Origin of the sequence: Caballeronia arationis (genome assembly GCF_001544975.2) — a bacterium.
Lineage (GTDB): Bacteria > Pseudomonadota > Gammaproteobacteria > Burkholderiales > Burkholderiaceae > Caballeronia > Caballeronia arationis.
The window spans coordinates 56558-114228 of the sequence record NZ_FCOG02000021.1 but is presented as its reverse complement, the minus strand read 5'-3'; the positions used below and the strand labels follow the sequence as shown (position 1 = coordinate 114228).

Here is a 57671-nt window from a genome sequence, read left to right as displayed (position 1 = left end):
GGGCGGTCTGGAACTGCGCCGCGCGGAAAATCTCGATGCCGATCTCGAACAGGATGCCAGCGAGCAGCGCCGAGGCAATGCCGGCGGGAATTCTTTTCATCAGCGTGTCGAAGAGGCCGGAGAAGCCGACCACCGTCAGCAGCACCGCGCAGACGACGAAGGCGCCGATCGCCTCCGGATACGCGACGTTCGGTAGCGAAGTGACGAGCAGCGCCGCGCCAGGCGTCGACCATGCGATCACGATGGGCGCGCGAAAGCGCAGCGACAGGCCGATCGTGCAGAGCGCCATGCCGATGGAAAGCGCCCAGATCCACGAGGAAATCTGCGCGTCGGTGAGGTGCGCGGCCCGGCCCGCCTGGAACATCAGCACGAGCGAGCTGGTATAGCCCGTCATCATCGCGACAAAACCCGCGACGAACGCGGAGAGCGAGCTATCGGAGAAAGGGCGCAGCGGTTGCGGCGCAAGGGCAGGGGTGTTCGGCGGCGGATTCATGCGGCAGGATGCAGCGGGCAAGCGGTGAGAAGCACGCCGGGGGCGGCGCGGGAAAGCGCGATGTTACGCGCTTCACCGCCCGCGCGCGCCTACTTCGACAGCGCCCGCATCGCGCCTTCGAGGCCAGCCATCGTGAGGCCGTACATCCGGTTGCCGAGAACCTGCCGGATCACCGAAATCGACTGGCGGTATTCCCAGAGCCGCTCCGGCTCGGGATTGAGCCACGCGTGACGCGGGAACTGGTCCGCGAGACGCCTCAGCCACACCGCGCCGGCTTCCGCGTTGTTGTATTCCACCGATCCGCCCGGCTGCAGCACTTCGTAGGGGCTCATCGTCGCGTCGCCGACGAAGATCAGCTTGTAGTCCGCGGTAAACTTGTGCAGCACGTCGAAGGTCGGCGTGCGCTCGCCGTGACGCCGGCGGTTGTTCTTCCACAGATAGTCGTAGACGCAATTGTGGAAATAGAAGAACTCCAGGTGCTTGAACTCGGCCTTCGCCGCGGAGAACAACTCCTCGACGCGCTTGATGTGATCGTCCATCGAGCCGCCGACATCGAGCAGCATCAGCACCTTCACGTTGTTGTGCCGCTCGGGCACCATCTTCAGGTCGAGCCAGCCGGCGTTCGCGGCGGTGCTGCGGATCGTGTCGGGGAGGTCGAGTTCCTCGGCCGCGCCCTCTCGCGCGAAGCGGCGCAGGCGCCTCAGCGCGATCTTGATGTTGCGCGTGCCGATCTCAACCTGGTCGTCGTAATCGCGATACGCGCGCTCGTCCCACACCTTCACCGCCGTGCGGTTCCCCGACGATTCCCCGCCGATGCGGATGCCTTCCGGGTTGTAGCCGCCGTGCCCGAACGGCGACGTGCCGCCCGTGCCGATCCACTTGCTGCCGCCTTCGTGGCGCTCCTGCTGTTCCTCGAAGAGTTCCTTCAGGCGCTCCATCAGCTTGTCGAGTCCGCCGAGCGCCTCGATTTTGTTCTTTTCCTCGGGCGTGAAATCGCGGTCGAGGCGCTTCTTCAGCCAGTCGAGCGGCACGTCGAAGGCGGCTTCGTCGATCTTCGTCACGCCGTGGAAGTACGCGCCGAACGCCTGATCAAACTTGTCGAAGTACTTCTCGTCCTTCACGAGCGTCATGCGCGCGAGGAAATAGAACTCGTCGAGCGACGGCGCGATCACCTGTGCCTTCAGCGCTTCGAGCAGCGTCAGGTATTCCTTCACCGACACCGGCAGCTTCGCGCCGCGCAACGAGTAGAAGAAGTCGATCAGCATGCTGTGAACCTCGCGGGTGCGTAGCCGGTACTAGCCTTCGAGCCGGTGCTTGAGATGAATGCGCACCGCTGGCCATTCCGACTGGATGATCGAGAACACGACGGTATCGCGATACGCGCCGTCCTTCCCGACCTGGTGATTGCGCAGGATGCCGTCCTGTTTCGCGCCGAGCCGCGCGATGGCGGCGCGCGACTGGTGGTTCATGAAGTGGGTCCGGAACTCGACGGCGATCGCGTTCAGCTTCTCGAACGCATGCGTGAGCAGGAGCAGCTTGGCTTCGGTGTTGAGCGCCGTGCGCTGGACGCGCTTCGCGTACCACGTATGGCCGATTTCGAGCCGGCGGTTTGCTTCATCGACATTGAAGTAGCGCGTGGATCCGACGACGTCGCCCGTCTTTGCATCGATTACGGCAAACGGATGCGCGCCGAGGGTGTCCCGCATTGCGAGCGCGGCGTCGATCCACGCGCGCGTCTTGTCCGGCTCGGGCACGCTCGTGTACCAGAGCTTCCACAGTTCGCCGTCGGCGGCGGCTGCTGCAAGCGCCTGTTCGTGCTCGACCGACATCGGAACGAGCTTGACGTGTTGTCCGGACAGCGTGACGGGTTCGATCCAGCGGCTCATGCGTTCAAACTCTCTCAGGAAGTGATGGAAGGCGCTCAGCGGTTGTTGCGGTTCATGTACAGGAGCCGCTCGAAGAGATGCAGGTCCTGCTCGTTCTTGAGCAGCGCGCCATGCAGGGGCGGCACGATCTGCTTCTGGTCGGAGGTGCGCAGCGCTTCGGGCGGGATGTCTTCGGCGAGCAGGAGCTTCAGCCAGTCAAGCAGTTCGGAGGTCGACGGCTTCTTCTTCAGCCCGGATACATTGCGCAACTCGAAGAAGCTCTGCATCGCGGCGGCGAGCAGGTCTTCCCTGATGCCCGGAAAATGCACTTCGACGATCTCCTTCATCGTCGATGGCTCCGGGAACTTGATGTAGTGGAAGAAGCAGCGGCGCAGGAACGCGTCGGGCAGTTCCTTCTCGTTGTTCGACGTGATGATGACGAGCGGCCGGTGCAACGCCTTCACGAGCTGATGCGTCTCGTAGACGTAGAACTCCATGCGGTCGAGTTCGCGCAAGAGGTCGTTCGGGAATTCGATGTCCGCCTTGTCGATCTCGTCGATCAGAAGGACGGTCTGCTGGTCCGCCTCGAACGCCTGCCAGAGCACGCCCTTCACGATGTAGTTGCGGATCTCCTTCACGCGCTCGTCGCCGAGCTGCGAATCGCGCAGGCGCGAGACCGCGTCGTACTCGTAGAGGCCCTGCTGTGCTTTCGTCGTGGACTTGATGTGCCATTGCAGGAGCGGCATGCCGAGCGCGGCCGCCACCTCCTCGGCGAGCATCGTCTTGCCGGTTCCGGGCTCTCCCTTGATGAGCAGCGGGCGCTGAAGCGTCATCGCGGCGTTGACCGCGAGCTTGAGGTCGTCGGTGGCGACGTATTGCGATGAGCCTTCGAAACGCATGGCAAAGAGTCCGGTGGGAGAAAAAAACCCAGTATAAGTCAGATGGGCTGTTGCCATTGACGCCCCCCGCTTATCCTGTGAGCCGCCGTCGCAAGCGCGTCTGGACCGACATTGCGTGCCATCGCCGGGACGCAGGCGCTTGACCGGAGCGCCGGTCGGGCCAGGCGCGCACGCCCATTCTGTGGACGGAGGGTGGGTCGCGCGGTACAATTAGCGCGATTTTTTTGGCCTGCGTGGCTAGAGCAAGGGCTAGAGACAAGAACAGTCCCGAGAAGGTTGTGATGAACTCGGCGTGGGTCGTGGGCCTCGGGTCGGACGGCGGGCGCGTCGAATTTCCCCTCATGCTAGGTTAGAGAAGCTATGAACAAATTCATCGGCAAATGTGCCGTGATCGCAGCGCTGTCGGGCCTCGCCGGCTTCGCGACCCAGGCATCGGCCGATGTCGTCGGCAACGCGAAGGCGGCCGAAGGCAAGGTGGCGATGTGCATCGGTTGCCACGGCATTCCGGGCTACCGCACGGCGTATCCCGAGGTCTACAACGTTCCGATGCTGGGCGGCCAGAACGCCAAGTACATCGAGAACGCGCTGCATGCGTACAAGAAGGGCGACCGCCACTTCGACACCATGCGCGCCATCGCCACGACGCTGACCGATCAGGACATCGCCGACATCGCCGCGTACTACGCCGCGCAAACCCCCTCTTCGAAGAACAATCCCGACAAGTGATCCGCGCACCTCTGGCGCCAGTCACTCGGCAATCCAATTTCGCGGGATAGGAGAATTCATGAAGCCATCCAAGGCACTTCAGGCAGTGTTCAAGGCAGCGTGCGTGGCGGCGCTCTTCGGCATTGCATCGATGAATGCGGCGCACGCCGCCGACGTCGCCAACGGCAAATCGCTGTCCGACAGCCACAATTGCGCGGCCTGCCATGGCCCGAACCTCAATCAGCCCGTGAGCGGCGAATATCCGAAGCTCGCGGGCCAGCATGCGACCTATATCTACTGGGCGCTGCGTCAGTATCAGATGGGCAATGGCAATCCGAACTTCGGCCGCAGCAACGCGATCATGGCCGCACAGGTGCAGAACCTGTCGCAAAGCGATCTGAAAGACCTTGCTGCCTACATCGAATCGCTGAACGGCAGCCTCGTGCTGAAGAAGTAAGCGCGGCTTCCTGCAGCTTTTCACGGCTTCAAACGACGACACCCCGCATCGCGGGGTGTCGTCGTTTACGGCGCTGGCGTGAGAACCTTAGTCGCGCGAAGCCCGTCGCTCGATCAGCGCGAGATAGGCGTCGGTGTCGGGCGGTGTGCTGGTGCGCTGCGCGTCCCAGATGATCTGGCCGAGGCATTCCATGATCGCGTGCTGCGCGTCGTGCGTCGAGCCAAGCCGCGCGACGAGTTTCTCGTGCGCGCGCCGGATGCCCGGCGGCTGGTCGATCGATAACTGCTCGCTGATCGCAAGATGCATCGACAGGTGCAGGAACGGATTGGTCTGGCCGCGTTCGGGTGAATAGTCGGCTTGTGTGACGTCGGGATCGGCGAGTTCCTGCTGGTATTCGGGATGCTCGCCAATCCAGTCGGCGGCGATGCTTTCCAGCGGCGTCAGGATTTCGCCCGCGCGCTGCTTGCGCCAGGTCTCGGTGAAGAATTGACGGACTTCGTCGCGGCTGGGATTGAACATACGGCAGGGTTTCCAGGTTTCAGGGCGCCATTTTAAGGCGCGGCGCGGGTCTTCGCTCAGAGCACCGGCGCGGGCGTCTTCGGACGGTATTCGCAGAGCGGCTCGATCGCGCAATGCCAGCACTCGGGCGTGCGCGCCTTGCACACGTAGCGACCGTGCAGGATCAGCCAGTGATGGGCGTCGTGCAAATACTCCTTCGGTACGAACTTTTCGAGCGCCGTTTCGACCGCGCGCACGTCCTTGCCGGGCGCGAGTCCCGTGCGGTTCGCGACGCGGAAGATATGCGTATCGACGGCGATCGTCGGATGGCCGAACGCCGTGTTCAGGATCACGTTCGCGGTCTTGCGACCCACTCCCGGCAACGATTCGAGCGCTTCGCGGTCGTCGGGCACTTCGCCGCCGTACTGGTCGATGAGAATGCGGCACGTCGCGATCACGTTCTTCGCTTTCGTGCGATAAAGCCCGATCGTGCGGATGTAATCGGCGACGCCTTCCTCGCCGAGCGCGAGCACCATCGCTGGCGTGTTCGCGACGGGAAACATCCGGCGCATCGCCTTGTTCACCGAGACGTCGGTGGCTTGCGCGGACAGCAGGACGGCGATCAGCAGTTCGAACGGCGAGCTGTATTCCAGTTCGGTCGTCGGGTGCGGGTTGAGACTGCTGAGCGTCTCGAAGATGGCACGGCGCTTGTTCGCGTTCATCGCACGCCCGGGTCAGTGATCGGAATCGTTCTTCTCGCTGCCGCCAGCGAGGCCGAGCCGCCGCCGCCGTTCTTCGGCGGCGTCGATCTGCGCCTGCACGTCCGCGCTTACGTGCTCGGTATTCTTCGGCGCGGCGCCGAGCTTCGCGAGTTCTTCCTTCTTCTTGCGCGCGCGTTCGAGCGCGGCCTGAATGATCGCGCGTTTCCTGGCTTCAGGGTCGTCGGCAATGGCGGGCGCGGCGACCGATGCCGGCTGTGCATCGCTTTCCTCATGCGACACGGGACGCCCGGCATGTCGCTCCGCCTGCCGCGCGGCGGCGCGCGCTTCGGCAGCCTCGCGCTCGTGCGCCTGACGCGCGAGGCGCCGGTCGTGACGGTCGCGCGCGGCATCGGCTTGATCCTGCGTCCATGCATCCCAGCCGGATTTCGCCCCGGTGACGGGAATCATCGCGATGCAGTCGACAGGGCAGGGCGGCACGCAAAGGTCGCAACCGGTACAGAGCGCCTCGATGACCGTGTGCATCTGCTTGGCCGCGCCGACTATCGCATCGACGGGACACGCCTGCATGCACAGCGTGCAGCCGATGCACACGTTCTCGTCGATCACGGCAAGCGGGCGTGGCCGCTCGACGCCGTTCTCCAGGTTCAGCGGAATCACCGGCTTGCCGAGCAGATGCGCGAGCCGCGCGACGCCTTCGATCCCGCCCGGCGGGCACTGGTTATGGTTCGCAACGCCTGTCGCGATGGCTTCAGCGTAAGGCCGGCAGGCGGGATACCCGCACTTGGTGCATTGCGTCTGGGGCAGCAGATCCTCGATGCGGTCTGCGAGCGTCTCTCGGGCGTCTACGGTCACGTTCACGTTGGGGGAGTTCGCCATGGTGCACGGGCGCGTGTTTCACAGTCGGGCGCACTCGGGCGCATTCGGCGCACTTGGAACAAAGGGCTTCGATGTGCATTGCCGCTATCGACGCGCATCGACTTGCATCGGCATGCAACGGTGCGCGTTCGCGTTGACACTGCGGGGAGCGGCGCGGGCTCTTGCTCCCGCGCTCGAACTAAAGGCGCCATTATCTACCAATTCCCTTTCAATCCCAATTGCCAATAGGCAATCGATGTGCGCATAATCGAAGCGCTTTTCCGATTGACCGCAGGACGGTGTTCCCCAATAACTTGGCGCGCCCGTTCACGTCATGTAACCCCTGGACACGGGCCACGTGACGCTATTCGGATAACGCGGCTCTCGAATCATGCCACCATGAATCAGCCGAAAATCAAAAGAGATCCTGAAGGCACCCGCCGCCGCATATTGCTTGCAGCCGCGGACGAGTTCGCAGCCGGAGGTCTGTTCGGCGCACGCGTCGATCAGATAGCCCGCCGCGCCGAAACCAACGAGCGGATGCTCTATTACTACTTCGGCAGCAAGGAGCAACTGTTTACGGCTGTGCTTGAACACGCGTTCGGCGCGCTCATGGATACGGAGCGCTCGCTCGACCTCGACGGCGTCGCGCCCGTCGAAGCCATGACGCGGCTTGCGCATTTCGTCTGGGATTACTATCGCGATCACCCGGAACTGCTGCGTCTGATCAACAACGAAAATCTCCACGAAGCGAGATATATCAAGGGGTCGACGCGCATCCGCGAGTTGATCTCGCCGGTTGTCGCAACGCTCGCGGGCATTCTTGAACGCGGCGCAAAGGCCGGCTTGTTCAGGACCGATGTCGATCCGCTCAAGTTCTACGTGACGCTGTCCGGTCTGGGCTATTACATCGTGTCGAACCGCTTCACGCTCGAAGCGACCTTCGGGCTCGACTTCAGCCAGCAAGAGCCGCGCGATGAAATGGTGAAGATGAACACGGAGCTTTTGCTCGCGTATCTGATGCGGCGGTAAGGCACTCGCAGGCTCAAAAAACAAACGCCGCGCTGGAATCAGCGCGGCGTTTGTCTTGTACAAGCCCAAGCGGGATTACGCGGGAACAGGCTCCGTCTTAGGCGCCTTGTCGTGCTCGAGGATGAACTCGCGCAGCTGCGGATACACCATCGTCCGCCAGCGGCGTCCCGAGAAAATGCCGTAGTGGCCGGCCTTTTCGGCGGTGAAATGCTTCTTGTTCTTCGCCGGGATGCCCGTGCACAGATCGTGTGCGGCGCGCGTCTGGCCGCAGCCCGAAATGTCGTCGAGCTCGCCTTCGATCGTGAAAAGCGCCGTTGTCTTGATGTCCTGCGGGCGCACGAGCTCGCCGTTCACATCCCAGGTGCCTTCCGCAAGACGAAATTCCTGGAACACGATGCGGATCGTCTCGAGGTAATACTCGGCGGCCATGTCGAGCACGGCGTTGTATTCGTCGTAGAAGCGGCGATGCTGCTCCGCATCGTCGTCGTCGCCGCGGATGAGGTTCTGATAGAAGTCCCAGTGCGCGGTCAGATGACGCTCCGGATTCATAGCGACAAACCCGGCATGCTGCAGGAACCCCGGATAAACCTTGCGCCCGACCCCTGGATAATTTGCCGGTACCGTGTAAATCACGTTGTTCTCGAACCACTCGTAGGAGTGCTCGTTCGCCAGCGAATTCACCGACGTCGGGCTGCGCCGCGCGTCGATCGGACCACCCATCATCGTCATCGTGCGCGGCGTGTCTTCACCGCGCGACGCCATCAGCGAGATGGCGGCGAGCACCGGCACGGTCGGCTGGCACACCGAGATCACATGCAGATCCTTCGCGCCGATATGTCGAATGAATTCCTGGATGTACTCGACGTAGTCGTCGAGATGGAACGCGCCATCCTCGAACGGCACCATGCGCGCGTCGATCCAGTCGGTGATGTAGACCTTGTGATCCTGCAGGAGCGTCTTGACCGTGTCGCGCAAGAGCGTCGAGTGGTGGCCCGACAGAGGCGCGCAGACGAGCACGACCGGCTCGTCCTTCATGCTCTTCACCGCCATGCTGTCGTCGGCGTAGCGCTTGAAGCGCAGCAGGCGGCAAAACGGCTTCTCGACGACCGTCTGTTCGACGATGGGAATCTTGTGGCCGTCCTTCTCGATCTGATGGATCTCGAACTCGGGTTTCTCGTAGTCCTTGCCGAGCCGGTAAAGCAGTTCGTAGCCGGCGGCGAAACGACTGGAGCCCGGCACATACGCTAGCGGACTGGCCGGATTGAGAAACGACTTCGATGCGGCTTGAGCCCATGCCGTCAGGGGATAGAGCATGGCTCGCTGGAATTCGTGAAATTGATAGAGCATGTTTGCCCCGTGTAAAACCGGTGACGCCCGTGTTACCCGCTCATCGCGGTATGCGCCCGGCGATTAGCCTCTTACGGCAGTCAATGATGCAGCGGCAAGTTACAACCTAAGGTCCAGCTCGACTCCTGGTTATCGGCCGTGCCGTTGAAGACTCGTGAAACCGGAAAAATTGACTTCCTACGAGTCTTCAACTGAACGGCCGCTCGGAATTTATTCCGCATTATCATATACGCCAATGTTATTGTGCAACGCAACAAAGCATTCCACAACTGGCGATTTCCCGATCCTGTGGATAGCCTTACAGTTGGCTTTCCGGGAGCTGCGCCGATTCACCGTTTTCAGCCGGTCGATCAGGCTGACCGGTTGCGCGGGCAATTTCCTGCTCGTGACGCATCAGGTTCATGCCGGTGTGAACCAGCGCAACATGGGAAAACGCTTGTGGGAAATTACCGACAAGGCGTTTCGCCACGGTGTCGTATTCCTCCGATAAAAGCCCCACGTCGTTCGCCAGTCCGACGAGGCGCTCGAACATCGCGTGCGCTTCGTCGAAGCGGCCCTGCAGCGCCAGATTGTCGACCAGCCAGAAGCTACAAGCCAGAAACGTGCCTTCACCGGGCGGCAGGCCGTCGTCGACTTCGGTCGTGTGGTAGCGCTTGACCAATCCATCATGGGTGAGATCCGTTTCGATCGCATGTACGGTAGCCACCACACGCGGATCATCCGGCGGCAGAAAGCCGAGCAGCGGAATCAGCAGCAGGCTCGCGTCGAGGGCATCGCCGTGATAGGCCTGCACGAACGAGTTCATCGATGCGTTCCAGCTTTTCTCGCAGACATCCGCGTGAATCTGCGCCCGCATCGCACGCCAGTGGTCGAGCGGGCCGGGCAGGTCGAACTTTTCCGCCGACTTGATTGCGCGGTCGTAGGCGACCCACGCCATCACCTTCGAAAACGTGAAGTGCTGGCTTCCGCCGCGCACTTCCCAGATGCCTTCGTCGGGTTGCTGCCAGACGGTCTCCAGGTGCTTGAGCATCGCGCACTGGATCGACCAGGCGGTTTCGTCGCTCTGAAGGCCGCCGACGCGCGCGAGATGCAGCGCGTTCATCACTTCGCCGTAGACGTCTAGTTGCAACTGGTTGACCGCGCCATTGCCGATGCGCACCGGCGCCGCGCCTTCGTAGCCCGGCAGCCAGTCGACGATCCATTCCGGCAGCCGCCGCTCGCCCGCGATGCCGTACATGATCTGCACCTGCTCGGGCGAGCCAGCCATCACGCGACCGAGCCACGCGCGCCACGCGCGGGCTTCGTCGTAGTAGCCGCCGCGCATCATCGCGAGCAGGGTAATGGTCGCATCGCGCAGCCAGCAGTAGCGATAGTCCCAGTTGCGCGTGCCGCCAAGCTGCTCGGGCAGCGAGGTCGTCGGCGCCGCCACGATGCCGCCGGTGGGTTCATAGGCGAGCGCCTTCAGCGTGATCAGCGAGCGGCGGATCGCGCCCGCCCATTTGCCCTTGAGGTCGCTCTGCGCCGACCATTCGCGCCAGTGGTTCTCGGTGCGCGCGAGCTGCGTATGAGGATCGTGCGCGGGCGGCAGCCGCAGATGCGATTGCGAATAACAGAGCGAGAAGGGCACGCGCTCGCCCTTCGCGACGGTGAAGCGGGCGACGGTCTTCATGTTCTCGCCGACGAGGTCCACGGGCGTGCGGAGCACGGCGAGGTCCGGGCCGGCGATGGCCTTGATCCCGCTCTCGTGCGCAAGCCGGCTCACCCACGGGATCGACGAACCGTAGTCGAAGCGCAGGACCAGCTCGGTTTTCATCGGCACGACGCCGCGCCGGCCGATCACGATCCGCACGAGTTCCGAATGACCGTTTCTCGACGGCATGAAATCGACGATCGTCACGGCGCCGTCCGGTGTTTCGAAATCCGTTTCGAGGATCAGCGTGTCTCCGCGATAGCGACGCTTGATGACGGGTTCGGCGGCATCGGGTGGCAGGTCCGGTGCGATCAGCCAGCGGCCGTGCTCGGGGGTGCCGAGCAGGGCGGCGAAGCACGCGCCGGAGTCGAAACGCGGCCAGCAGAGCCAGTCGACCGAACCGTTGCGGGAGATCAGGGCGGCCGTATGGCCGTCGCCGACCATGGCGTAGTCTTCAATCGGTGCGGGCATGGCGGATACGAGCTCTCTTCTTGCGGCGACACGCAGACAAAGCGTGGCGCCACGGGTTGTTCGACGCATCGGCTATTAAGATCCGAAGCGCATGAAACGCCCTTCGAGCCGCATTCTGCCGCAATAGTTCGAGCTCGGCAGGGAACTTGCGCGAACAGTGCGTGACGAACCGTCACGAATCTGACGCACAAGTGCTTGGAAAATAATTGGACAGCCCTTTAGAATGAAGATTGGCAAGGACGTTTTGCGCGCGCGCTTTCTGCTCGTCTCCCGCACGCTTTCTGCATTTCGCGCGCTCCGGGCCTCTTCAACACCGCTTCTCATGCGCATGCCTCTCTGAAGCATCGAAATTTTTGGCGGCGCATCGCTGGTCTTCAAATCGTCGTTTGGACAATCCGTCTTCAGCGTATCGTTTTCGAGGAACAGAAAGTCATGCTCAACCCGTCAAAGTCCGACTGCATCGCGATACTTTCCGCAGCGAGCCGCGTCTCCGACGCCGACCCGCTGCTTCCGCTCGATTACACGAATCTTGGGCTTTCCCGCAACGCCATGGAAACGGCGGCGGCCTTTCTGACCGAGCGCGGGTGCTTCACGCGCTATACCTACGATGTCGGCGGCATTTCCGTCGGCTGCCTTTCGCTGCAGGGACGCCTGCGGCTCGATCAGCTCGCCAACGGCTGATCGCGGCGCCGCAGCACTTTTTTAACGCAGGACAACGCATGCAGAACCTGCGCGACGCCAAATGGCGCCGCGCAGGTTCTGCTCGTCCGCGTTTTCTTCTCGCCGGGATGCCGGCGTTCTCCCGACATTCCCCCGACGCTTCCTTACACGCGGAACCCGGCCGCCGAATCGGCGTCAGACGCAGGGCATGCGCGGCGCGGCGCGCTCAGAAATGCGACGCCCCTAGCCCGAACAACCCGATGAGGCCGATCACGATCAGGTAGATCGCGACGATGAAGTTGAGCAGCCGCGGCATGATCAGGATGAGAATCCCGGCGATGAGTGAAACGAGCGGCCCCAGGCTGACGTGAATGTTCATCGCGACTCCTTTGTTGGTATGACTGCTTTGGCTGAAGTGAGTACGGCTTCGTCGGGTTACTTGGAGCACGAACCCGCGCGCGCCGATCGGTGATACGGTTGCGGCTTATCGCGGCCCTCGCCGATAGCGACAACATAACCTGAAAAAACCTGAAAACAAGCCGCAAAACAGACGTTCAGGAGGTCACATGCATTCCGTCCCGCCGTCGATCACCGTCGATGAACCGCGCAGCCGGACGTCGCGCTCATCGGCTGGAATCGCTGTTAGGCCCGTTGCATGGGCAAAAGGTTTCGCGATGATCGTTTCGCTTGCCGCAGCGCAGGCCTTTTCCTCGTCGCCCGCATTCGCGCAGACGTCCCCGGCCTCTTCCCCGGCGACTGACGTGGCCACTTCCGACGGCGTCTACGATCTCCTGATCGGCACCTACACCGGCAGCGGCAAGAGCGAAGGCATCTACGTCTATCGTTTCGATACGAAGAACGGCGAGCTGACGCGCATCTCGTCGGCGCAGGCGGTGAACCCGTCGTATCTCGTTGTGAGCCGAGACCGGCGCTTCGTCTACGCGGTCAACGAATTGCCCGGCGACAACGGCCCGGCGTCGCAGCGCGGCAGCGTGAGCGCGTTCCGCTTCGACGCGCAAAGCGGACAGCTCACGTTTCTCGACAAGGTATCGGCGGACGGCAACGATCCGTGCTACCTCGCGATCTCGCCCGACGGGCAGTATCTGCTGACGGCCAACTATTCCGTCGCGGCGAATCCGGGCGGCAGCTTCGCCGTGTTCCCGCTGCAGGCGGACGGCCAGGTCGGCAAATCGGTGCTGACCGTGCATCACGAGGGCGGCGGCCCGGTGAAGGGCCGGCAGGACAACTCGCACGTTCACTCGACAGTCTTCTCGCCCGACGGACGGTATCTCTTCGCGCAGGATCTCGGCGCCGACAAGGTCTATTCGTACCGCTACACGCCCGACGGCAGCCGCGGCTTGCTGGGCCCCACCGACACGCGCTACACGACGATCAATCCCGGCGCCGGACCGCGCCACCTGATCTTCGACGCGAGCGGCAAGCATGCTTACCTGACGACGGAGATGAACGCGTCGGTGGTCGTGTTCGACTATCGCGACGGCAAGCTCACGCAGGTTCAGAGCCTGCCGCTGACGGCGCCCGGCTTCAAGGGCAAGATCGGCGGCGGCGCGATCCACCTGTCGCCGGACGGGCGCTTTCTCTACGCGACCAATCGCGGCGACGCGAACGAACTCGTCGCGTTCGCCGTCGATCCGGCCAGCGGGCATCTGAAGCTGACCGGACGCACGCCGACGCTCGGCAAGACGCCGCGCGAATTCACGATCGACCCGGGCGGACGCTGGCTCATCGTCGGCAATCAGGAGAGCGACAGCGTCTATTTCTTCCGCCGTGATCCGCAGACGGGCGAACTCGCGTCGGACCCGAAGCGCCTGGATATCGGTTCGCCGGTGGATTTCAAGCTGGTATCGCCTTCGTAGGAAACGGCAGACAGGCGCACGAAAAGTTTTCGATGACGCGGCGCCGTATCGATCAATGACGAGGCGGCGCGGGATTTGCTGGCGAGGCGGCTGACAGGCTGCACGACAACACCAGCAAGCATCGTCAACTATCGATAGCGACCGGCTCGCGGCGTGTGGACGACGCCGGGCGCAACAACCAGCCGATCGGCGGGTTCGCCCGGCAGTGGTACACGAATCCGGTAGTGGGCAGACTGTCACTCGGCGGTGGCTATTTCGTGGGAATCACCGCGCGCGATGACATCGCATTAGGTGCCGTTGCCGATCGTGTCGGTGCGTTACCGGAAAGCGTCGGTCATGACGACGCTGATTCCGCGTATCCCCGCCTGAACAACGGCGACGTCGCCTTTTTCCGCGGGCGCTACGAGTTCTGACTTGCGGGTTTTCAGCAGTGTGAAAGGAAGTGAAACGTTGAACAGCATCAATACCGATATCGACGGCAGGAAGGCCCAATCCGCGCGTAAGGCGGGCGGCCCGCCGGAGCGCGACGGGCCGGTGCCCGCGGGTTTCATCAGCGCGTTCCGGTTTGCGGGCGCCGAGGCGATCCGGCTTTCGTGGGACGAGGCACGAAAGGAAATCGCCGGTGACGGTCCCACCTGGCTGCACCTGAGCGCGAACGACGACACCGTCGAGAACTGGCTGACCGGCGTCTCGTCGATGCCCGATGTCGCGCGCGAATTCCTCAACGGCGAGGACAAGCGCCCGCGCGTGCACCTGGGGTCGAATTTCGTGTACGGCGTCGTGGCCGATGTGGAGCGCGCGGTGGTGTCGCCGGCGGGCAGCAGCGAGGCCGACCCCGCGGCGCGCGCGTCGCGGCGCGCGACGGGCGCGCTGCGCTTCTACGTCGACAGCCACCGGATGATCACGGTGCGCGCGCAGCCGCTGCAGTCCACTGACCGCCTGCGCCACGCGGTGCTCGAAGGTGCGCTCTTTCGCGATACTGTCGACCTGTTCGCGGGCCTGATCCGCGCGCTCAACCAGACCTTCGCGGACCGCATCGACGAACTCGGCGACCGTCTCGACGACGTGGAAGAGGGCGTGATCGACGGGACGCATCCGAATTCGCGCGTCGAGCTTGGCGACGTGCGGCGCCGCCTCGTCGAGGTGAAGCGTTTCATCGATCCGGAGCGCAATGCTTTGACACAACTCATCACGCGGCGGCTGGACTGGGCCGAACCGCGCTCGATGGAGGCGCTGATCCAGGCGATCCAGGTGCTGAACGGCCTGGCCGCCGGGCTCGAAGGGCTCTATGAACGCGCAAAGCTGCTGCAGGACGAGATCGCCGCCCAGCTTTCCGAGGAAATCAACGGCAAGCTGTTGTGGCTCGCGGTCATGTCCGCGTTGCTGATGCCGGCGACGCTCATCTCGGGCATTTTCGGGATGAACGTCGCGGGGCTGCCTGGGACCCACGGACCGCATTCGTTCTGGGTCGTGATCGGCGTGATGGTGGTGTGCGCCGGCGGAACGCTGGGCTATCTGCGCAAGCTGCGGCTCTGGTGACGCGCCGCGCGTTTTATTCGGGCTGCGCCGGCGCGAGCACCTCGCGGTTGCCGTTGTTGCCCATCGGCGAGACGAGGCCCGCCGTCTCCATCTGCTCGACGAGCCGCGCCGCGCGGTTGTAGCCAATGCGCAACTGCCGCTGCACCGACGAAATCGACGCCCGGCGGGTGCGCAGCACGAACGACACGGCTTCGTCGTAAAGCGGATCGGCTTCCGCGTCCGGCGCGTCGCCGAACAGGTCCTGCGACGCGGCTTCCGACGTCGGTCCCGACAAAATGCCTTCCTCGTATTCCGGCTCGCCGAACTGCTTCAGGTATTCGACGACGCGATGCACTTCGTCGTCCGCGACAAACGCGCCGTGCACGCGTTGCGGATAGCCCGTGCCCGGCGGAAGGAAGAGCATGTCGCCCGCTCCGAGAAGCGATTCGGCGCCCATCTGATCGAGAATCGTGCGCGAGTCGATCTTCGACGACACCTGGAACGCGACGCGCGTCGGAATGTTCGCCTTGATGAGCCCGGTGATCACATCGACTGACGGCCGCTGCGTCGCGAGAATCAGGTGGATGCCGGCGGCGCGCGCCTTTTGCGCGAGCCGCGCGATCAGCTGCTCGATCTGCTTGCCGGCCACCATCATCAGGTCGGCGAGTTCGTCGATGATCACGACGATCAGCGGCAGCGTCGACAGCGGCTCGGGTGCGTCGGGCGTCAGTGAGAACGGATTGGTGAGCTTTTTGCCGGCGGCGTCGGCGTTGCGCACCTTCTGGTTGAAGCCCTGCAGGTTGCGCACGCCGACCGCCGACATCAGGCGATAGCGCTTCTCCATCTCGCCGACGCACCAGTTGAGCGCGTTCGCCGCGAGCTTCATGTCCGTGACGACTGGCGCGAGCAGATGCGGAATGCCTTCGTAGACGGAAAGCTCCAGCATCTTCGGGTCGATCATGATGAGGCGCACGTCCTCGGGCTTCGACTTGTAGAGGAGCGAGAGGATCATCGCGTTGACGGCAACCGATTTGCCTGAACCCGTCGTGCCCGCGACCAGCATGTGCGGCGCGCGCGCGAGATCGGTGACGACCGGATTGCCGACGATGTCCTTGCCCATCGCGATCGTCAGGTTCGACTTCGAGTTGCGATAGACGTCATCTTCGAGGATTTCCGACAGGCGGATCATCTGGCGCCTCGCGTTCGGCAACTCCAGGCCCATGCAGGTCTTGCCGGGGATCGTCTCGACGACGCGGATCGAGGTGAGGCCGAGTCCGCGCGAGAGGTCCTTCATCAGCCCGACGATCTGGCTGCCGCGCACGCCGAGCGCGGGCTCGACTTCGAAGCGCGTGATCACCGGCCCCGCCGATGCGCCGACGACCGTCACCGGCACCTTGAATTCCTGCAGACGCTGCTCGATCAGCTGGCCGGTTTCGGAGAGACGTTCCTCGGAGACGGGCTCGACTTCGTCGGAGGCGCGTTCGAGGAGGTCGAAGCCGGGCAGTTCGACCGCCGATGCGGCGGGCGCGTGGAATTCGAATTCGGTCGGGACGAAGCCTCGCACGGGCGGGCGGGCTTCTGCCGCTGGCGCAGCTGTCGCCGTTGATGCCGGCGGCTGTGCCAACGGCGCGGCGCCCGGCGTGCCGGGGAAGCGCACGACGTTCGATGGCACCGGTTCCTCTTCGACCACGGGCGGCGGGGCAGGGCGATGCGCCCTGGGTTGCGGCGCGGGCGTGTCGGCGGCGGATGGAATGGGCGCAAGCCACGGCGCGAGATCCGGTGAAGCTTGCGACGGAGTTGGCGCTGCGAATGTCGCGGACGGCGTCGTGATTGCTGGCGTGGGTTCGGGCGCGACGAAAGGGCGCGGGGGAGCATCGGTTGCGTGTTCGGTCGCCGTAGTCGCGGTGTTTTCAGGCGAAGCGGTGGCGCTACGCGGAGGCATTGTTTCGGGCGCCGCAGTGGCTTCGGAAGAAGTCGTTGCTGTCGGTGCCATTGCTGTTTGCGGCAGCGCGGCTGCGTCGGACGGATTTACAGCGCGCGGTGATACGGTCGCGTCGGGCTCACGCGACGTCGGCGTCGCGGGCTCGTTCGTCTGATGCAGCTCATCGGCGAGGCTGTCAGTCTGCTGTGCAGGGTGCGTAACGCCGGCCGCGAGCGGAATCTGCGCAACGTCCTTCGATGCGGGCGACATTTCGACAGGGCGCGTTGTCTCGCCGCTCGATTGCGTTTTCTCCGGCGACGCGAAGCGCATCGCACCATCGTCCGCACTCGGCGGCACGGTGTTCGACCCGGCCGGATTCGCCCGCATCGCCTGCGATTCATGGCGACGCGCGAGGCTCGCGCCCGCGAGCGAGGTCCACAGCGCGGCATTCTCTTCGATCGAGCGCAGCGTCGCCTGAATGGTCGAAGGTGCCGGCGGCGGGCCGGCGGGCTCGGCCGGACGCGAATACGCGGGCGGACGCTGCCCCTGCTGTCGCGCACCCGCCGGCGCCGTTCCGCTTCCCGGCATCGACCCGGACCGGCTCACCGGCGTCACGGTCGAACGCGCTCCCGAGGGGCGCGGCACGTGCGCGTGGCGGTCCGTGCTCGCGTTGACCGTCGAGCGCGACGCGGCACTCGCCGTCGCCGCTGCGGATCGCGTCGCGTTATTCGCGTGACCGGATGTGTACGGTGAACCGCTGGTCGTCGCCCGGGATGCACCTTGATCCGCCGATGCGCCGGACGCGGCGCGCGCGGGCATCGCCGAGTCGTTGCGCGAACGTGTCCGCGCTGCCGGACCATCGCCAGGCCAGCCCGCCGGCGCAACCGGTTCGACGAGGTCGCGCCGCATTGCCGGCACCGGCGTCCCCATGTCGGCACGCGCGAACTTGCTGGCGAACGCATCGGCTGCCTGCGCGCGCGTCGCGGTGCCCGCCTTCGAATCGCCGCGACGGATCGCGGGCGGCCGCCACACGGTCGGCCGTTGATAGCGTCCGCCTTCACGATTCGTGGCAGCCGGCAGTCCGAGCGTCGGCGCATCGTGCGAGGTGCGGCCCGGAATGCCGCCCGCGCGATAGGTCTCCCCCGGCGCGCTTCGTTCGCGACCGGGCTTGGTGCGCGACGCCCGTTCGCGCGGCCTGGGTTCGCGCGCCTCTTTCTCGCGCGGGGCAAACCATTCGGAATTCAACCCGAGCCCGAATGCGCCGTTCGCCCAGCCCATCGCCGGGCGCCACTGAAAACCGCAGAGCCACGGCAGGCTCACGAACAACGCGACGGCCGCGATCGCGCCCGCGCCGACTTTGCCGGCGAACGCCGCGAGTGCGCCTGCGAGCGCGTGTCCGCAGCGATTGACGCCCCACGCCGCCTCGAACGAGCCGAGTAGCGCGCCTTCGAGCGCCGCGCTCGCGAGGATCACGCAGACGAAGCCGAGCCACAGCCGGATCGTGCCGGGGCCGCGTACGCCGCCGCCGCCGGGAAGCATCGACTTGACGAGCCGCCACAAGAGAGGAAGAAACCAGACGACTGACCCGCCGAACCAGCCGAGAACTACCGTGTGCATGCTTGGAACCAACTATTGAGGGAAGCGGCGAAGACCGGGCCGTCGAGTTTAACCGTTGACGCAAGCGAAGGAGGAAGCGGGGCGCCGACTGACCGCGCGCCGGCCGCGAAGGATGTGTCGGACCGACGTGCGCATCGTTCCCGAAGGCGATTCGCCGCGCACGTCATCGCCGCGTCACTTCGAGCGGCTTGCAAAGGCTAGCACCTGCCCGTCGTCGAGCGTCAACAGGAGTTCCTTGGGCGGATTCATCTGCACGCCCGATTTCGCGATGTGCGTGAGCCCGCTCAGGTACGGCTGCTCGAGCGCCGCACCCGCGCCCGACGCGCACGCCATCCGCGTGCCGGCGAGCGGCCCGAACGCGAGCTTGCCGTCCTTCACCTCATAGCTGCCCATGTAGCGGTTGCAGCCCGAGAAACCGCTCACGCGCCGCTTGCCGCCTTCCGTGGACAGGTTCAGCGTGATCGGCTCGCCGTTGTCGCCGTGCGGAACCGTGCGCTGCTGGCCGGTCGCATCCGTCCAGCGCGTGAGTTCCCATTGCGTGTCGTCGAGCAGTTGCGTGGCCGCGGGATTGTAGGGATCGGTCGGCGGTGCCGACGCGTCCGGATGGGTCGGCAGCGCGCACGCTGCAAGCGTTGCGGCCAGCGCGAGTGCTGCGCCGAACGAAGCGAAGCGCGAGGGGCCCCGCGCGTCTGAACGAGAACGCGACGGGGAACGGGAAGGCTGCGGGGGAAGCTGCATGCGCATCGAGGGTCCTCAAGCTGGCGAAACCGTAAGGGTATCGCACTCGTCCTACGATTTGTCCAGCGACGATGTGCAACGCGATGCCATCACGCATCGTTGCGAGCGCCTGCGCCGCGTGCCGCACGCTTGTGAATATGCCGACCGGACGAGTCTTCGTGCTTGAGTGCGCGTGTTAACATCGCCGACTGTTCGGATCAAACCCAGGAGCACCTCATGCAGACCGCCAGTCAGGGAGCGGGCACCATCGAAACGGGCGCCGTGCGCCGCATCGGCACGCCGGGCTCGGCGAGCGCCACGCGCGTGATGCTGCTCGGCGCGGGCGAGCTTGGCAAGGAAGTGATCATCGCGCTGCAGCGGCTCGGCGTGGAGACCATCGCCGTGGACCGTTACGCCGACGCGCCGGGCCATCAGGTCGCGCATCGCTCGCACGTGATCGACATGACCGACGGCGCCGCGCTGCGTGCGCTGGTCGAACAGGAGAGGCCGCATCTGATCGTGCCCGAGATCGAGGCGATCGCGACCGACATGCTTGCCGAAATCGAAGCGGCGGGTCTCGCGGTCGTGATCCCGACCGCGCGCGCGACGCAGCTCACGATGAACCGCGAAGGCATCCGGCGGCTCGCCGCCGAAACGCTCGCCCTGCCCACTTCGCCTTACGCATTCGCGCAATCGCTCGACGAGATGAAGGCGGCCATCGCGACGATCGGCTTTCCGTGCGTCGTGAAGCCGGTGATGTCGTCGTCGGGCAAGGGGCAGTCGGTGCTCAGGAGCGACGCCGACATCGAGCCGGCCTGGAACTACGCAATGGCGGGCGGGCGCGTAAACCGCGGGCGCGTCATCGTCGAGGGCTTCGTCGATTTCGACTACGAGATCACGCAACTGACCGTGCGCGCCGCGAACCCGCAAACGGGCGTCACGGAAACGTACTTTTGCGAACCGATCGGCCATTTGCAGGTCGCAGGAGATTACGTCGAATCGTGGCAGCCGCAGCCGATGAGCGCGGCCGCGCTCGAAAAGGCGCGCGACGTCTCGGCGAAAGTGACGGCGGCGCTCGGCGGGCGCGGCCTCTTCGGCGTGGAGCTTTTCGTGCGCGGCGACGATGTCTGGTTTTCCGAAGTAAGCCCGCGTCCGCACGACACCGGCCTTGTCACGCTCGCCACGCAGCGTTTCTCGGAATTCGACCTGCATGCGCGCGCGATCCTCGGCTTGCCGGTCGATACGTCGCTGCGGGCGCCGGGCGCGTCGGCGGTGATTTACGGCGGCCTCGACGAAGCGGCCATCGCGTTCGAAGGCGTTGCAGAGGCGCTCGCGGTGCCGGATTCGGACCTGCGTCTTTTCGGCAAGCCCGAGAGTTTCAAAAAGCGCCGCATGGGCGTGGCAGTAGCGACGGGGCGCGACATCGACGAGGCGCGCGAGCGGGCGAAGCTCGCGGCATCGAAGGTGAGGCCTGTTTCAACGAAGTGATGTCTGGCGGATCGGCGCGACTTGCGCGGAATTCCGCGCAAGGAGTGGCTGGATGAAATTGTGTTTGCTGGCGGCGCTTTGCGCGGCCTGTCTTGGATTGAGCGGTTGCGTTGCCGACCGATGCGTGCGCGGAGGTCATCGATCCATGAACTATGCTGCACGCGGCATGAATCCTGAAGATCGAGGCTCGACGATGAAAACCATCCTGGCGGCGTTCGCCGCGTCGGCGCTCGCGCACACCGCGTGGGCGAAGCCGCTGACCGTGCCGCAGGTGCAGGAAGCTTCGTCGCAGACCGTCAAATACGATTGCGACGGCGACAAACCCTGTCCGTCCGCTACGTCAACACGAAGAACAAGCAGAGCTTCGCGCTCTTGACCGTCGACGGGCGCAAGCTGTTGTTCGTGAACGTGATGTCGGGTTCGGGTGCGCGCTACGTCGCAGAACAGTACACGTGGTGGAACAAGGGGCAGGAAGGCAACCTCTACAGCGGCATGGGCGAACCCAACGCGCCGCCGATCATCGGCCACTGCAAGGCGCGCGGCAAGTAAGCTTCGCGCGCCGGTCCGGAAGACAGAAAGACAGAAAAAACCGTTCCGAAGCGATTCGGAACGGTTTTTTTTGTCCCCATCCGCGACGCCCGAAGCCCGGACTTTCCCTGCACGCGTCATGCATCCGGAGTAATGTTCCAAACGCAAGTTCGACACGCGGCCCGACGTGCGCCGCGCCATGCCGACCCGACGTCAACCAGCCGAGACCGCCCATGAAAGCATCGGATCTGTTCGTGAAAGCCCTCGAAGCCGAACAAGTCGAATATGTGTTCGGCATTCCCGGCGAGGAAAATCTCGATCTGCTCGAATCGCTGCGGCGCTCGAAAATCCGGCTCGTCCTCACGCGCCACGAGCAGGCCGCCGGCTTCATGGCCGCGACCTACGGGCGCCTGACCGGGAAAACCGGCGTCTGTCTCGCGACGCTCGGCCCGGGCGCGACCAACTTCGTGACCGCCGCTGCATACGCGCAACTCGGCGGCATGCCGATGCTCATGATCACGGGCCAGAAGCCGATCAAGTCGAGCAAGCAGGGCAGCTTCCAGATCGTCGACGTCGTGCGCATGATGGAGCCGCTCACCAAGTACACGCGCTCGATGGTGTCGATCGGCAATATTCCTGCGTCGGTGCGCGAGGCGTTCCGGCGTGCCGAGGAAGAGCGCCCGGGCGCCGTGCATCTTGAACTGCCGGAAGACGTCGCGCACGAGGAGGGCGACGGCAAGCCGATCCCGAAGAGCTTCAGCCGGCGGCCCGTCGCGGAGGAGAAGGCCGTCGCGCGCGCCGTCGAGGCGATCACGAGCGCGCGTCATCCGCTTTTGATGATCGGCGCGGGCGGCAACCGCAAGACGACGTGCACGATGCTGCGCGAATTCGTCGACCAGATCGGCATTCCGTTTTTCACGACGCAGATGGGCAAGGGCGTGATCGACGAGTCGCATCCGATGTGGCTCGGCAACGCGACCCTCTCCGACGGCGATTTCGTGCACCGCGCGATCGATCACGCCGATTGCATCATCAACGTCGGCCATGACGTGATCGAGAAGCCGCCCTTTTTCATGCGCAGCGGCGACGCGGGCGAGAAGACCGTGATTCATGTGAATTTTCTCGGCGCGCAGGTCGATCCGGTGTATTTCCCGCAGATCGAGGTGGTCGGCGATATCGCCAACGCGGTCTGGCAGATGAAGGAATCGCTGCGCGAGCGCCAGGAACACTGGGACTTCGCGCGCTTCAAGGAGATCAAGCAACACTTCGAGGACCAGCTCGCGAAGGGCCAGAACGATCCGCGCTTTCCGCTCTATCCGGTGCGTATCGTGAAGGACGTTTACGACACCACGCCCGTCGACGGCATCCTCTGCCTTGACAACGGCATGTACAAGATCTGGTTCGCGCGCTACTACCGCGCGCACGAGCCGAACTCGCTCCTGCTCGACAACGCGCTCGCGTCGATGGGGGCGGGCCTGCCATCTGCCATAGCCACGAAGATCGTGCATCCGGACCGCAAGGTGATGGCCGTGTGCGGCGACGGCGGCTTTCTGATGAATTCGCAGGAACTGGAGACGGCCGTGCGGCTGAAACTCGACCTCGTCGTGCTCATTCTGCGTGACGACGCGTTCGGCATGATCCGCTGGAAGCAGGAGAACATGAATTTCCCGGATTACGGGATGACGCTGAAAAACCCCGATTTCGTCGCCTATGCCGAGAGTTACGGCGCGAAGGGGCACCGGGTCGAATCGGCCGAGGCATTCGCGCCGCTTTTGCGCGAATGCTACGCGAGCCCGGGCGTGCATGTAATCGACGTGCCCATCGACTATTCGGACAACGAGCGCGTGCTCAACCGCGAGATCAAGCGACTCGCGGCGCAGCTTTGAAGGAGCGATGCCATGTTGCAGAAGACTTACCCGTACTATCTCGCGAACGAGCCCGTCGCGGCCAATACCGATCTCGAAGTCACCGACAAGTTCAGCGGCGAAGTCGCGACGCGCGTCGCGATGGCGGATGCGAAGGCGATCGACGCCGCCATCGGTCACGCGGTCGACGCTCAGGCCGCGCTGCGCGCGTTCGCGCCGTTCAAGCGCCAGGCGGTGCTCGAACATTGCGTGAAGCGCTTTCGCGAACGCTACGACGAGCTCGCGATGGCGTTGTGCATCGAAGCGGGCAAGCCGATCAACGATTCGAAGGGCGAGGTGACGCGGCTCATCGACACGTTCAAGGTGGCGGCCGAGGAGTCCGTGCGTATCGACGGCGGCATGATCAACCTGGAGATTTCGCCGCGCGCGGCGGGATATCACGGTTACTACAAGCGCGTGCCGATCGGGCCGTGCTCGTTCATCTCGCCGTTCAACTTTCCGCTCAACCTGACCGCGCACAAGGTGGCGCCCGCGATTGCCGCGGGCTGTCCGTTCGTACTGAAGCCCGCGAGCCGGACGCCTGTCGGCGCGCTCATCATGGCGGAGATTCTCGCGGAGACCGACCTGCCGAAGGGCGCGTTTTCCGTGCTGCCGGCGCATCGAGACGGCGCCGATCTCTTCACCACCGACGAGCGTTTTCGCCTGCTGTCGTTCACCGGGTCGCCCGCCGTCGGCTGGGAGCTGAAGAAGAAGGCGGGCAAGAAAAAGGTGATCCTCGAACTCGGCGGCAACGCGGCGGCGATCGTCGACGGTGATCAGGCCGGCCGGCTCGACTACGTCGTCGACCGGCTCGCGTTCGGCGCGTTCTATCAGTCGGGGCAAAGCTGCATCGGCGTGCAGCGGATTATCGCGCACGCCAGTCTCTACGACGCGCTGCGCGAAAAGCTGATCGCGAAGACGAAGTCGCTCAGGATGGGCGATCCGAAGGACGAAAAGACTTTTGTCGGACCGATGATCTCGGAATCGGAGGCGAAGCGCCTCGCCGGCTGGATGGAAGCGGCCGTGAAGAACGGCGCGGCGATCGTCGCGGGCGGCAAGGTAGAGGGCGCGATGTTCGAGGCGACGCTGCTCGAAAATGTGAAGCACGATCAGGATCTGTACCGAAAGGAAGCGTTCGGGCCGGTCGCGATTCTTGAAAAATTCACCGACTTCGAGGAAGCGCTGAAAACCGTCAACGACAGCGATTTCGGGCTGCAGGCGGGCGTCTTCACCGACAGCCTCGCGCATACGAACCGTGCGTGGGACGCGCTGGAGGTAGGCGGCGTGGTTATCAACGACGTGCCGTCGTTTCGCGTCGACAACATGCCGTATGGCGGCGTGAAGGACTCCGGGCTCGGCCGCGAGGGCGTCAGGTACGCAATCGAGGATATGACCGAACTGCGGCTCATGATTGTGAAGGACGTGCCGAAACAGGGGTGAAACGCGGCCGATGCCCGCGCGTCGGCCGTGGCGCAAGCCCGCGCGCGAGCCGTACCCGTCGCGGACGGAGTGCTACAATGTGCGGCTTTCGGCGCTCGGGTTTGCTGCCGGACCCGCGCCGGGCCAACATCCCATGGATCGCGGCCACGAAGCTCGTGATGACGCGCACCCGAAAGCGCGCCGGGCAATACCGAAGCAGCAGCGCGTGCCAGCGTGCAGCGCGGGGCACGAACGACGTCCGCGGTGCATTTCGCGTATGCATCGAGCCCGACAATTCCCGGCGCCAGGGCGCGAAATCCGCGCCGGAGCGTCCGGCGCCCATTTTGCCGCGCACCGAACCGCCGCGCAGCCGACAGATTTCACGCGGATTTCACGCATATTCACCGCTTCACGCGCCGCCTCTGGCGCATTTTTAGCGAAAGCCAGATAGTCACCATGTCCGATTCCGTCGTCACGAACACGTCCGCCGCTGTGCCCGAAGCCTCCGGAACGCCGGGGAGCGCCGCCGCGCCCACGTTCGACCAGTTCGGGCTCGCCGCCGACATCCTGAAGGCGGTGACCGAGTCCGGCTACACGACGCCCACGCCGATCCAGGCGCAGGCGATTCCCGTGGTGCTCGCCGGGCGCGACGTGATGGGCGCGGCCCAGACCGGCACCGGCAAGACCGCGAGTTTCTCGCTGCCGATCATCCAGCGCCTTTTGCCGCAGGCGAACACGAGCGCATCGCCCGCACGCCATCCGGTGCGCGCGCTGATCCTCACGCCGACGCGCGAGCTCGCCGACCAGGTCGCCGCGAACGTGCAGGCCTATTCGAAGCACACGCCGCTGCGCAGCACGGTCGTGTTCGGCGGCGTCGACATGAATCCGCAGTCCGAGGCGCTCAGGCGCGGCGTCGAAGTGCTGATCGCGACACCGGGGCGGCTCCTCGACCACGTCCAGCAAAAGACGCTCAATCTCGGCCAGGTGCAGATGCTCGTCCTCGACGAAGCCGACCGCATGCTCGACATGGGCTTCCTGCCGGACCTGCAGCGCATCCTGAACCTGCTGCCGAAGGAACGTCAGACACTGCTCTTCTCCGCCACGTTCTCCGGCGAAATCAAGAAGCTCGCGGCGACCTACCTGCGCAATCCGCAGACGATCGAAGTCGCGCGCAGCAATTCGACCGCCACGAACGTGCGCCAGATCGTGTTCGAAGTGCACGAGAGCGACAAGTCGGGCGCGGTCGCGCAACTCATCCGCGAGCGCAACCTCAAGCAGGTGATCGTGTTCTGCAACAGCAAGATCGGCGCGAGCCGGCTCGCGCGCGTGCTGGAGCGCGACGGCATCATCGCGACGGCGATCCACGGCGACCGCACCCAGGGCGAGCGCATGCAGGCGCTCGACGCGTTCAAGCGCGGCGAAATCGAGGCGCTCGTCGCCACCGATGTCGCGGCGCGCGGGCTCGACATCGTCGAACTGCCGGCCGTGATCAACTTCGATCTGCCGTTTAGTGCCGAAGACTATGTGCACCGCATCGGCCGCACGGGGCGCGCGGGCGCGTCGGGCGACGCGCTGTCGCTGTGCAGCGCGAACGAGAAGAAGCAGCTCGCCGACATCGAAAAGCTGATCAAGCGTCCGCTCGAAGTCGAGACGCTGACTGTCACGACGCCGGCGCGCCGTGAAGGCGGACGCCGCGAACGCGACGAGCGGCCGGTCCGCGCCGAGCGCGGCGAACACCGGCATGCGCGGGAGGAATCGGGCAGTCGTCGGCGCGCTACGTCGTTCGAGCGCTCGCATGCGCGGCAGCAGCCGGTCGACGAATTCTTCCTGAAGCCATACGAGCCTTCGCCGGCATCGGTGAAGCGCCATGACGAGGCGGTCGAGCACGAACGCAAGGCCGCGCCGAAGCAGCCGCTGGCGGCGTTGCTGGGCGGACTGGGCATGCCGAGGAAGACGACGTCTTCGTGATTTTTTCGGGGTCGAGTGAAAAAGCGGCGGCGCGCAGGCGGTGCCGCTTTTTTTATTGCCGCCGTCCGAAGCGCTTCGCCCACTCGGCGGTCGCGGCCGAATAAAAGGCGTCGAGCGAAAGCGCGCTGTGGACATCGATTTCCAGATGCCGGGCCGCTGTGGCAAGTGTCGCGACCGGATCGTCCAGGTCCAGTGCCTGTGCGCCGGTCTGTTTGCTGAGCTTTTCACCGTCCTCGTTCGTGACGACGGGCACATGCAGATACTGCGGCGTCACCACGCCCAGGCACTGCTGGAGATAAATCTGCCGCGCGGTGGAATCGAGCAGATCGGCTCCGCGCACGATATGCGTGATGCCGGCCTCGTCATCGTCGACGACGACCGCCAGTTGATACGCCCACTGCCCATCCGCGCGCTTCAACACGAAATCGCCGACTTCGGTCGCGAGATCCTGCGACTGCAAACCCTGCCAGCGATCCACGAAACTCACGCGCGCAGCATCGCCGTCGGGCACGCGCAGGCGCCACGCGCGCGGCGCGCGGCCGTGCAGGCCGTCGCGGCAGGTGCCGGGATAGGCGAGCGTCGCGTGACGGGTGTGGGTATTCAAAAGCGAATCCGCGATTTCGCGGCGCGTGCAGCCGCACGGATAAACGAAACCTGCTGCCAGCAGACGTTCGAAGGCCGCGTCGTACGCTTCGTGGCGCTGACTTTGCCAGACGGGCGGCCCGTCCGGTTGCATGCCCAGATGCGCGAGCGTCGCGAGGATGTCGTCGTCGGCGCCGGCTACCGTACGCGGACCGTCGACGTCCTCGATCCGCACGATCCATGCGCCGCGATGCGCGCGCGCATCCAGAAAACTCGCCAGCGCGGCGACTAGCGAGCCGATGTGCAGAGGCCCGGTCGGCGAGGGCGCGAATCGTCCGCGGTACGCGTTCACGCCGCCTTCGACACCTTGCGGGCTTGCGGATGGCAGGCGGGGCACGTCTTGCCGGGCACGTAATGGGGCGACTGCTGCTCCTCGGCGCTCACCACTGCGCGACAGCCGAAGCATTGCGACGTGGCCGTCGGCTCGAGATTCGGATTGAGCGCCGTGCGGTAGTCGAACACGAAGCATTCGCCGTTGTAATGCGCGCCGCCGACCTCCTCGAAATACTTTAGGATGCCGCCTTCGAGCTGGTAGACGTGGTCGATGCCGACTTCCTTCATGTGGATGGCGGCTTTCTCGCAGCGAATGCCGCCCGTGCAGAACGAGACGACCGTCTTACCATCCAGATCGGCGCGATTCTGCTCGATCACCTCCGGAAATTCGCTGAATTTCGTGATGCGGAAATCGAGCGCGTTCTCGAACGTGCCGACGTCGACTTCGAACGCATTGCGCGTGTCCAGCATGACGACGGGGCGGCCTTCGTCATCATGGCCGCGGTCGAGCCACGCCTTGAGCGTCGGGGCATCGACGAACGGCGCGCGGCCGAGTTCCGGCTTGATCGCCGGCTTCTTCATCGTGATGATTTCGCGCTTCAGCTTCACCAGCATGCGGCGGAACGGCTGTTTCGCGGAAAGGCTTTCCTTGAATTGCAGGTCGGCGAACTTGCCTTCGAAAAGCGCGTCGCCGCGAATGTAGTCGATGAATTCGCGCACATTCTCGATCGCGCCCGCGACAAACAGGTTGATGCCCTCCGGCGCCAGCAAAATCGTGCCCTTCAGGCCGAGCGCGTTGCATCGTTCGGTGACGAGCGGGCGCCACGCGGCGCTGTCGTCGATGGTCACGAATTTGTAGGCGGAGAGATTGAGGATATTCATGTTCAGGTTGCTTGATTACAGGCGCCGCCGGAGAGCTCCGACACATCGCGGAACCCGTATTATCCCGCATTCGGCGCCGCCGCCGGACTCGGCCGATCGGTCAAACTGACGCGCATTCCCGAGACAACGTTTTTGAGACAAAGCGCGGCCTTGTCCGAACAGCCAATGCGGGCGCGAGCGAGAATTTCGCGAAGAGGCGCATGTACAATATCGCCCATGTCAGATCCTCGCTTCGTTCATCTCCGCGTCCACTCCGAGTTCTCGATTGCCGATGGCATCGTGCGTCTGGACGACGTCGTCAAAGCCGCGGCCAATGACGGTCAGGGCGCGCTCGCGCTCACCGATCTCGGCAACGCGTTCGGTCTCGTGCGCTTCTACAAGGAGGCGCGCGGCAAAGGGGTCAAACCCATCGCCGGGTGCGATGTCTGGATCACGAACCCCGCCGACCGCGACAAACCTTCGCGCCTTCTCCTGCTCGTCAGGGACAAGGTCGGTTATCTCAACCTGTGCGAATTGCTGAGCCGCGCGTGGCTCACGAACCAGTATCGCGGTCGCGCCGAAGTCGAGTTCGAATGGCTCGAAGGCGGTCTCGCCGAGGGCCTGCTCGCGATTTCCGGCGCGCAGCAGGGCGACATCGGCATGGCGTTCGCCGCGGGCAACGACCAGGCCGCAGAGCGCAACGCCGAACGCTGGGCGGCGCTCTTTCCGAACGCGTTCTATCTGGAATTGCAGCGCGCCGGGCAGCCGGGAGCGGAAACCTACGTGCAGCAGGCAGTTGCGCTCGCGGCGAAGCTGAAGCTGCCGGTCGTCGCGACGCATCCGCTGCAATACATGACCCCAGACGATTTCACCGCGCACGAAGCGCGCGTGTGCATTTCGGAAGGCGACATTCTCGCGAATCCGCGCCGCCAGAAGCGCTTCACGACCGACCAGTATTTCCGCACACAGGACGAGATGTGCGCGCTGTTCGCTGATATTCCTTCGGCGCTCGCAAACACGGTCGAGATCGCGAAGCGCTGCAACCTGACGCTCGAACTCGGCAAGCCGAAGCTCCCGCTCTTTCCGACGCCCGACGGCATGTCGCTCGACGACTACCTCGTGCAGTTGTCGAAGGATGGGCTGGAAGTGCGCCTTGAGCAGCTTTATCCCGATGAAGCCGAGCGGGAGCAGCAGCGCGAAACGTATTACGCGCGGCTCGACTTCGAGTGCGGCACGATCATCAAGATGGGCTTCCCGGGCTACTTCCTGATCGTCGCGGACTTCATCATGTGGGCGAAGAACAACGGGGTGCCGGTCGGCCCGGGCCGCGGTTCGGGCGCGGGTTCGCTCGTCGCCTATGCGCTCGGCATTACCGATCTGGACCCGCTGCGCTACAACCTGCTGTTCGAGCGCTTCCTGAACCCGGAACGCGTGTCGATGCCCGACTTCGACATCGACTTCTGCCAGGAAGGGCGCGACCGCGTCATCCAGTACGTGAAGCAGAAATACGGCGCGGATGCCGTCTCGCAGATCGCGACCTTCGGCACGATGGCGGCGAAGGCGGCCGTGCGCGACATTGGCCGTGTGCTCGATCTCGGTTACATGTTCACCGACGGCATCGCGAAGCTGATTCCGTTCAAGCCGGGAAAGCACGTCACCATCGCCGACGCGATGAAGGAAGAGCCCGCGCTTCAGGAGCGCTTCGACAACGAAGACGAAGTACATCAGCTGCTCGAACTCGCGCAGCGCGTGGAAGGGCTGACGCGCAACGTCGGCATGCACGCGGGCGGCGTGCTGATCGCGCCCGGCAAGCTCACCGATTTCTGCCCGCTCTACACGCAGGGCGAGGACGGCGGTGTCGTCAGCCAGTACGACAAGGACGACGTCGAAGCGGTCGGGCTGGTGAAGTTCGACTTTCTGGGCCTGACCACGCTCACCATTCTCGACTGGGCGGAGCGCTATATCCGCCGGCTCGATCCGTCGAAGGAAAACTGGAATCTCGCGCAGGTGCCGCTCGACGATCCGGCATCGTTCTCGATTCTCAAGAAAGCGAACACCGTCGCCGTGTTCCAGCTTGAAAGCCGCGGCATGCAGGGCATGCTGAAGGACGCGCAGCCGGACCGCTTCGAGGACATCATCGCGCTCGTCGCGCTGTATCGTCCGGGCCCGATGGACCTGATCCCGAGCTTCTGCGCGCGCAAGCACGGGCGCGAGATCGTCGAGTATCCGGACCCGCGCGTCGAGCCCGTCCTGAAAGAGACCTACGGCATCATGGTCTATCAGGAGCAGGTGATGCAGATGGCGCAGATCATCGGCGGCTACTCGCTCGGCGGCGCGGACTTGCTGCGTCGCGCGATGGGCAAGAAGAAGGCCGAGGAGATGGCGCAGCATCGCGAACTGTTCCGGCAGGGCGCGGCGAAGAACGGCCTGACGGCCGAAAAGGCCGACGAGATCTTCGACTTGATGGAGAAGTTCGCGGGCTACGGCTTCAACAAGTCGCACGCGGCGGCCTATGCGCTCCTCGCGTACTACACCGCATGGCTGAAGGCGCACCATCCGGCGGAATTCATGGCGGCCAACATGTCGCTCGCCATGGACGATACCGACAAGGTCAAGATTCTCTTCGAGGATTGCCTGACGAACGGCATGGCGGTCCTGCCGCCGAACATCAACGAATCGGCGTATCGCTTCGAGCCGGTCGCGGAGGCCGACGGCAAGCGCTCGAAGACGATCCGCTATGGTCTCGGCGCGGTGAAGGGCAGCGGCCAGAACGCGATCGAGGAAATCCTGCGCGCGCGCGCGGACGGCGCGTTCACCGATCTCTTCGATTTCTGCGACCGCATCGACCGGCGTGTCGTGAACCGGCGCACGGTGGAAGCGCTGATCCGCGCGGGCGCGTTCGATTCGCTGCACGAGAACCGGGCGCAACTGATCGCGTCGGTGCCGCTCGCGATGGAGGCCGCCGATCAGGCCGCCGCCAATGCGATGCAGGCGGGTCTCTTCGACATGGGCGACAGCCCGCAGCAGGGCCACGAACTCGTCGACGAACCTGTGTGGTCGGACAAGAAGCGCCTGCAGGAAGAGAAGACCGCGCTCGGCTTCTACCTGTCCGGGCATCTCTTTGACGCCTACAAGGGCGAAGTGCGCCGCTTCGTGCGGCAGAAGATCGGCGAGTTGAAGGAAGGGCGCGACAAGCTCGTCGCGGGCGTCATCACGATGATGCGCACGCAGATGACCCAGCGCGGCAAGATGCTGATCGTCAATCTCGACGACGGCTCCGGCCAGTGCGAAGTCACTGTCTTCAACGAGCAGTTCGAGGCGAACAAGGCGCTCTTCAAGGAAGACGAACTGCTCGTCGTACAGGGACAGGCGCGCAACGACGCGTTCACGGGCGGCATCCGCTTCACGGTCGAATCCGCGATGGATCTCGAACGCGCGCGCAGCCGTTACGCGCAGGCGGTCAAGGTCGAGATGAACGGCAACGCCGATGCGCTGCGTCTCAAGCGCGTGCTGGAAGCCCATTGCGCCGGGCCCGAGCAGCAGGCGAGCGCACCGGTCCCGGTGCCTTCGCGCGGCCCGCGTGGCGACGGCGGCCGGCCGCAGCGCCAGCCGGTGCACATTCCGAACGGACTGAACGTGAGCATCGTGTATCGCAGCGAGCACGCCGAAGGCGAAGTGCGCCTCGGCGACGCCTGGCGCGTCAAGCCCACCGACGATCTCATCACGGCGTTGCGCGGCGAATTCGCTGGCAGTTCGATCGAGATCGTCTATTGACCGGGCGGCGGATCAGCGGAACGCGTTCAGATGCGCGAGCTTCAGGAACCGGTAATAGACGGTCTGCGCATTGAACATCGCGATCATGAAACCCGAGCGGCCGTCGAGAAACCCGCGTCGCAGGAAGTACGTCCGCAGGAATGCCCACAGCCCGCGCGCCACCGCGATGCTGAAGCTGCCGCGCTTGCCCGCCGCATGGCGCTGCAGCGCGCCGGCGGTCGAATACGCGTCGAGCTTGCGCAACACGCTCTCGAAGTCTTCGTAGGAATAGTGCATCAGCCGGCCTTCGAGCCGCGCGAGCGGCGCCGCAGTGGAAAGCACGAGCCGCTCATGCACCAGGTCGTCGGAGAAGCGTGCCGTGCCGCGCCTGAACAGGCGCGGGATCCAGTCGGGATACCAGCCGCTGTGCCGGATCCACTCGCCGCAGAAGCTCGACAGCCGGTCGACCGCATAGACGTCGGCGCGCGGGTCGACGATCGCGGCGCGGATCGACGCCGCCAGTTCCGGCGACACGACTTCATCGGCGTCGATCGAGAGCACCCAGTCGGTCGCGAGCGCATCGAGCGCGCGGTTCTTCTGCGGGCCGAAACCCGGCCATTCGCGCTCGACGATCACGCGCGCGCGATGCGCTTCGGCGATGCCCGCAGTCGCATCGGTGCTGCCGCCGTCGATCACGACGATATCGTCCGCGAAGGAGACGGCCGCGAGGCATTGGGCGAGCCGCGCCGCCGCGTTGTAGGTGATGATGGCGATGCCGAGTGTCGGTTGGGTCATGTTGCCGGTTCGAAGCGTGCGCTGCCACGATGAGCGCGTGCCGTATTCTAAGTCGACGGCGCCACGACCGCGCCACCAGCCGCGCCACGGCCGCGCGCGTCGAAACTTGTCGCGTCCTTAATGAGATGGCGATACGTGACGGATTACAATAGCGGACTGGCGCGCACCGTGCCTGGCCGCCGCTGCACGGGCCACCTGCATCGGCCGCCTGCGTGAGCCATCATGTGCATGCCGCGCACATCGCACCGACAGAGGAATGATTTGACCCAGCAACAGACACTGAGCAAAACCATTGGCGATGGCACCACCACATCGCCCACGGCCGTGTTGAGGCGCCTCTGGCCTTACATCCGGCCGCTGATGGGCATCGTGATCCTCGGCCTGATCGCGATGGGTTTCGTCGCGGCGAGCGAGGCCGGCATTCCGATGCTGCTCAAGCCCCTGCTCGATCATGGCTTCGGCACCAAGGGCAGCGACAAGGCGAAATGGGTCGTGCCGGCCGCGGTGATCGGCCTCTCGGTCGTGCGCGGCGTCGCGCAGTACGCGTCGGGCTATCTGCTGTCGTACGTGTCGAACAAGATCCTGCTGCAACTACGGCTCAAGATGTTCGAGCGCCTGATCCACACGAGCGCCGGCTTCTTCCAGCGCGAAACCGCGAGCACGGTCATCAACGCGATCGTCTTCGAGGTCAACCAGATCCTGCAGGTGCTTTCGAGCGTCGTCGTCACGCTGGTGCGCGATTCGCTCACGGTCGTGTTCCTGCTCGGTTATCTGTTCATCCTGAACTGGCGCCTCACGCTGATCGTCGCTGTGATCCTGCCGGGAATCGGCTGGCTCGTCTCCAAGATCAACCGGCGCCTGCGGCGCCTGAACCGCGAGCATCAGATGCTCACGAACGAGCTGTCATACATCGTCGAGGAGACGGTCGGCGGCTACAAGGTCGTCAAGGTGCACAACGGCGAACCGTATGAAATGGGCCGCTTCTCCGAGATGAGCAATCGACTGCGCGGTTATTCGATGCGCATGCAGGTCTCGGGCGGGCTCGCGCAGCCGCTCACGCAGTTCCTCGCGTCGATCGCGCTCGCCATCGTCATCACGATCGCGGTGGTGCAGTCGGCGAGCGACCAGACGACGGTCGGCGGCTTCGTTGCGTTCGTCACGTCGATGCTGCTCGTGATCTCGCCGCTCAAGCACCTGATCGACATCAACCAGCCGCTGCAACGCGGCATGACGGCGGCCGAACTGATCTTCGGCCTGATCGACGAGCCCGCCGAGCCGGAAGGTGGCGGCCGCAAGCTCGAACGCGCGGAGGGCGACGTCGAGTTTCGCAACGTGTCGTTCAGCTACGGTTCGCCCGAGCGGCCGACGCTCGATCGCGTGTCGTTCAAGGTCTCGCCGGGCGAGATGGTCGCGCTCGCGGGCCCGTCAGGCAGCGGCAAGACGACGCTCGTCAACCTGCTGCCGCGCTTCTTCGATCCGGCAGGGGGCGAGGTGCTCGTCGACGGCGTAGCGCTTCCGGAGTACCGGCTGGCCGACCTGCGCGGGCAGATGGCGATGGTGAGCCAGGATGTCGTCCTCTTCAATGACACGATCGCCGCCAACGTCGCCTATGGCACGACGCCGGATCGCGAGCGCGTGCAGAAGGCGCTTGCGGCGGCGAATCTCGCGGATGTGGTTGCCGCGATGCCCGACGGCATCGATACGCTGGTCGGCGGCAACGGCATGCGCCTGTCGGGCGGTCAGCGCCAGCGGCTCGCTATCGCGCGCGCCATCTACAAGGATGCGCCGATCCTGATCCTCGACGAAGCGACCTCCGCGCTCGATTCCGAGTCGGAGCGGCACGTGCAGTCCGCGCTGGAAACGCTGATGAAGGGCCGCACGACGCTCGTCATCGCGCACCGGCTCTCGACCATCGAGCGCGCCGACCGCATCCTCGTGATGGAGGCGGGACGGATCGCCGAGCAGGGCAGCCATGCCGAACTGCTCCGGCAGGACGGTCTCTATGCGCACCTGCATCGCATCCAGTACCAGCAACAGGCGGCGTGAGCCTCGTCGTTCTATCCATGCATCACTTGATCAACCCGGCGGATACCGCTCGAAACGTGCTCGCAGAATGAAGCGAATCTTGGTCGTGAAGGTCACCTCGCTCGGCGATGTGATTCAGGCGCAGGCGGTGGTGGGAGACCTGCATCGCGCGTTTCCGGGCGTGCAGATCGACTGGGCCGTCGACGACGCCTTCGCCGACATTCCGCGCTGGAATCCGGGCGTTGCGCGCGTGCTGTGCGCGCCGCTCAGGCGCTTCAAGAAGATGCGCAACCTGAGCGACCTGTCGGCGATCGCATCGTCGATTTCCGACCTGCGACAGGAGAAATACGATGCGGTGCTGGACCTGCACGGCGTCTACAAGAGCGCGATCATCTCGTTTCTCACGCGCTCCAAGCGCCGTTTCGGATACTCGCGGGTGAACCTCGGCGAGCGCGGTGCCGCGTTCGCGTACACGCACCGGTTCGCGCCGCGCCACGACGCCAATGCGTGGGAAGGCATGCGGCGGGCGCTCAGCGAGACCTTCGGTTATGCAATCGAGCCCGTTCCGCCCACCGTTTTCTCGATTCCGAAACCCAAGGCGGCGCCCGACGCCGTGAAGGACGCGCCGTTCGCGCTGCTGTTTCACGCGACGTCGAAGGAAGAGAAGAAATGGCCTGCCGCAAACTGGATTGCGGTGGGCCGCTCGCTTGTCGAGCGCGGCATCACGCCGCTCCTGCCATGGGGTTCGGACGCGGAGCGGCGCGAAGGCGAAGCCATCGCCCAAGGCGTGCCCGGCGCGCGCGTGCTGCCGAAGCTGTCGATCGAGGAGATGGCGCAGCACATCGATCTCGCGGCGCTCGTCGTGGGTACCGACACGGGCCTCGTGCATCTGGCCACCGCGCTGCGCAAGCCGACCGTGATGATCTTCACCGCGACGTCGCGGCCGCACTTCGGCGTGCAGATTCCGGGCGTGTGCGTGTCGATCGGGGACGAGGGCCGCGCGCCGATTGTCGACGAGGTGCTGAACGCCATTGCATCCGTGGAGCGCCGGCCGTGAAGATCCTGTTCACGAAATTTCAGTACGGCCGCGGCGTCGGCCACGACACCTGTATCGTCGCCATCGCCCGCGCTTGCGAAGCGACACCAGATTTTCGTCGCACCCGGCTGAACGCGGGCGCCGGCCTGACCGTTCACGTCGGCGAAGCCTTTCTTTACAGATAGCGAGATGTTCAACCCAGTGTCGAAGCCCGTCATTCACATCATCAACGGATTTCTCAATGCGCACGGCGGCAGCGAACAGGAAGCGCTTTATCTCGGACGCCTCCTCGGCGAGCGAAGCGATGTCAGATTCTGGTCATCGTCGTCGCGGGTTTCGCCCGAGCTTGCGAGCCAGTACGGGATCCGCAAGATCGGACCCGGCGCCGGCAATCGTCCGGATGGCGGCGTCTACGTGTTCGTGGGCGCGCACTGGCGCCGCAGGCTGTGGCCATACCTGAGCGCGGCGCCCGCGCGCCTCATCTACGTCTTCAACACGTTTCATCCGAGGATTCTCTCGCTGACGTCGGCGCATCCGCCCATGCTGCGCTGGCCGAAGACCGAATACGTGTTCATCTCCGAGTTTCAGAAGCAGTTGCTCGGCGTGCCGGGCGAGGTCCAGCCCTCGCCGATCGACATCCGGCTGTTCGCTCCGGCGCCCGGGCCGCGCACGTCGAGCGCGCCGTTGGTGATCGGACGCCTGAGCCGCGATACCGCCGACAAGCACGATCCCGAGGATATCGCCCTGTACCGGAGGTGGGCAGAGGAGGGGGCGCAGGTCCGCCTGCAGGGCGCGACCTGCCTGCGCGATGCGCTCGACGCCGCAACCGCCGCCGGCCCGAACGTGCAGTTGCTGGCCGAAGGCACGATGCCTGCGGCGGACTTTCTTCGCAGCCTGGATGTCTTCTACTACCGGACGGGCGCGCATGTCGAAACCTTCGGGCGCGTCGTGCTGGAGGCGATGGCGTGCGCGCTGCCCGTGGTGTGTCATCGGCGGGGCGGCTATGCGGAGTGGATCCGGCATGGCGAAAACGGCTTTCTGTTCGATTCGACCGACGAGGCTCGCGAGATCGTCGCAAGCCTGATGGCCGATCCCTCGCTGCGAGTGTCCATCGGCGCGCGGGCCCGGGAAACGGTGGAGTCGATGTATTCTAGCGAGGCCGTCGAGCGTCGTACGCGCTTCTACCTGAGCGGCCCACGGGTGCAGGTTCCCGGCGCGTCAGACCATTGAAACGAATGCACGCCAGCCATTGATCGAGCAGGCGGCGCGGCGGGCGAAAACGAGGCAAAAAGGCAGCATCCGAAAGAAAGCGGGGGCGCTGAACCAACAATATGCAAGCGACAATACTTACCCGGCTGCGCGGGGCCCGCACCAATTCCTATCCGTTGATTCTTGCGAGATCGTTCGCTCTCTTGACACTGTGGCTCGTGCCGGTCTCGACGGCCGGCGTGAACCTCGGCTCCGCGCTCTTCACGTTGTGCGCGCTCGGCTCGCCCGAGGTGTGGCGGCGCATGAGAACGATGCGCGCCGGATCGAGCGCGAGCATCGCCGCGCTGATTCTGTTCGTAGCGCTCGCGTTGAGTGTCGTCTACAGTTCGGCGCCCGTGCGCGAGGCATTCGATTTCCTGCTGAAGTACCGCAAGCTGCTTTTCCTGCCGCTGCTCTTTCTCGTCTTCGAGAGCAACGACGACACGAACTGGGCTGCCGCGGCCATCTGGGGACTCTTTGCGACGCTCGTGCTCTCGATGGTGCTGACCTATACCAACGCCTTCGGATGGACCGCGTTCGGCCCGATGCACGGCACGGACGCGGTGTCGAAGCCGTGGGTGTTCAAGGACCATATCTCCGGCGGCCTGATGATGGCTTTCCTGGTCTGCATGGCATTCTCGCTTGCGCGGGCTGCGGAGAATGGCGCCATCCGGGTCCTGCTGTATGGCGTCGCCATGCTTGCGTTGATCAACGTGCTCTTCGTGTTGAAGGGCCGTACCGGGCAGGTCGTCGCGATTGCGTACATGGCAATCTACGTTGTCGTTCAGGCAACGCGGCTCCGTCAATACCACGGTCCTGCGCGCTGGATCGCTGTTCTGGCGGGCGTCGCCGTGTGCGGAGGTTTGGTGTTCTTCGCGCTGAACGCGAAGGATTCGCGGCTAGCCGAAACGACGCAGGAGATCACCCAATACGAAACGCAGAACAAGAACACATCGATGGGCGTGCGGGTCGAATTCTATCGACGCAGCGCGGAGCTGCTCATGGAAAGGCCGATCGCCGGATACGGCGCCGGGAGCGTGCGGACCCAATTCGAGCGGCTCGCGAGCGCGAGCACCGGCGGCCGCGCGGCGATGGCCGGCAACCCGCACAACGAATTCCTGCTGATGGGCGTGCAACTCGGACTGATCGGCGTTGCGCTGTTCGTCTGGCTGCTGGTGACGATCAGACGCGAGTGCGAACGACTTGCGGAGCCCGCTCGATCGATTGCATACGGGTATCTGTTCGCGTTCGTGCTGGGATGCCTGGCCAACTCGCTGCTGCTCAATTTCACCGAGGGAAATCTGTTCGTGTTCCTGATCGGGATATTGATCTATGGTGCGCGGCGGAGGGTGGACGACAGAAGCGCCGCGCCGTCCTGACGCGTTGGCCGCGGCGCGCCGGCTACATCAACACGATGTCGTATTGTTCCTGACTCAGATTCGACTCGACCTGCAACGACACCGGTTTGCCGATGAAATCCATCAGCATTGCCAGATGTTGCGACTCCTCTTCGAGAAACAGGTCGATGACCTGCTGCGAGGCCACCACGCGAAACTCGCGCGGATTGAACTGCCGCGACTCGCGCATGATCTCGCGCAGCACGTCATAGCAAACGGTGCGCGGCGTCTTCACCTGCCCCTTGCCCTCGCACACCGGACACGGCTCGCACAGTACATGCGCGAGCGACTCGCGCGTGCGCTTTCGCGTCATCTCGACGAGCCCCAGTTGCGAGAACCCGTTCACCGTTACGCGCGTGCGGTCGCGCGAAAGTGCCTTCTTTAGCTCGCCCAATACCTGGTCGCGGTGCTCGGCGTTCTCCATGTCGATGAAGTCGATGATGATGATGCCGCCGAGGTTACGCAGCCGCAGCTGGCGCGCGATCGTATGCGCCGCTTCGAGATTGGTCTTGAAGATGGTGTCGTCGAAATTGCGCGCGCCGACGTAGCCACCCGTGTTGACGTCGATGGTCGTCATCGCTTCGGTCTGGTCGATCATCAGATAGCCGCCCGACTTCAGGTCGACGCGCCGCGACAGCGCCCGCTGGATCTCCGCCTCGATGTTGTAGAGATCGAAGAGCGGCCGCTCGCCCGTGTAGTGATGCAGGCGCGACGCCACAGCCGGCGTGAACTCTGCCGCAAAGTCCGCGAGCATCTGATAGGTCTCGCGCGAATCGACCTGGATGCGCGTGGTCTCGTCGTTGACGAAGTCGCGCAACACGCGCTGCGCAAGATTCAAGTCCTGATAGAGCAGCGTCGTTGGCGGCACGCGCTGCGCCTGAGCCACGATCGTCGCCCACGTCTTGCGCAGATACGCGACATCGGCGGCAAGCTCTTCGCTCGATGCGTCTTCGGCGATGGTGCGCACGATATAGCCGCCTTTTTCATCGGCGGGCAAGACGGCGGTCAGCCGGGCACGCACGGCCTCGCGCTCCGCCTCGCTTTCGATCTTCTGCGAAATCCCGATATGCGGTTCCTGCGGCAGATACACGAGCGTGCGCCCCGCGATGCTCACCTGCGTCGAGAGCCGCGCGCCCTTGGTGCCGATCGGGTCCTTCACGACCTGCACCATCAGAGACTGCCCTTCGAACACGATCTTCTCGATCGGCGTATGCGGCGTCGCCGAATGCGAGACGCCCGGGATGCGCGGATGCCAGATGTCGGCGACATGAAGGAAGGCGGCGCGTTCGAGGCCGATGTCGATGAACGCGGACTGCATGCCCGGCAGCACGCGCACGACGCGGCCGAGATAGACGTTGCCGACGCGCCCGCGCGAAAGCGTGCGTTCGACGTGAAGCTCCTGCACGGCGACTTGCTGAACGAGTGCGACGCGGGTTTCCTGCGGTGTGACGTTGATCAGGATTTCTTCGTTCATGGCCTGTTTAGAATTCGACGCGCGCCACGCGCAAGAGAGCTGCGGTTTCGAAAAGGGGCAAACCCATGATACCCGAATAGGACCCCTCGATCCGCTCGATGAACTCCGCTGCGCGTCCCTGAATGCCGTACGCACCGGCCTTGCCGAACGGCTCGCCCGTCGCCGCGTAACGCTGCAATGCAGCACGATCGACGTTTGCTACGCGCACTTTCGAGCGCGACAGCGCGGACGGCAGCAACGTGCCTTCGGCATCGACCACGGCGAGCGCCGTCAGCACTTCGTGTTCGCGTCCCGCGAGTCGTTCGAGCATCGCGACGGCTTCGTTCGCATCGGCGGGCTTGCCCATGATCGCGCCATCGACGGTGACGGTCGTATCGGCGACAAGGATCGGCGCGGCCGGATGATGCCCCGCCACGCGACGCGCATGCGCCGCGTGCGCTTTCAATGCGCAGACGCGCACGACATAGGCATCGGGTGATTCGCCGGGAAGTTCGGCTTCGAGCGCTTCGGCGTCTTCGTCGGGACGCGGAAGCAGCAGTTCGAAGCGCACGCCGAGTTGCTGCAGCAACTCCTGCCGCCGGGGGCTTTGCGAGGCGAGATAAACGAAGGAATGAAGCGGGGAAGCGGGCAGCGGCATCGGAAGCGGTTCTCAGAAGACGTGCGCGAAGACCGCTTTCGATATGACAGGGCCTCAGGCGCGATGATAGGGATGATTCTGCGTGATGCTCCACGCGCGGTAAAGCTGTTCGGCGAGCAGCACGCGGACCATGCCGTGCGGCAGTGTGAGACTCGACACGCGCAGGAGCAGTTCCGCACGCGCCTTCACCTGGGGATCGAGGCCGTCCGCGCCGCCGATCACGAACGCAACGTCGCGCCCGTCCTGCTGCCAGCCGGGCAGTGCGCCCGCCAACTGCATCGTGCTCCAGTCTCGGCCGCGTTCATCGAGCGCGACGAGGCGCGCGTTCTTCGGCAACGCGGCTTCGATGCGCTGGCGTTCGGCCGCCATCACGCTCTCTGCGTTGCGACCCGACGAGCGCTGCTCGGGCTTGATTTCGCGAAGCTCGATGCGCAGTTCCGGCGGCATGCGCTTCGCGTATTCGTCGAAGCCCGCGGCGATCCAGTCGGGCATCTTGTGGCCGACCGCAAGGATATGCAGTTTCATGACGCGCGATGCAACCGCTCGTTCAGCGGCGCGTCGTCTTGCGTGCGGGCTTGGCGGCGGGAGCGTCGTCCTCGGCTTCGGCAAGCGGCTCGCTCGCGCGTGCGCCGCCGAACGTGTTCGGGTTCTGCAGCTTGACGCGCACCGGCTTGTCGCCCCAGACCTCTTCGAGGTTGTAGTACTGGCGCAGCGCCGGCTGCATGATGTGCACGACCGCGTCGCCGCAATCGACCAGCACCCATTCGCCGATCTCCTCGCCTTCGGTGGAGATGATGTCGCCGCCGGCGTCCTTGACCTTTTCGCGCACGCTGTTGGCGAGCGCCTTGGTCTGCCGGTTCGAGGTGCCGCTCGCGACCACGACGCGGTCGAAGAGGGCGGTCAGGTGCGTCGTGTTGAACACCTTGATGTCGTGCGCCTTGACGTCTTCGAGACCGTCGATGATCGCGCGCTGAAGTTTTTGAATTTCCATGGTTACCGTTGGTACAGGTGATGTTGAACAATATAGTCCCAGACGGCGGGCGGGACCTGGCTTCGCGGGTCCGCCCGGTTTGCCGCCGGGGCTTCGGTCGGGTTGTCGTTATGGGTGGCTTCGGTCTCGCGGAAATACTCGCGGATCGCCGTCGCCGATACATCGACCGCCAGCGACTGGTCGATCAGCAGATGGCCGTGCGGCGTCGCGCGGAGGATTTCCGGCGCGGCACCGCGTGCCGCGACTTCGGCCGCGACGGCATCCGGCAGGACCGAGAGGTCGAAACCCGGTCGCGTTTCCACGCAGATGTGGGCGAAGTCGAAGAGACGCTTCCAGTCGTGCCAAGAGTCCAGGCGCACGAGCTGGTCGGCGCCGACCAGGAGCGCAAGCGACGCCTGTGCGCCTTCGCGCTCGCGCCAGCGCGCGAGCGTGTCGACGGTGTAGGTCGGGCCGTCGCGCTCGATTTCATCGGTGGCGACCTTTACCTCGACGCCATCCAGGCGCATCGACCCGGCGGCCGCGCGTGTCATCGCGAGGCGGTGCTGCGGTGCCGAGACGCCTTCCTTCTGCCACGGCTGGCCGGCGGGCAGAAGCACGAGCTCGGTCAGTCGCAGCAAGTCGACGAAACGCGCCGCCAGCGCGAGGTGTCCGTCGTGGATCGGGTCGAACGTGCCGCCGAGAAGGCCGACGCGTCGGGCGCAGAGCGGGTTCGAATTCAGTGTTCGGTCCTTTTTCCGGTGAGTGACATGCGCGCTCAGACCCATTCGCGCGGCACGAGGAAATCGGTGTACAGCCGCGCTTCCGGCGTGCCCGGCTCGGGCTTCCAGTTGTAGCGCCAGTTCGCGACGGGCGGCATCGACATCAGGATCGATTCCGTGCGTCCGCCGCTTTGCAGCCCGAAATGCGTGCCACGGTCGAAGACCAGGTTGAACTCGACGTAGCGGCCGCGCCGGTAGGCCTGGAACGCGCGCTCTGCGTCAGTGTAAGGCGTGTCGCGGCGGCGCTCGATGATCGGCAGATACGCCTTCAGGATCGCGTCGCCGACGCTGCGCATCATGGCGAACGATTGTTCGAAACCGGGCTCCGCGAAATCGTCGAAGAAAATTCCGCCGATGCCGCGCCGTTCGTCGCGATGCTTGAGATAGAAATACTCGTCGCACCACGTCTTGAAGCGCGGATACAGTTCGGCGCCGAACGGCGCGAGCGCGTCGCGGCACACGCGATGGAAATGGCGCGCGTCTTCCTCGTAGCCGTAGCAGGGCGTGAGATCCATGCCGCCGCCGAACCAGAAGAGCGGCGCTTCGCCTTCCCTGGTCGCCATCAGGAGGCGCACGTTCATGTGCACGGTCGGGCAGTGCGGATTCGCCGGATGCATGACGAGCGACACGCCCAGCGCCTCGAAGCCGCGTCCGGCGAGCTGCGGACGCGCCGCGCTCGCGGACGGCGGCAGCGCGTCGCCCGCAACGTCCGAAAAGCCGATGCCGCCGCGCTCGAAAACCCGCCCGCCTTCGAGAATCCGCGTGCAGCCGCCGCCGCGCAGGCGCTCTTCGGGGCCGCGCTGCCAGATGTCGGCCGCGAACGGAACGCCGTCGAAGGCGCCGAGCGTCTCGGCGATCTGCGTTTGCAGGCCGGTGAGATAGGTGCGGACAGCTTGTACGTCGGGGGTCGTGTCGGTCATCGTTGCTGCGTTATGCCATGCGTTGGACGCCGCTTTTAAAGCGTCCCCTTAAAAAACGCGCTGCCGGACGCGAAGGTCCGGCAGCGCGAGTCATGCCTGATCCAGCGGACCGGTTCAGCCGTGACGGTCGTTCTGCTTGCGGTTGACCGCGCGATAGCCGATGTCGCGGCGGTACTGCATGCCGTCGAACGAGATCTGGTTGACTGTATCGTAGACCACGGATTGCGCGCCGCGAACCGAATCCGACAATCCGACGACGCACAGCACCCGTCCGCCGGACGTCGTGAGCTTGCCGTCGGCGAGCGTCGTGCCGGCGTGGAAGGTCACGGCAGTGTCGGTTTCGGCCGGAATGCCGTTGATGCGGTCGCCACGACGCGGCGTCTCCGGGTAGTTGTGCGCGGCGAGCACCACGCCGAGCGCCGTGCGGCGGTCCCATTCGAGCGCCGCGGAATCGAGCGTCCCCGCAATCGCCAGTTCGACCACTTTCGAGAAATCGCCCTTCAGGCGCGCCATGATCGGCTGCGTTTCCGGGTCGCCCATGCGGCAGTTGAATTCGAGCGTTTTCGGGTTGCCCTGCGCGTCGATCATCAGTCCGGCGTACAGGAAACCCGTGTAGCGGATGCCTTCGCTTTCCATCCCGCGAACCGTCGGCTGGATGATTTCGCGCATCACGCGTGCGTGCAGTTGCGGAGTGACGATCGGCGCGGGCGAGTACGCGCCCATGCCCCCGGTGTTCGGACCCTTGTCGCCGTCGAGCAGGCGCTTGTGATCCTGGCTCGACGCCAGCGCCAGCACGTGCTTGCCGTCGACCATCACGATGAAGCTGGCTTCCTCGCCTTCCAGGAATTCCTCGATCACGACGCGCGCGCCGGCGTCGCCGAGCTTGTTGTCGGCGAGCATCGAATCGACGGCCGCGTGCGCCTCTTCGAGCGTCGTCGCGACGACGACGCCCTTGCCGGCCGCGAGCCCGTCCGCCTTGATGACGATCGGCGCGCCTTTGGCGTCGAGGTACGCGTGGGCGGCGGCGGCGTCGGTGAAGGTTTCGTACTCGGCGGTCGGGATGTTGTGGCGTTTCATGAACGCCTTCGCGAAGTCCTTCGAGCTCTCGAGCTGCGCCGCTTCCTTCGTCGGGCCGAAGATTTTCAGCCCGCGCGAGCGGAACAGGTTGACGATGCCGGCCGCGAGCGGCGCTTCGGGACCGACGACCGTCAGCGAGACGTTTTCGCGCTCGACGAAATCGGCGAGCGCGGCGGGATCGGTGATGTCGATGTTTCGCAGACGCTCGTCCTGCGCGGTGCCGCCGTTGCCGGGCGCCACGTAGACGATCTGGACGCGCGGCGACTGCGCGAGCTTCCAGGCGAGAGCATGTTCACGACCGCCGGAACCGACGACGAGTAACTTCATTTGATTCCCCGAATACGTATAAAACCAGTGGCGGCGCAAAACCGGGCGCCGCTCGACGTGCAAAATGTGCGAAACGCGCGAGACGATGAATGCGGGCCGGTCTCGCAACCGGCGTCGTTGCCTTTGCGTTCGTTCCCGTCAGGCAATTGGGAAGGCGGTTCGCGCGGGCATCTGCGGCATCACGCACCTTCCGGCAGCAATTCGTTCGATGGAGCGCGCTTCGCCCGAATCAAGCGAAACCCGTTCCACATGCGCGACGCGCCGCGAACGACCTTACTCTTCGGTGATCGCCGCGTTTGTATAGACTTCCTGCACGTCGTCGAGATTTTCGAGCGCATCGAGCAGTTTCTGCATTTTTGCCGCGTCGTCGCCGGTGAATTCGACTTCGGTCTGCGGCTTCATCGTCACTTCGGCGAGTTCCGCCTTGAAGCCCGCGCCTTCGAGCGCCGCCTTCACCTTCGGGAAGTCGTTCGCGGGGCAGATCACCTCGATGCTGCCGTCGTCGTTCGTCACGACGTCGTCGGCGCCGGCTTCGAGCGCCGCGTCCATCAGCTTGTCTTCCGCCGTTCCGGGCGCAAACAGGAACTGGCCGACGTGATCGAACATGAACGACACCGAGCCGTCCGTACCCATGTTGCCGCCGTGCTTCGAGAACGCGTGGCGCACTTCCGCGACGGTGCGGGTACGGTTGTCCGTCATCGTGTCGACGATGATCGCCGCGCCGCCGATGCCGTAGCCCTCGTAGCGGATTTCCTCGTAATTCGCGCCGTCCACGCCGCCCGTGCCGCGCTGGATCGCGCGGGTGATGTTGTCCTTCGGCATGTTGGCGTCGTACGCCTTGTCGACGGCGAGCCGCAGGCGCGGGTTCGTGTCGGCGTCGCCGCCGCCCATGCGGGCCGCGACCTGGATTTCCTTGATGAGGCGCGTCCAGACCTTGCCGCGCTTCGCATCGGCCGCTGCTTTCTTATGCTTGATGTTGGCCCATTTCGAATGACCCGCCATTACCTTTCTCCGTCCGCGCGCAAGGGCGTTAAGCCGCGCGCCTGTGTTTCAGTGTGTCCGCCCGGCTTAAAGCGTGTCCGGCTTGGGCGACGGGCGATCGATGCGTGTTCCGGCCGAATTCCGGCCGCCTTTCTGCCAGTCTTTTCGACGCCATATCCGGCGTCTTGCACAGGGGTTTTCGCCCGGAAAGGCCGGCTGCGCGGCGCTCGGGACGGCTGAGCCGCCGTCGGGGCAGCAAACCGGGGCCGTGAACCGGGCAGACCGGAATTTTATCATGGCGCCAGATGCCGGCAGGCGCCGGGAGGCGGGAAAAACGCGCGCCCGGCAAGCGGAATTCGCCGAAAAGCGGCGATTTTCTGCGGGGCGTGGCGCAATCGCCCCGCGAATGACGTTGCAAGGCGCGTTCAGTTTCTCGTGCCGAAGAGCCGGTCGCCGGCGTCGCCGAGACCGGGCACGATATAAGCATGGTCGTTCAGGTGCGAGTCCAGCGACGCGACGTACAGCTTCACGTCCGGATGCGCATCGGAAAACACCTTCACGCCTTCGGGCGCCGCCACCAGCGCGACGAACACGATGTTCTCGCCGTGCACCTTGCGGCGCTTCATCACATCGACGGCGTGCACCGCCGAATAGCCCGTCGCGACCATCGGGTCGCACAGGATGAATACGCGCTCTTCCAGGTCGGGCGGCAGGCGCACGAGATATTCGACCGGGCGGTGGTCGTCGTCGCGATAGACGCCGATATGGCCGACCCGCGCCGACGGCACGAGGTCGAGCAGGCCGTCCGACATGCCGATGCCCGCGCGCAGCACCGGCACGATAGCGAGCTTCTTGCCGGCGATCACCGGCGCGTCGATTTCGACGAGCGGGGTCGCGACGCGCTTGGTCGTGAGCGGCAGGTTGCGGGTGATCTCATAGCCCATCAGCAACGTGATTTCGCGTAGCAACTCGCGAAAGGTGCGCGTCGACGTGTCCTTGTCCCGCATGTGGGTCAGCTTGTGCTGGATCAGCGGGTGGTCGAGGATGAAGAGATTGGGAAAACGGCTGTCCTGGGTCATGGGAGTCGCGCGGAGGGCGCATGGAGTGTTGTTCGGCCGACGGCTCGCGCCGGATCGCGCGCGAGGGCCCGTCGCCGCGACACGGCTCGGGCAGCCTGACGCGCCGGGCTGGGACGATCCCGCCAGTTTACCGAAAACGGCATCGGTCATAAGGAAGATTCGAATGCGCGGCGGCGCGGGCGACGCCGAGCGAGCCGCCGACGTCCGCGCCCCGATTCTTCTATCATTGCGCGAACGGACCGTCACGCCGACGTGTTTCACGCCACCGCTGTGCGGCGGCGACGGATCGCCATCAGCAATCGAACAAGAACCGAGCAACTTTCTTACATGAGACCCGAGCGAGGCGCATCGGACCCGGGTAAGCGCATGGGATCAGAGCAGGCGCTGCAGTGACTCTGACCGGCAGCGCCAACCCCGTTCGGCAGCGCCAGTGCCGGTCGACAAAGGAGCAATAATGGATATGGGAATCGCAGGGCGCACGGCCCTGGTTTGCGCGGCCAGCAAGGGACTCGGGCGCGGTTGCGCCGAAGCGCTCGCGGCCGAGGGCGTCAACCTCGTGATCGTCGCGCGCACGAAGGAGACGCTCGACGCCACCGCCGCCGAAATCCGAGCCAAATACGGCGTCGACGTGAAGGCTCTCGCGTGCGACATCACCACGCCCGAAGGCCACGCCGCGGCGCTCGCCGCGTGCCCGGCGCCGGACATTCTCGTGAACAACGCGGGCGGCCCGCCGCCTGGCGACTTCCGCGACTTCACGCGGGACGACTGGATCAAGGCGCTCGATGCCAACATGCTCACGCCGATCGAGCTCATCAAGTTGACCATCGACGGCATGATCGATCGCGGCTTCGGGCGCATCGTCAATATCACGAGTTCGTCGGTGAAGGCGCCGATCGACGTGCTCGGCCTGTCGAACGGCGCGCGCTCCGGGCTGACGGGTTTCGTCGCCGGCGTCGCGCGCAGGATCGCGGCAACGGGCGTCACGATCAACAACCTGCTGCCGGGCACGTTCGATACGGATCGCATCGCGGACACGCTCGCGGCGCAGGCGAAGGCCCAGAACATCTCGCTCGAGGAAGCCCGTGCGCGCCGGGCGAAGGCGCTGCCGGCGGGACGCTTCGGCACCCCCGATGAGTTCGGCCGCGCCTGCGCGTTCCTGTGCAGCGTGCACGCGGGCTATATCACGGGACAGAACTGGCTCATCGACGGCGGCGCCTATCCGGGCACGTACTAGACGCCGCTTTCCCTATAACCATAGACAACGACAGGAGCCACATCCATGAGCACACGCGTCGCGCTGATCGCGCACGACATGAAAAAGGACGACATCGTCGCGCTCGCGGGCGAATACGTCGATACGCTCGCGCAATGCCGGCTCGTCGCCACGGGCACGACCGGCTCGCGGATCGCGGCGGCGCACGGCCTCGAGGTCGAGAGGAAGCTCTCCGGACCGCATGGCGGCGACCTGCAGATCGGCGCGGAACTCGCGGAAGGGCGTGTCGATGTCGTGATCTTCCTACGCGACCCGATGACGCCGCAGCCGCACGAGCCGGACATCAACGCGCTGGTGCGCGCCTGCGACGTGCACAACGTCCCGTGCGCGACGAACATTGCGACCGCGCGCATGATTCTCGACGAGTTGCGCCTGCGCCTTGCACGCGCGGCGTCCGCCGGCCAATGAAGCCCGACGAAGCCAATTTAAGCCAATGAAGCCCACTGAAAGCAGGAGACTCCGATGACAAAAGCAATCCGATTCGACAAGACCGGCGGCCCGGAAGTGATGAAATGGGTCGACGTGAGTGTCGGCGAGCCGGCCAAGGGCGAAATCCGCGTGAAGCACCACGCGGTGGGCCTGAATTTCATCGATGTGTATTTCCGCAACGGCCTCTATCCGATGCCGCTGCCGGGCGGCCTCGGCATGGAGGCGGCAGGCGAGGTGACGGCGGTGGGCGAAGGCGTCACGCGGTTCAAGCCGGGCGACCGCGTCGCGTACGCTTCGCGGCCGCCGGGCGCGTATGCCGAGGAGCGCGTGATGTCGGCGGACTACGTCGTCGCGCTGCCCGATGCGATCGGCTACGAGGAGGCCGCTTCGATCATGCTGCAAGGCCTGACCGCGCAATATCTGCTGCGGCGCACCTATCGCGTGAAGGAGGGCGACACCGTGCTGATCCACGCGGCGGCGGGCGGCGTCGGCATGCTGGCCTGCCAGTGGGCGAAGGCGCTCGGCGCGACGGTGATCGGCACGGTCGGTTCGGACGAGAAGGCGGAGCTCGCGAAGGCGCACGGCTGCGACTACCCGATCGTCTATACGCGCGACAACTTCACGAAACGCGTGCGCGAGATCACGAACGGCGCGGGCGTCCCGGTGGTCTATGACTCGATCGGCAAGGACACGTACACGGCGTCGCTCGATTGCCTGGCGCCGCTCGGACTGTTCGTGAGCTTCGGCAATTCGTCGGGGCCGCTGCCGCCGATCGATTCGTCGGAGTTCGCCGGACGCGGCTCGCTCTACTTCACGCGGCCGACCCTCTTCAGCTATATCGCGAAGCGCAGCGATCTCGACGCGATGGCCGCCGAACTGTTCGATGTCATCGAATCGGGCAAGGTGAAGACAAACGTGCGGCAACGCTACGCGCTAAAGGACGCGACGCAGGCGCACGCGGATCTCGAAGCGCGCAGGACGACGGGCTCTACGATTCTGCTGCCTTAAGAAGGCCACGGAAGTTTTCGCCAGGCAAACGCACACAGGCGGCGCGCATGCGCCGCCTGTGTGCGTTGATGGTGATGGATCTGGCGCGCGGCGCTGCGGACGCTCGCCGGCCATGACACTGAAGGGCGCCAGTTCGGCATACTAGGAGAGCCGCCCGATATCCGTGACCGACCCACCATGAGCCGTCCCGACCCCGACCAATTGCTCGACAAGCTCCAGCGCGACGAGCAACAGCGCCAGCGCGGACGCCTGAAGATCTTTTTCGGCGCGTCGGCGGGCGTCGGCAAGACGTATGCGATGCTGCAGGCCGCGCGCCGCCGCCGCGCCGAAGGCGACGACGTCGTGGTCGGCATCGTCGAGACGCATGGCCGCGAAGAGACGAAGGCGCTCCTCGAAGGGCTCGACATCCTGCCGCGCGCGTCGATCGAATATCGCAACCGCGCGCTGACCGAATTCGACCTCGATGCGGCGCTCGTGCGCCGCCCGCGACTGATCCTCGTCGATGAACTCGCGCATTCGAACGTGCCCGGCGCGCGGCATCTGAAGCGCTGGCAGGACGTCCACGAGCTGATCGACGCGGGCATCGACGTCCATACGACCGTCAATGTCCAGCATCTCGAAAGGCTGAACGATGTGGTCGGGCAGATCACCGGCATCCGTGTTGCCGAGACGGTGCCCGACCGCGTGTTCGATCGCGCCGACGAAGTGACGCTCGTCGACCTGCCGCCCGAAGAGCTGCTCGAGCGTCTCGGCCAGGGCAAGGTCTACCTGCCGCAGCAGGCCGAGCGGGAGGTGCGCAACTTCTTTCGCAAGGGCAACCTGATCGCGCTGCGTGAACTGGCGCTCAGGCGCACCGCCGATCGCGTCGATGCGCAGATGCGCGAATACCGCGCCGACCGCTCGATCGACCGCATCTGGCAGGCGCGCGAGCGGCTTCTCGCGTGCATCGGTCCGGGCGACGCGGCGCCAGGCGTCGTGCGCGCCGCCGCGCGCCTGGCCGCGAGCCTGAGAGCAGACTGGATCGCCGTCTACGTCGAAACGCCGCGTCTGCAGCGACGCTCCGACGCCCGCCGCGAACGCACGATGCAGGCGCTCAAGCTCGCCGCCGAATTCGGCGCGGAGACGGTGACGCTCGCGGGCACGGACGCCGTCGCGACGCTGATCGGCTATGCAGAGGCGCGCAACGTGTCGAAGCTGGTGGCGGGCGCGTCGGCGCGGCGCGGCTTCGCGCGTTTCGTCCGAAGGCCGTTCGGCGAGCGGCTCGCCGAACGTGCGGGCGACCTCGATCTCACGCTGATACGCGCGCGCGAAGGCGCGGGCGGCGGGTTCGCCGAGCCGCCCGATGCCGGCGCCCGCGCGTGGCACGACGCGCTTTCGATGCCGCGCGAACATCCTTCGAAGCCCGGTGCGTACGCGATTGCCGCCGCGATCTGCGCGGCGATCACGCTCGTCGCGAGCGCGGTCAGTGAGCGCATCGATCTGGCGAATCTCGTGATGCTGTACCTGCTGGGCGTCGTGTTCGCGGCGGTGCGGCTCGGACGAGGCCCGAGCGTGCTGCTGTCGTTCCTCTCCGTCGCCGCGGTCGATTTTTTCTTCGTGCCGCCACGCATGTCGCTTTCCGTGTCGGACACGCAGTATCTGCTGACCTTCGCCGGCATGCTGCTGACATCGCTCGTGATCAGCCATCTGACGTCGAGCCTGAAGCGCGAGGCGCGCATCGCCGAAAAGCGCGAGCGGCGCACAAGCGCGATGTACGCGATGGCGGGCGAACTGGGCGCGGCGCTCGCGACCGAACAGATCGTCGGGATCGGCATGCGGCACGTGAGCGAAGTGTTCCGCGCGCGGGTCGCGATCCTTCTGCCCGACAGCGCCGATCAGGTGCGCCAGAAGCTCGACGCTTCGGACAGCGCGTCGGAGGTGCTGCTGCTCGATTCCGGCTCGCTCGATCCCGATGTCGCGCAGTGGGTCTATGACCAGCAGAAGCCCGCCGGGCGCGGCACCGGCACGCTGCCCGCGGCGGCCGCGCTCTACCTCCCGCTGAAGGCGCCGATGCGCACGCGCGGCGTGCTCGCGGTGCTCACGCGCGATCCCGCCGAACTCGACGTGCCCGAACAGAAGCGCATGCTCGACACCTTCGCCGCGCAGATCGCGCTCGCGCTCGAACGCGTGCACTACGTCGACATCGCGCGTGACGCGCTCGTCAGCATGGAGTCCGAGCGCCTGCGCAATTCGCTGCTGTCGGCTGTGTCGCACGACTTGCGCACGCCGCTCACCGCGATCGTCGGCTTTGCGTCGATGCTCGCGGAAACCGGTGGTGATGCGCGCTCTGCGGCGAACGCCGAACTGATCGAAGCCATTCACGACGAATCGCTGCGCATGACGAGCATCGTCACGAACCTGCTCGACATGGCGCGGCTGCAGGCGGGCGGGGTGCGCCTGAACCGGCAGTGGTCGCTGCTGGAGGAGACCGTGGGCGCGGCGTTGCGCGCGTGCCGGCGCATGCTCGGGGCGCGGGCCGTCGAGGTGCGTCTTCCCGCCGACCTGCCGCTTCTGCAACTCGATGCGGTGCTAATGGAGCGCCTCTTCTCGAACTTGCTTGAGAACGCGGCGAAGTACACGCCCGCCGATGCGCGGCTCGGGATCGGCGCGGAGCGCATCGAGACGGACGGCAAGCCGTTCGTGCGCGTCTTCCTGGACGATAGCGGCCCGGGCTTGCCGCCCCGGCTTGCGGATCGAATCTTCGAGAAGTTCACGCGTGGAGAGAAGGAATCGGCAAAGCCTGGCATCGGGCTCGGACTCTCGATTTGCCGGGCGATTGTCGAGGCGCACGGCGGTACAATCGGCGCGGCCAATCGCATCGACGGAGAAGGGCGCACCCAGGGCGCGCGCTTCTGGTTCACGCTGCCCGTCGATGCGCCGCCACCCGCGCCGGGCATCGAGGAAGAGGAGCGCGACATCGCCCGCATTTACGACAAGCCATGAGTGAGCCGACCGTTACCGTCGTTCTGATCGAAGATGAAAAGCAGATCCGGCGCTTCGTGCGCGTGTCACTGGAGGCGGAGGGCATCGCGGTGCACGAGGCGCCGACCGGCAAGCAGGGGCTCGTCGAAGCCGCGACGAGGAAGCCCGACCTCGTGATCGTCGATCTCGGATTGCCTGACACCGATGGCATCGACGTGATTCGCGAGTTGCGCAGCTGGACCGACTTGCCGGTGATCGTGCTTTCCGCGCGCACCCAGGAAGACGAGAAGGTGGCGGCGCTGGACGCCGGCGCGGACGATTACCTGACCAAGCCGTTCGGGGTGTCGGAGCTGATGGCGCGAATCCGGGCGCATCTGCGGCGGCGCAACCAGGCGGCGGCGAATGAATCGCCGCGGGTTTCGTTCGGAACGGTGGTGGTGGATCTTGCGATGCGGCAGGTCACGCGCGATGGCGCGCTCGTGCATCTGACGCCGATCGAGTATCGCCTGCTCTCGACGCTCGTGCGGCATGCGGGCCGCGTGCTGACGCATCGGCAGTTGCTAAAGGAAGTGTGGGGGCCGTCGCATGTCGACAGTCACCATTACCTGCGCATCTACATGGCGCATCTCAGGCAGAAGCTGGAGCGCGATGCTGCCCAGCCGGAGCATATCGTTACGGAGACTGGCGTGGGGTATCGGCTGGTTAATGCTGTATAGCGGTGGCCGTGTCGACCAGCGCGCCCCGGGCACCCACGGCTTCCCCGAGCACATCGCCGATAGGCAGATTCCCGCCGACGAAACCGATCACGCGATCCTCGACCCCGCGCGTCACGCACTCCACGGCCATGCGCGCCACATCCTCGCGCGACACCGCCGGCGCACCCGCCGCTCGTTCGGAGGCAAGCGCGATCGTCCCGCGCGCAGCTTCATCCGACAAAGGCCCCGGCCGCAAGATGACATACGGCACGCCGCGCTTCTGCACGTACTCGTCGCTTTCGCGCTTCATTCTCGAATAGTGCTTGAGCGCGAGCGAATTCGCCTCGGGACAGTAAGCTGAAATCGCGCTGATCACCACGAGCTGCTGCACGCGCCGGCGCTTCGCGTAATCCGCAGTGCGCTCGACGGCGTCGCGGTCGATCGCCCGCTCCTCGTTCACGCCCTCCGTTTCCGCCGACCCGGCCGCGTAGATCACGTGCGTGACATCGTCGAATGCGTGGGAAAAATCTTCCGTCAGATCGCCGAGCACGATCTGGGCGCCAAGCGCGACGAATTCCGGCTTGTGCGCGGACTTGCGCAACATCGCCCTGAACGGGATGGATTCAGCTTGCAACTGCCGCGCGATGTGGCGGCCCGTGCGGCCGTGCGCGCCAATCAGCAGGACTTTCATCGAAATCGCTCCTCGTCGGATAAAGCCACGTCTTAAACGTTAAGCGATTTTCGCGAATCCTGCTGTTGGCGGTTGCATGCGTCACTCCGCGGCGTTCGCCGGCCGCGCGCCGCCGCGCTTTCTCTCGCGGCGCTCTTCGCCACGAACGCGGAAACGGTCCATGTAGAGATAGACGACGGGCGTCGTGTAGAGCGTGAGCATCTGGCTCACGATCAGCCCGCCCACGATCGCGATGCCGAGCGGCGCGCGCATCTCCGACCCTTCGCCGGTGCCGAACGCGAGCGGCAGCGCGCCGAGCAGCGCCGCGGCGGTCGTCATCATGATCGGACGAAAGCGCAGCAGGCACGCCTGTTCGATTGCGTCGCGCGAACTCGTCGCGCCGTGCCGCTGGGCTTCGATCGCGAAGTCGACCATCATGATCGCATTCTTCTTCACGATGCCGATCAGGAGGATCACCGCGATCAGCGCGATGATGCTGAACTCGGTCTTGAAGAGGAGCAGCGCGAGCAGCGCACCGATGCCGGCGGAAGGCAGCGTCGAGAGAATCGTGATCGGATGGATGTAGCTCTCGTACAGGATGCCGAGCACGATGTAGACCGCCGCGAGTGCGGCGAGAATCAGGAGCGGCTGGTCGTTCATCGACTGCTGGAACGCCTGCGCCGTGCCCTGGAAACTGCCGTGGATCGTCGCGGGCATGCCGATTTCCGCCATCGCCTGATAGATGGACGCGGTCGCCTCGGACAGTGACTTGCCGGGCGGCAGGTTGAACGAGATGGTCGAGGCGACGAACTGGCTCTGGTGGTTCACCGAAAGCGGCGTGTTGCCCGGCCCGAACTTGGCGACGGCCGAAAGCGGGATCATCGTTTCCTTCGAGGTCGACACCGCCGCGCCTGACGACGACCCCGACTTGCCGCTCGACGCGATCGAGTTCGTGGCCGAGTTGCGCACCGAGGCGAGCGAGAGCTGCGTCGCGGTGTCGGTTGCGCCGCCGGTGGCTGCGCTGGTTGTCGCGGATGCGATGGACGTCGTGGTCGAATTCGTCGATGCCGCGCCGCTTGCGGTGCCGCCCGATGTGCTGATGTAAAGCTGCTTCAGCATCTCCGGGTCCTGCCAGTACTTCGGCGCGAGTTCCATCACGACGTGATACTGCGAGAGCGCGTTGTAGATTGTCGAGACCTGGCGCTGGCCGAACGCGTCGTAGAGTGTGTTGTCGATCTGCGCGGGCTTGATGTTGAAGCGCGCGGCCGTGGCGCGGTCGAACGTCACCATCGCTTCAAGCCCGCCTTGCTGCTGGTCGGAGTTCACGTCGGCCAGCCCGGGGAGCTTTTGCAGCGCCTCGGTCAAAAGCGGCGTCCACTTGTAGAGATCGGACGTGCTGTCGGAGAGCAGCGTGAACTGGTATTGCGCGTTCGACTGCCGGCCGCCGACGCGAATATCCTGCACGGCCTGCAGGAACGTGCGCGCGCCCGCGACATCCGCGAGCGGCTTCCTCAGGCGCTGGATCACCTGATCCGCCGACACCTTGCGCACACTCTTCGGCTTGAGTGAAATGAACATAAAGCCGGAGTTGGTCTGCCGGCCGCCCGTGAAGCCCGCGACGCTGTCGACGGCCGGATCGGCCTCCACGATGTGCATCATCTCGGAGAACTTGCCCTTCATCGCCTGGAACGACGTGCTCTGGTCCGCCTGGATGCCGCCGACGATCCGCCCTGTGTCCTGCTGCGGGAAAAAACCCTTCGGCACGATGATGTAGAGATAGACGTTGAGGCCGATGGTCGCGAGCAGCACGCAGAGAATCAGCCGCGGATGCGCGAGCGCCCAGCCGAGCGTGCGCGCATAGCCGCGCTGCATGCGGTCGAACTGGCGCTCCAGCCAGCGCGCGACGCGGCCTTCTTCCTTCTTTTCATGCGGCTCGCGCAAGAGACGCGAGCACATCATCGGCGTGACGGTCAGCGAGACGACGAGCGACACCCCGATCGCAAGCGACAGCGTGAGCGCGAACTCGCGAAAGAGCCGTCCGACGATGCCGCCCATCAGCAGGATCGGCAGGAACACGGCGACGAGCGACACGCTGATCGACAGCACCGTGAAGCCCACTTCCCGTGCGCCGAATATCGCGGCCTTCATGCGCGGCGCGCCGTTCTCGATATGCCGCTGGATGTTTTCGAGCACGACGATCGCATCGTCGACGACGAAGCCGGTCGCGATGGTCAGCGCCATCAGCGAGAGATTGTCGAGTGAGAAGCCGAGCAGGTACATCGCCGCAAAGGTGCCGATGATCGAGATCGGCACGGCGACGCTCGGGATCAGGGTCGCCCGCCAGTTGCGCAGGAACAGGAACACGACCATCACGACGAGCGCCACCGCGATCACGAGCGTCAGTTCGGTGTCGTGCAGCGATGCGCGGATCGTGGTCGAACGGTCGGCGGTCGGCGTGATCTCGACGTCGGCGGGGAGCGCCGCCTGCAGTTGCGGCAGCATCGACTTCACGCGGTCGATGGTTTCGATGATGTTCGCACCCGGCTGCCGGTAGAGAATCACGAGCACCGCGCGCTTGTTGTTGATGAGGCCGAGGTTGCGCAGGTCCTCCACCGAATCGACGACTTCGCCCACGTCCGACAGCTTCACCGGCGAGCCGTTGCGATACGCGACCACCAGATCGCGATACTGCGAGGCCTTGCTCGCCTGGTCGTTCGTGTAGAGCTGGAAGCGGCTGCCCTTGAACTCGATCGCGCCCTTCGGGCTGTTCGCGTTCGCCGAAGCGAGTGCCGCGCGCACGTCTTCCAGCCCGATGCCGTAGTGAAAGAGCGCGCCCGGCTCCAGCTCGACGCGCACGGCCGGATTCGCCGAGCCGCTCACATCGACCTCGCCGACGCCCGGCACGGTCGAGAGCGTCTGCTGCAAAACGGTTGCGGCGGAGTCGTAAAGCGAGCCGGCGGTGCGCGTCGGCGACGAGAGCGCGAGCACGAGGATCGGCGCGTCGGCGGGATTGACCTTGTGGTAGGTCGGATTGCTTTTCAGCGACGCCGGCAGGTCGGCGCGCGCCGCGTTGATCGCGGCCTGCACATCGCGCGCGGCGCCGTCGATGTCGCGGTTCAGGCCGAATTGCAGCGTGATGCGCGTCGAGCCGACCGAACTCATCGACGTCATTTCGCTTACGTCGGCGATCGAACCGAGATGCCGTTCCAGCGGGCTCGCCACGCTGGTCGCGACCGTCTCCGGGCTCGCGCCCGGCAGGCTTGCCTGCACGGAAATGGTCGGGAAGTCGACTTGCGGCAACGGCGCCACCGGCAGCTTGGCGAACGCGAACATGCCGGCGAGCGCGACGCCGATGGCGAGCAGCGTTGTCGCGACGGGGCGGTCGATGAAGGGGCGCGAGAGGTTCATCGCGTCACTCCGCTTCGCTGACCGGACGCGGCGGCGGGGCGCCACGATTGAAACGCGCGCGCAACCTGCGGCCGAGCGAATCGAAGCCGAGGTAGATCACGGGCGTCGTGAAGAGCGTGAGCAACTGCGACACGATCAGCCCGCCCACGATCGCGATGCCGAGCGGATGACGCAGTTCGGAGCCGGCGCCCCAGCCGAGCATCAGCGGCAAGGCGCCGAGGAGCGCCGCCATCGTCGTCATCAGGATCGGGCGGAAGCGCAAGAGACACGCCTGGAAGATCGCGTCGCGCGGCGACTTGCCT

Annotated in this window: 50 protein-coding genes (2 of these 50 running past the window's edge); 23 read left to right on the top strand and 27 right to left on the bottom strand. The window is 65.1% G+C overall.

Annotated elements, in window-relative coordinates; translation table 11 throughout:
- The 4 genes from AWB81_RS15465 to AWB81_RS15450 all read right to left on the bottom strand — a co-directional run.
- Nucleotides 1-493 carry the 5' end (the start) of a benzoate/H(+) symporter BenE family transporter gene (locus AWB81_RS15465; RefSeq protein ID WP_062636776.1) on the bottom strand. The gene continues 713 nt to the left of window position 1, outside the view, so only the first 493 of its 1206 coding nucleotides appear in the window; the start codon lies at nucleotides 491-493; its stop codon lies beyond the left edge, outside the window.
- Nucleotides 494-582: 89 nt separating this feature from the next.
- Entirely contained in the window at nucleotides 583-1758 is a 1176-nt protein-coding gene (locus AWB81_RS15460; protein ID WP_062636773.1) for a vWA domain-containing protein, read from the bottom strand.
- 30 nt (nucleotides 1759-1788) lie between these two features.
- Entirely contained in the window at nucleotides 1789-2379 is a 591-nt protein-coding gene (locus AWB81_RS15455) for a GNAT family N-acetyltransferase (protein ID WP_062636771.1), read from the bottom strand.
- Between the two features lie 35 nt (nucleotides 2380-2414).
- A complete protein-coding gene (locus AWB81_RS15450; protein WP_062636770.1) occupies nucleotides 2415-3257 on the bottom strand; it encodes an AAA family ATPase in 843 nt (280 codons plus the stop codon).
- A gap of 360 nt (nucleotides 3258-3617) precedes the next feature.
- Between AWB81_RS15450 and AWB81_RS15445 the strand changes: the two genes are divergently transcribed.
- Together AWB81_RS15445 and AWB81_RS15440 are read left to right on the top strand one after the other, a co-directional pair.
- Nucleotides 3618-3983: a c-type cytochrome gene (locus tag AWB81_RS15445; RefSeq protein WP_062636767.1), complete on the top strand. Its 366-nt coding sequence runs from the start codon at nucleotides 3618-3620 to the stop codon at nucleotides 3981-3983.
- Nucleotides 3984-4041: 58 nt separating this feature from the next.
- Nucleotides 4042-4419, top strand: coding sequence for a c-type cytochrome (locus tag AWB81_RS15440; protein WP_062636765.1), 378 nt, complete (start codon nucleotides 4042-4044; stop codon nucleotides 4417-4419).
- Nucleotides 4420-4506: 87 nt separating this feature from the next.
- Here the strand turns inward: AWB81_RS15440 and AWB81_RS15435 are convergent, their stop codons facing one another.
- From AWB81_RS15435 to rsxB, 3 genes are read right to left on the bottom strand one after another with little or no spacing between them, the layout of a single operon-like run.
- On the bottom strand, nucleotides 4507-4938 hold the full coding sequence (locus AWB81_RS15435; protein WP_062636762.1) for a DUF1841 family protein: 432 nt from the start codon (nucleotides 4936-4938) through the stop codon (nucleotides 4507-4509).
- Between the two features lie 56 nt (nucleotides 4939-4994).
- Nucleotides 4995-5639, bottom strand: coding sequence for an endonuclease III (nth, locus tag AWB81_RS15430; RefSeq protein ID WP_062636760.1), 645 nt, complete (start codon nucleotides 5637-5639; stop codon nucleotides 4995-4997).
- Nucleotides 5640-5651: 12 nt separating this feature from the next.
- Nucleotides 5652-6515, bottom strand: a complete 864-nt coding sequence (rsxB, locus tag AWB81_RS15425; RefSeq protein ID WP_062636758.1) for an electron transport complex subunit RsxB — start codon at nucleotides 6513-6515, stop codon at nucleotides 5652-5654.
- A 378-nt stretch (nucleotides 6516-6893) separates the two neighbouring features.
- On the opposite strand from rsxB, the gene AWB81_RS15420 reads away from it, so the two are divergent.
- The gene (locus AWB81_RS15420) at nucleotides 6894-7526 is read left to right on the top strand and encodes a TetR/AcrR family transcriptional regulator (RefSeq protein WP_062636756.1); all 633 of its coding nucleotides are present in this window, start codon (nucleotides 6894-6896) and stop codon (nucleotides 7524-7526) included.
- 75 nt (nucleotides 7527-7601) lie between these two features.
- Here AWB81_RS15420 and AWB81_RS15415 read toward each other — a convergent pair whose 3' ends face one another.
- The gene (locus AWB81_RS15415; RefSeq protein ID WP_062636754.1) at nucleotides 7602-8873 is read right to left on the bottom strand and encodes a polyhydroxyalkanoate depolymerase; all 1272 of its coding nucleotides are present in this window, start codon (nucleotides 8871-8873) and stop codon (nucleotides 7602-7604) included.
- Between the two features lie 298 nt (nucleotides 8874-9171).
- Entirely contained in the window at nucleotides 9172-11034 is a 1863-nt protein-coding gene (locus AWB81_RS15410) for a glycoside hydrolase family 15 protein (protein ID WP_062636752.1), read from the bottom strand.
- Between the two features lie 432 nt (nucleotides 11035-11466).
- On the opposite strand from AWB81_RS15410, the gene AWB81_RS15405 reads away from it, so the two are divergent.
- Nucleotides 11467-11715: a hypothetical protein gene (locus tag AWB81_RS15405; protein ID WP_062636750.1), complete on the top strand. Its 249-nt coding sequence runs from the start codon at nucleotides 11467-11469 to the stop codon at nucleotides 11713-11715.
- Nucleotides 11716-11920: 205 nt separating this feature from the next.
- On the opposite strand, the gene AWB81_RS15400 is transcribed toward AWB81_RS15405, so the two are convergent.
- Nucleotides 11921-12073, bottom strand: a complete 153-nt coding sequence (locus AWB81_RS15400; protein ID WP_087135003.1) for a DUF3096 domain-containing protein — start codon at nucleotides 12071-12073, stop codon at nucleotides 11921-11923.
- A 295-nt stretch (nucleotides 12074-12368) separates the two neighbouring features.
- On the opposite strand from AWB81_RS15400, the gene AWB81_RS15395 reads away from it, so the two are divergent.
- The 3 genes from AWB81_RS15395 to AWB81_RS15385 all read left to right on the top strand — a co-directional run bounded on the left by AWB81_RS15395 (nucleotide 12369) and on the right by AWB81_RS15385 (nucleotide 15110).
- Entirely contained in the window at nucleotides 12369-13571 is a 1203-nt protein-coding gene (locus tag AWB81_RS15395; protein ID WP_235025812.1) for a lactonase family protein, read from the top strand.
- 155 nt (nucleotides 13572-13726) lie between these two features.
- Nucleotides 13727-13984 (top strand): hypothetical protein, encoded by a 258-nt coding sequence (locus AWB81_RS15390; protein WP_062636745.1) that lies wholly within the window; start codon nucleotides 13727-13729, stop codon nucleotides 13982-13984.
- A gap of 37 nt (nucleotides 13985-14021) precedes the next feature.
- Nucleotides 14022-15110 carry a transporter gene (locus AWB81_RS15385; protein WP_235025810.1) on the top strand — a complete coding sequence of 363 codons (1089 nt, stop codon included), beginning with the start codon at nucleotides 14022-14024 and terminating at the stop codon, nucleotides 15108-15110.
- Between the two features lie 13 nt (nucleotides 15111-15123).
- Here AWB81_RS15385 and AWB81_RS15380 read toward each other — a convergent pair whose 3' ends face one another.
- Complete coding sequence (locus AWB81_RS15380) at nucleotides 15124-18627, bottom strand: DNA translocase FtsK (RefSeq protein WP_087135001.1); 3504 nt, start codon at nucleotides 18625-18627, stop codon at nucleotides 15124-15126.
- 174 nt (nucleotides 18628-18801) lie between these two features.
- Nucleotides 18802-19365: an META domain-containing protein gene (locus AWB81_RS15375; RefSeq protein WP_062636822.1), complete on the bottom strand. Its 564-nt coding sequence runs from the start codon at nucleotides 19363-19365 to the stop codon at nucleotides 18802-18804.
- A gap of 216 nt (nucleotides 19366-19581) precedes the next feature.
- Here AWB81_RS15375 and purT point away from each other — a divergent pair, with 216 nt between their 5' ends.
- From purT to AWB81_RS15345, 5 genes are all read left to right on the top strand, one after another.
- Nucleotides 19582-20832 (top strand): formate-dependent phosphoribosylglycinamide formyltransferase, encoded by a 1251-nt coding sequence (gene purT / locus AWB81_RS15370; protein ID WP_374730491.1) that lies wholly within the window; start codon nucleotides 19582-19584, stop codon nucleotides 20830-20832.
- Between the two features lie 306 nt (nucleotides 20833-21138).
- Nucleotides 21139-21381, top strand: a complete 243-nt coding sequence (locus AWB81_RS15365) for an MliC family protein (protein WP_235025809.1) — start codon at nucleotides 21139-21141, stop codon at nucleotides 21379-21381.
- Between the two features lie 212 nt (nucleotides 21382-21593).
- Complete coding sequence (locus AWB81_RS15360) at nucleotides 21594-23246, top strand: acetolactate synthase large subunit (protein WP_062636743.1); 1653 nt, start codon at nucleotides 21594-21596, stop codon at nucleotides 23244-23246.
- A 12-nt stretch (nucleotides 23247-23258) separates the two neighbouring features.
- A complete protein-coding gene (locus AWB81_RS15355) occupies nucleotides 23259-24704 on the top strand; it encodes an aldehyde dehydrogenase family protein (protein WP_062636740.1) in 1446 nt (481 codons plus the stop codon).
- A 435-nt stretch (nucleotides 24705-25139) separates the two neighbouring features.
- Nucleotides 25140-26651 (top strand): DEAD/DEAH box helicase, encoded by a 1512-nt coding sequence (locus tag AWB81_RS15345; RefSeq protein ID WP_062636736.1) that lies wholly within the window; start codon nucleotides 25140-25142, stop codon nucleotides 26649-26651.
- Nucleotides 26652-26703: 52 nt separating this feature from the next.
- Here the strand turns inward: AWB81_RS15345 and gluQRS are convergent, their stop codons facing one another.
- On the bottom strand, nucleotides 26704-27585 hold the full coding sequence (gluQRS, locus tag AWB81_RS15340) for a tRNA glutamyl-Q(34) synthetase GluQRS (RefSeq protein ID WP_062636734.1): 882 nt from the start codon (nucleotides 27583-27585) through the stop codon (nucleotides 26704-26706).
- Nucleotides 27582-28448 (bottom strand): sulfurtransferase, encoded by an 867-nt coding sequence (locus AWB81_RS15335; RefSeq protein WP_062636732.1) that lies wholly within the window; start codon nucleotides 28446-28448, stop codon nucleotides 27582-27584. The genes gluQRS and AWB81_RS15335 overlap by 4 nt, the downstream gene beginning before the upstream one ends.
- 207 nt (nucleotides 28449-28655) lie before the next feature.
- On the opposite strand from AWB81_RS15335, the gene dnaE reads away from it, so the two are divergent.
- Entirely contained in the window at nucleotides 28656-32201 is a 3546-nt protein-coding gene (gene dnaE, locus AWB81_RS15330) for a DNA polymerase III subunit alpha (protein ID WP_200822509.1), read from the top strand.
- Nucleotides 32202-32213: 12 nt separating this feature from the next.
- On the opposite strand, the gene AWB81_RS15325 is transcribed toward dnaE, so the two are convergent.
- Entirely contained in the window at nucleotides 32214-32975 is a 762-nt protein-coding gene (locus tag AWB81_RS15325; protein WP_062636727.1) for a glycosyltransferase family 2 protein, read from the bottom strand.
- 261 nt (nucleotides 32976-33236) lie between these two features.
- Here AWB81_RS15325 and msbA point away from each other — a divergent pair, with 261 nt between their 5' ends.
- From msbA to AWB81_RS15305, 5 genes are all read left to right on the top strand, one after another.
- Nucleotides 33237-35021, top strand: a complete 1785-nt coding sequence (gene msbA / locus AWB81_RS15320; RefSeq protein WP_235025808.1) for a lipid A export permease/ATP-binding protein MsbA — start codon at nucleotides 33237-33239, stop codon at nucleotides 35019-35021.
- Nucleotides 35022-35088: 67 nt separating this feature from the next.
- Entirely contained in the window at nucleotides 35089-36057 is a 969-nt protein-coding gene (gene waaC / locus AWB81_RS15315; protein WP_062636725.1) for a lipopolysaccharide heptosyltransferase I, read from the top strand.
- Nucleotides 36054-36221: a hypothetical protein gene (locus tag AWB81_RS45710; RefSeq protein ID WP_159938902.1), complete on the top strand. Its 168-nt coding sequence runs from the start codon at nucleotides 36054-36056 to the stop codon at nucleotides 36219-36221. The genes waaC and AWB81_RS45710 overlap by 4 nt, the downstream gene beginning before the upstream one ends.
- Nucleotides 36222-36225: 4 nt before the next feature.
- Nucleotides 36226-37266 carry a glycosyltransferase family 4 protein gene (locus tag AWB81_RS15310; protein ID WP_062636724.1) on the top strand — a complete coding sequence of 347 codons (1041 nt, stop codon included), beginning with the start codon at nucleotides 36226-36228 and terminating at the stop codon, nucleotides 37264-37266.
- A 182-nt stretch (nucleotides 37267-37448) separates the two neighbouring features.
- Nucleotides 37449-38663 carry an O-antigen ligase family protein gene (locus tag AWB81_RS15305; protein WP_235025807.1) on the top strand — a complete coding sequence of 405 codons (1215 nt, stop codon included), beginning with the start codon at nucleotides 37449-37451 and terminating at the stop codon, nucleotides 38661-38663.
- Between the two features lie 22 nt (nucleotides 38664-38685).
- On the opposite strand, the gene rng is transcribed toward AWB81_RS15305, so the two are convergent.
- The 9 genes from rng to upp all read right to left on the bottom strand — a co-directional run bounded on the left by rng (nucleotide 38686) and on the right by upp (nucleotide 46925).
- A complete protein-coding gene (gene rng / locus AWB81_RS15300) occupies nucleotides 38686-40155 on the bottom strand; it encodes a ribonuclease G (protein ID WP_062636722.1) in 1470 nt (489 codons plus the stop codon).
- A 7-nt stretch (nucleotides 40156-40162) separates the two neighbouring features.
- Nucleotides 40163-40792: a Maf family protein gene (locus AWB81_RS15295; RefSeq protein WP_062636720.1), complete on the bottom strand. Its 630-nt coding sequence runs from the start codon at nucleotides 40790-40792 to the stop codon at nucleotides 40163-40165.
- 54 nt (nucleotides 40793-40846) lie between these two features.
- Nucleotides 40847-41317, bottom strand: a complete 471-nt coding sequence (gene rlmH, locus AWB81_RS15290; RefSeq protein ID WP_062636718.1) for a 23S rRNA (pseudouridine(1915)-N(3))-methyltransferase RlmH — start codon at nucleotides 41315-41317, stop codon at nucleotides 40847-40849.
- Between the two features lie 22 nt (nucleotides 41318-41339).
- On the bottom strand, nucleotides 41340-41783 hold the full coding sequence (rsfS, locus tag AWB81_RS15285) for a ribosome silencing factor (RefSeq protein WP_062636716.1): 444 nt from the start codon (nucleotides 41781-41783) through the stop codon (nucleotides 41340-41342).
- A 2-nt stretch (nucleotides 41784-41785) separates the two neighbouring features.
- Nucleotides 41786-42547: a nicotinate-nucleotide adenylyltransferase gene (locus tag AWB81_RS15280; RefSeq protein WP_087134999.1), complete on the bottom strand. Its 762-nt coding sequence runs from the start codon at nucleotides 42545-42547 to the stop codon at nucleotides 41786-41788.
- On the bottom strand, nucleotides 42538-43461 hold the full coding sequence (hemF, locus tag AWB81_RS15275; RefSeq protein WP_062636714.1) for an oxygen-dependent coproporphyrinogen oxidase: 924 nt from the start codon (nucleotides 43459-43461) through the stop codon (nucleotides 42538-42540). Before hemF ends, AWB81_RS15280 begins: the two co-directional genes overlap by 10 nt.
- A gap of 114 nt (nucleotides 43462-43575) precedes the next feature.
- A complete protein-coding gene (purD, locus tag AWB81_RS15270) occupies nucleotides 43576-44865 on the bottom strand; it encodes a phosphoribosylamine--glycine ligase (protein ID WP_062636812.1) in 1290 nt (429 codons plus the stop codon).
- Between the two features lie 273 nt (nucleotides 44866-45138).
- On the bottom strand, nucleotides 45139-45867 hold the full coding sequence (locus tag AWB81_RS15265; protein ID WP_062636712.1) for a YebC/PmpR family DNA-binding transcriptional regulator: 729 nt from the start codon (nucleotides 45865-45867) through the stop codon (nucleotides 45139-45141).
- A gap of 404 nt (nucleotides 45868-46271) precedes the next feature.
- The gene (upp, locus tag AWB81_RS15260; protein WP_062636710.1) at nucleotides 46272-46925 is read right to left on the bottom strand and encodes a uracil phosphoribosyltransferase; all 654 of its coding nucleotides are present in this window, start codon (nucleotides 46923-46925) and stop codon (nucleotides 46272-46274) included.
- 454 nt (nucleotides 46926-47379) lie between these two features.
- On the opposite strand from upp, the gene AWB81_RS15255 reads away from it, so the two are divergent.
- From AWB81_RS15255 to kdpE, 5 genes are all read left to right on the top strand, one after another.
- Complete coding sequence (locus AWB81_RS15255) at nucleotides 47380-48159, top strand: SDR family oxidoreductase (RefSeq protein ID WP_062636707.1); 780 nt, start codon at nucleotides 47380-47382, stop codon at nucleotides 48157-48159.
- A 45-nt stretch (nucleotides 48160-48204) separates the two neighbouring features.
- Nucleotides 48205-48606 (top strand): methylglyoxal synthase, encoded by a 402-nt coding sequence (locus tag AWB81_RS15250; protein WP_062636705.1) that lies wholly within the window; start codon nucleotides 48205-48207, stop codon nucleotides 48604-48606.
- A 54-nt stretch (nucleotides 48607-48660) separates the two neighbouring features.
- The gene (locus AWB81_RS15245) at nucleotides 48661-49635 is read left to right on the top strand and encodes a quinone oxidoreductase family protein (RefSeq protein ID WP_062636703.1); all 975 of its coding nucleotides are present in this window, start codon (nucleotides 48661-48663) and stop codon (nucleotides 49633-49635) included.
- A gap of 177 nt (nucleotides 49636-49812) precedes the next feature.
- The gene (locus tag AWB81_RS15240) at nucleotides 49813-52617 is read left to right on the top strand and encodes a DUF4118 domain-containing protein (protein WP_062636701.1); all 2805 of its coding nucleotides are present in this window, start codon (nucleotides 49813-49815) and stop codon (nucleotides 52615-52617) included.
- Nucleotides 52614-53312 (top strand): two-component system response regulator KdpE, encoded by a 699-nt coding sequence (gene kdpE, locus AWB81_RS15235; protein ID WP_062636698.1) that lies wholly within the window; start codon nucleotides 52614-52616, stop codon nucleotides 53310-53312. Before AWB81_RS15240 ends, kdpE begins: the two co-directional genes overlap by 4 nt.
- On the opposite strand, the gene AWB81_RS15230 is transcribed toward kdpE, so the two are convergent.
- From AWB81_RS15230 to AWB81_RS15220, 3 genes are all read right to left on the bottom strand, one after another.
- Complete coding sequence (locus tag AWB81_RS15230; RefSeq protein WP_167306354.1) at nucleotides 53299-53988, bottom strand: SDR family oxidoreductase; 690 nt, start codon at nucleotides 53986-53988, stop codon at nucleotides 53299-53301. The genes kdpE and AWB81_RS15230 overlap by 14 nt on opposite strands.
- A gap of 75 nt (nucleotides 53989-54063) precedes the next feature.
- The gene (locus AWB81_RS15225) at nucleotides 54064-57369 is read right to left on the bottom strand and encodes an efflux RND transporter permease subunit (protein WP_062636693.1); all 3306 of its coding nucleotides are present in this window, start codon (nucleotides 57367-57369) and stop codon (nucleotides 54064-54066) included.
- A gap of 4 nt (nucleotides 57370-57373) precedes the next feature.
- Nucleotides 57374-57671: the end of an MdtB/MuxB family multidrug efflux RND transporter permease subunit gene (locus AWB81_RS15220; protein ID WP_062636691.1), read on the bottom strand. Its footprint extends 2825 nt past the window's final position; the window shows 298 of its 3123 coding nt (coding positions 2826-3123); its start codon lies beyond the right edge, outside the window; the stop codon is at nucleotides 57374-57376.

Coding starts and splice junctions, on each gene's coding strand:
- AWB81_RS15380 (WP_087135001.1), bottom strand. CDS start 18,627: ATGCACACGGTAGTTCTCGGCTGGTTCGGCGGGTCAGTCGTCTGGTTT.
- AWB81_RS15345 (WP_062636736.1), top strand. CDS start 25,140: ATGTCCGATTCCGTCGTCACGAACACGTCCGCCGCTGTGCCCGAAGCC.
- AWB81_RS15455 (WP_062636771.1), bottom strand. CDS start 2,379: ATGAGCCGCTGGATCGAACCCGTCACGCTGTCCGGACAACACGTCAAG.
- AWB81_RS15250 (WP_062636705.1), top strand. CDS start 48,205: ATGAGCACACGCGTCGCGCTGATCGCGCACGACATGAAAAAGGACGAC.
- AWB81_RS15360 (WP_062636743.1), top strand. CDS start 21,594: ATGAAAGCATCGGATCTGTTCGTGAAAGCCCTCGAAGCCGAACAAGTC.
- AWB81_RS15240 (WP_062636701.1), top strand. CDS start 49,813: ATGAGCCGTCCCGACCCCGACCAATTGCTCGACAAGCTCCAGCGCGAC.
- AWB81_RS15245 (WP_062636703.1), top strand. CDS start 48,661: ATGACAAAAGCAATCCGATTCGACAAGACCGGCGGCCCGGAAGTGATG.
- nth (WP_062636760.1), bottom strand. CDS start 5,639: ATGAACGCGAACAAGCGCCGTGCCATCTTCGAGACGCTCAGCAGTCTC.
- AWB81_RS15415 (WP_062636754.1), bottom strand. CDS start 8,873: ATGCTCTATCAATTTCACGAATTCCAGCGAGCCATGCTCTATCCCCTG.
- rsfS (WP_062636716.1), bottom strand. CDS start 41,783: ATGGAAATTCAAAAACTTCAGCGCGCGATCATCGACGGTCTCGAAGAC.
- AWB81_RS15265 (WP_062636712.1), bottom strand. CDS start 45,867: ATGGCGGGTCATTCGAAATGGGCCAACATCAAGCATAAGAAAGCAGCG.
- AWB81_RS15405 (WP_062636750.1), top strand. CDS start 11,467: ATGCTCAACCCGTCAAAGTCCGACTGCATCGCGATACTTTCCGCAGCG.
- AWB81_RS15280 (WP_087134999.1), bottom strand. CDS start 42,547: ATGGGTCTGAGCGCGCATGTCACTCACCGGAAAAAGGACCGAACACTG.
- waaC (WP_062636725.1), top strand. CDS start 35,089: ATGAAGCGAATCTTGGTCGTGAAGGTCACCTCGCTCGGCGATGTGATT.
- AWB81_RS15450 (WP_062636770.1), bottom strand. CDS start 3,257: ATGCGTTTCGAAGGCTCATCGCAATACGTCGCCACCGACGACCTCAAG.
- AWB81_RS15410 (WP_062636752.1), bottom strand. CDS start 11,034: ATGCCCGCACCGATTGAAGACTACGCCATGGTCGGCGACGGCCATACG.
- AWB81_RS15355 (WP_062636740.1), top strand. CDS start 23,259: ATGTTGCAGAAGACTTACCCGTACTATCTCGCGAACGAGCCCGTCGCG.
- upp (WP_062636710.1), bottom strand. CDS start 46,925: ATGACCCAGGACAGCCGTTTTCCCAATCTCTTCATCCTCGACCACCCG.
- AWB81_RS15460 (WP_062636773.1), bottom strand. CDS start 1,758: ATGCTGATCGACTTCTTCTACTCGTTGCGCGGCGCGAAGCTGCCGGTG.
- AWB81_RS15420 (WP_062636756.1), top strand. CDS start 6,894: ATGAATCAGCCGAAAATCAAAAGAGATCCTGAAGGCACCCGCCGCCGC.
- AWB81_RS15440 (WP_062636765.1), top strand. CDS start 4,042: ATGAAGCCATCCAAGGCACTTCAGGCAGTGTTCAAGGCAGCGTGCGTG.
- AWB81_RS15375 (WP_062636822.1), bottom strand. CDS start 19,365: ATGCAGCTTCCCCCGCAGCCTTCCCGTTCCCCGTCGCGTTCTCGTTCA.
- AWB81_RS15445 (WP_062636767.1), top strand. CDS start 3,618: ATGAACAAATTCATCGGCAAATGTGCCGTGATCGCAGCGCTGTCGGGC.
- rsxB (WP_062636758.1), bottom strand. CDS start 6,515: ATGGCGAACTCCCCCAACGTGAACGTGACCGTAGACGCCCGAGAGACG.
- purD (WP_062636812.1), bottom strand. CDS start 44,865: ATGAAGTTACTCGTCGTCGGTTCCGGCGGTCGTGAACATGCTCTCGCC.
- AWB81_RS15225 (WP_062636693.1), bottom strand. CDS start 57,369: ATGAACCTCTCGCGCCCCTTCATCGACCGCCCCGTCGCGACAACGCTG.
- AWB81_RS15395 (WP_235025812.1), top strand. CDS start 12,369: ATGATCGTTTCGCTTGCCGCAGCGCAGGCCTTTTCCTCGTCGCCCGCA.
- hemF (WP_062636714.1), bottom strand. CDS start 43,461: ATGACCGACACGACCCCCGACGTACAAGCTGTCCGCACCTATCTCACC.
- AWB81_RS15400 (WP_087135003.1), bottom strand. CDS start 12,073: ATGAACATTCACGTCAGCCTGGGGCCGCTCGTTTCACTCATCGCCGGG.
- AWB81_RS15435 (WP_062636762.1), bottom strand. CDS start 4,938: ATGTTCAATCCCAGCCGCGACGAAGTCCGTCAATTCTTCACCGAGACC.
- AWB81_RS15255 (WP_062636707.1), top strand. CDS start 47,380: ATGGATATGGGAATCGCAGGGCGCACGGCCCTGGTTTGCGCGGCCAGC.
- AWB81_RS15325 (WP_062636727.1), bottom strand. CDS start 32,975: ATGACCCAACCGACACTCGGCATCGCCATCATCACCTACAACGCGGCG.
- kdpE (WP_062636698.1), top strand. CDS start 52,614: ATGAGTGAGCCGACCGTTACCGTCGTTCTGATCGAAGATGAAAAGCAG.
- purT (WP_374730491.1), top strand. CDS start 19,582: ATGCAGACCGCCAGTCAGGGAGCGGGCACCATCGAAACGGGCGCCGTG.
- AWB81_RS15310 (WP_062636724.1), top strand. CDS start 36,226: ATGTTCAACCCAGTGTCGAAGCCCGTCATTCACATCATCAACGGATTT.
- AWB81_RS15295 (WP_062636720.1), bottom strand. CDS start 40,792: ATGCCGCTGCCCGCTTCCCCGCTTCATTCCTTCGTTTATCTCGCCTCG.
- rlmH (WP_062636718.1), bottom strand. CDS start 41,317: ATGAAACTGCATATCCTTGCGGTCGGCCACAAGATGCCCGACTGGATC.
- AWB81_RS15335 (WP_062636732.1), bottom strand. CDS start 28,448: ATGAATATCCTCAATCTCTCCGCCTACAAATTCGTGACCATCGACGAC.
- rng (WP_062636722.1), bottom strand. CDS start 40,155: ATGAACGAAGAAATCCTGATCAACGTCACACCGCAGGAAACCCGCGTC.